At 36.9% G+C, this 57,671-nt stretch carries 49 protein-coding genes, 4 tRNA genes, 2 rRNA genes, 1 pseudogene, 1 riboswitch and 2 other annotated features (2 of these 59 only partly in view); of the genes and pseudogenes, 38 read left to right on the plus strand and 18 right to left on the minus strand.

Annotation, left to right across the window (positions count from 1 at the left end):
* Window positions 1-345 (plus strand) — a sequence feature (16S ribosomal RNA rRNA prediction is too short); it begins 132 nt to the left of the window's first position.
* An 18-nt stretch (window positions 346-363) separates the two neighbouring features.
* Window positions 364-496 (plus strand) — a sequence feature (16S ribosomal RNA rRNA prediction is too short).
* A 110-nt stretch (window positions 497-606) separates the two neighbouring features.
* From CZ490_RS19120 to tsaD, 11 genes are all read left to right on the plus strand, one after another.
* A tRNA-Ile gene (locus CZ490_RS19120) sits at window positions 607-683 on the plus strand.
* Window positions 684-702: 19 nt separating this feature from the next.
* A tRNA-Ala gene (locus tag CZ490_RS19125) sits at window positions 703-778 on the plus strand.
* Between the two features lie 146 nt (window positions 779-924).
* A 23S ribosomal RNA gene (locus CZ490_RS19130) occupies window positions 925-3,855 on the plus strand.
* Between the two features lie 181 nt (window positions 3,856-4,036).
* Window positions 4,037-4,152, plus strand: a 5S ribosomal RNA gene (gene rrf, locus CZ490_RS19135).
* A gap of 11 nt (window positions 4,153-4,163) precedes the next feature.
* Window positions 4,164-4,240, plus strand: a tRNA-Met gene (locus CZ490_RS19140).
* Between the two features lie 72 nt (window positions 4,241-4,312).
* Window positions 4,313-4,388: transfer RNA gene (locus CZ490_RS19145), tRNA-Asp, on the plus strand.
* A 388-nt stretch (window positions 4,389-4,776) separates the two neighbouring features.
* Window positions 4,777-5,769 carry a thiamine-phosphate kinase gene (thiL, locus tag CZ490_RS19150; protein WP_077620344.1) on the plus strand — a complete coding sequence of 331 codons (993 nt, stop codon included), beginning with the start codon at window positions 4,777-4,779 and terminating at the stop codon, window positions 5,767-5,769.
* 41 nt (window positions 5,770-5,810) lie between these two features.
* Window positions 5,811-6,269: a tRNA (adenosine(37)-N6)-threonylcarbamoyltransferase complex ATPase subunit type 1 TsaE gene (tsaE, locus tag CZ490_RS19155; protein ID WP_077620345.1), complete on the plus strand. Its 459-nt coding sequence runs from the start codon at window positions 5,811-5,813 to the stop codon at window positions 6,267-6,269.
* Entirely contained in the window at window positions 6,266-6,958 is a 693-nt protein-coding gene (gene tsaB, locus CZ490_RS19160) for a tRNA (adenosine(37)-N6)-threonylcarbamoyltransferase complex dimerization subunit type 1 TsaB (protein ID WP_077620346.1), read from the plus strand. The genes tsaE and tsaB overlap by 4 nt, the downstream gene beginning before the upstream one ends.
* A gap of 2 nt (window positions 6,959-6,960) precedes the next feature.
* Window positions 6,961-7,428: a ribosomal protein S18-alanine N-acetyltransferase gene (gene rimI / locus CZ490_RS19165; protein WP_077620347.1), complete on the plus strand. Its 468-nt coding sequence runs from the start codon at window positions 6,961-6,963 to the stop codon at window positions 7,426-7,428.
* Entirely contained in the window at window positions 7,421-8,437 is a 1,017-nt protein-coding gene (tsaD, locus tag CZ490_RS19170; protein WP_077620348.1) for a tRNA (adenosine(37)-N6)-threonylcarbamoyltransferase complex transferase subunit TsaD, read from the plus strand. The genes rimI and tsaD overlap by 8 nt, the downstream gene beginning before the upstream one ends.
* Window positions 8,438-8,809: 372 nt before the next feature.
* On the opposite strand, the gene CZ490_RS19175 is transcribed toward tsaD, so the two are convergent.
* Complete coding sequence (locus tag CZ490_RS19175) at window positions 8,810-10,744, minus strand: ABC-F family ATP-binding cassette domain-containing protein (protein ID WP_077620349.1); 1,935 nt, start codon at window positions 10,742-10,744, stop codon at window positions 8,810-8,812.
* A gap of 290 nt (window positions 10,745-11,034) precedes the next feature.
* On the opposite strand from CZ490_RS19175, the gene moaC reads away from it, so the two are divergent.
* Genes moaC through tatC form a run of 4 tightly spaced genes read left to right on the plus strand, consistent with a single transcriptional unit; the run spans window position 11,035 to window position 13,171 of the window.
* The gene (gene moaC / locus CZ490_RS19180; RefSeq protein WP_077620350.1) at window positions 11,035-11,526 is read left to right on the plus strand and encodes a cyclic pyranopterin monophosphate synthase MoaC; all 492 of its coding nucleotides are present in this window, start codon (window positions 11,035-11,037) and stop codon (window positions 11,524-11,526) included.
* 13 nt (window positions 11,527-11,539) lie between these two features.
* The gene (locus CZ490_RS19185; RefSeq protein ID WP_077620351.1) at window positions 11,540-12,181 is read left to right on the plus strand and encodes a redox-sensing transcriptional repressor Rex; all 642 of its coding nucleotides are present in this window, start codon (window positions 11,540-11,542) and stop codon (window positions 12,179-12,181) included.
* Between the two features lie 32 nt (window positions 12,182-12,213).
* Window positions 12,214-12,405, plus strand: a complete 192-nt coding sequence (locus CZ490_RS19190) for a twin-arginine translocase TatA/TatE family subunit (RefSeq protein WP_077620352.1) — start codon at window positions 12,214-12,216, stop codon at window positions 12,403-12,405.
* 16 nt (window positions 12,406-12,421) lie between these two features.
* On the plus strand, window positions 12,422-13,171 hold the full coding sequence (gene tatC / locus CZ490_RS19195; RefSeq protein ID WP_077620353.1) for a twin-arginine translocase subunit TatC: 750 nt from the start codon (window positions 12,422-12,424) through the stop codon (window positions 13,169-13,171).
* 28 nt (window positions 13,172-13,199) lie between these two features.
* Here the strand turns inward: tatC and CZ490_RS19200 are convergent, their stop codons facing one another.
* Both CZ490_RS19200 and CZ490_RS19205 read right to left on the minus strand, forming a co-directional pair.
* Window positions 13,200-13,403 carry a YdiK family protein gene (locus CZ490_RS19200; protein ID WP_077620354.1) on the minus strand — a complete coding sequence of 68 codons (204 nt, stop codon included), beginning with the start codon at window positions 13,401-13,403 and terminating at the stop codon, window positions 13,200-13,202.
* Window positions 13,404-13,406: 3 nt separating this feature from the next.
* Window positions 13,407-14,144, minus strand: a complete 738-nt coding sequence (locus CZ490_RS19205; RefSeq protein WP_077620355.1) for a CPBP family intramembrane glutamic endopeptidase — start codon at window positions 14,142-14,144, stop codon at window positions 13,407-13,409.
* Between the two features lie 388 nt (window positions 14,145-14,532).
* Here CZ490_RS19205 and groES point away from each other — a divergent pair, with 388 nt between their 5' ends.
* Together groES and groL are read left to right on the plus strand one after the other, a co-directional pair.
* Window positions 14,533-14,817 (plus strand): co-chaperone GroES, encoded by a 285-nt coding sequence (groES, locus tag CZ490_RS19210; protein ID WP_077620356.1) that lies wholly within the window; start codon window positions 14,533-14,535, stop codon window positions 14,815-14,817.
* A gap of 53 nt (window positions 14,818-14,870) precedes the next feature.
* Window positions 14,871-16,502: a chaperonin GroEL gene (gene groL, locus CZ490_RS19215; RefSeq protein ID WP_077620357.1), complete on the plus strand. Its 1,632-nt coding sequence runs from the start codon at window positions 14,871-14,873 to the stop codon at window positions 16,500-16,502.
* Between the two features lie 114 nt (window positions 16,503-16,616).
* Here the strand turns inward: groL and CZ490_RS19220 are convergent, their stop codons facing one another.
* The gene (locus CZ490_RS19220) at window positions 16,617-17,783 is read right to left on the minus strand and encodes a site-specific integrase (protein ID WP_077620358.1); all 1,167 of its coding nucleotides are present in this window, start codon (window positions 17,781-17,783) and stop codon (window positions 16,617-16,619) included.
* 41 nt (window positions 17,784-17,824) lie between these two features.
* Window positions 17,825-18,775 carry a hypothetical protein gene (locus CZ490_RS19225; protein WP_077620359.1) on the minus strand — a complete coding sequence of 317 codons (951 nt, stop codon included), beginning with the start codon at window positions 18,773-18,775 and terminating at the stop codon, window positions 17,825-17,827.
* Window positions 18,776-18,930: 155 nt separating this feature from the next.
* On the opposite strand from CZ490_RS19225, the gene CZ490_RS19230 reads away from it, so the two are divergent.
* The 7 genes from CZ490_RS19230 (at window position 18,931) to CZ490_RS19260 (ending at window position 23,549) form a co-directional block, all read left to right on the plus strand.
* Window positions 18,931-19,119, plus strand: coding sequence for a hypothetical protein (locus CZ490_RS19230; RefSeq protein ID WP_077620360.1), 189 nt, complete (start codon window positions 18,931-18,933; stop codon window positions 19,117-19,119).
* Window positions 19,120-19,132: 13 nt separating this feature from the next.
* Window positions 19,133-19,426 (plus strand): MerR family transcriptional regulator, encoded by a 294-nt coding sequence (locus CZ490_RS19235; RefSeq protein WP_077620361.1) that lies wholly within the window; start codon window positions 19,133-19,135, stop codon window positions 19,424-19,426.
* Complete coding sequence (locus CZ490_RS19240; protein ID WP_159439989.1) at window positions 19,404-20,084, plus strand: CHC2 zinc finger domain-containing protein; 681 nt, start codon at window positions 19,404-19,406, stop codon at window positions 20,082-20,084. Before CZ490_RS19235 ends, CZ490_RS19240 begins: the two co-directional genes overlap by 23 nt.
* Complete coding sequence (locus CZ490_RS19245) at window positions 20,077-21,834, plus strand: DUF927 domain-containing protein (RefSeq protein ID WP_077620363.1); 1,758 nt, start codon at window positions 20,077-20,079, stop codon at window positions 21,832-21,834. Before CZ490_RS19240 ends, CZ490_RS19245 begins: the two co-directional genes overlap by 8 nt.
* 417 nt (window positions 21,835-22,251) lie before the next feature.
* On the plus strand, window positions 22,252-22,800 hold the full coding sequence (locus tag CZ490_RS19250; protein ID WP_077620364.1) for an ERCC4 domain-containing protein: 549 nt from the start codon (window positions 22,252-22,254) through the stop codon (window positions 22,798-22,800).
* A 99-nt stretch (window positions 22,801-22,899) separates the two neighbouring features.
* Window positions 22,900-23,130 (plus strand): hypothetical protein, encoded by a 231-nt coding sequence (locus CZ490_RS19255; protein ID WP_077620365.1) that lies wholly within the window; start codon window positions 22,900-22,902, stop codon window positions 23,128-23,130.
* Between the two features lie 32 nt (window positions 23,131-23,162).
* Window positions 23,163-23,549 carry a hypothetical protein gene (locus tag CZ490_RS19260; protein ID WP_077620366.1) on the plus strand — a complete coding sequence of 129 codons (387 nt, stop codon included), beginning with the start codon at window positions 23,163-23,165 and terminating at the stop codon, window positions 23,547-23,549.
* A gap of 223 nt (window positions 23,550-23,772) precedes the next feature.
* On the opposite strand, the gene CZ490_RS19265 is transcribed toward CZ490_RS19260, so the two are convergent.
* The 4 genes from CZ490_RS19265 to CZ490_RS19280 all read right to left on the minus strand — a co-directional run bounded on the left by CZ490_RS19265 (window position 23,773) and on the right by CZ490_RS19280 (window position 30,016).
* Window positions 23,773-24,927, minus strand: a complete 1,155-nt coding sequence (locus CZ490_RS19265) for a restriction endonuclease subunit S (RefSeq protein WP_077620367.1) — start codon at window positions 24,925-24,927, stop codon at window positions 23,773-23,775.
* A gap of 3 nt (window positions 24,928-24,930) precedes the next feature.
* Complete coding sequence (locus CZ490_RS19270; RefSeq protein WP_077620368.1) at window positions 24,931-26,484, minus strand: type I restriction-modification system subunit M; 1,554 nt, start codon at window positions 26,482-26,484, stop codon at window positions 24,931-24,933.
* A 26-nt stretch (window positions 26,485-26,510) separates the two neighbouring features.
* Window positions 26,511-27,101 (minus strand): restriction endonuclease subunit S, encoded by a 591-nt coding sequence (locus tag CZ490_RS19275; RefSeq protein ID WP_077620369.1) that lies wholly within the window; start codon window positions 27,099-27,101, stop codon window positions 26,511-26,513.
* Window positions 27,102-27,262: 161 nt separating this feature from the next.
* Window positions 27,263-30,016: a type I restriction endonuclease subunit R gene (locus tag CZ490_RS19280; protein ID WP_077620370.1), complete on the minus strand. Its 2,754-nt coding sequence runs from the start codon at window positions 30,014-30,016 to the stop codon at window positions 27,263-27,265.
* Between the two features lie 196 nt (window positions 30,017-30,212).
* Here CZ490_RS19280 and CZ490_RS19285 point away from each other — a divergent pair, with 196 nt between their 5' ends.
* Complete coding sequence (locus CZ490_RS19285; RefSeq protein WP_077620371.1) at window positions 30,213-30,518, plus strand: hypothetical protein; 306 nt, start codon at window positions 30,213-30,215, stop codon at window positions 30,516-30,518.
* Between the two features lie 337 nt (window positions 30,519-30,855).
* On the plus strand, window positions 30,856-32,295 hold the full coding sequence (locus CZ490_RS19290; protein ID WP_077620372.1) for a reverse transcriptase domain-containing protein: 1,440 nt from the start codon (window positions 30,856-30,858) through the stop codon (window positions 32,293-32,295).
* Window positions 32,296-32,939: 644 nt separating this feature from the next.
* On the opposite strand, the pseudogene CZ490_RS23120 reads toward CZ490_RS19290, so the two are convergent.
* Window positions 32,940-33,129, minus strand: a pseudogene (locus tag CZ490_RS23120) (tyrosine-type recombinase/integrase); the annotation flags it as partial.
* 437 nt (window positions 33,130-33,566) lie between these two features.
* Here CZ490_RS23120 and CZ490_RS19300 point away from each other — a divergent pair.
* The 5 genes from CZ490_RS19300 (at window position 33,567) to thiC (ending at window position 42,901) form a co-directional block, all read left to right on the plus strand.
* Entirely contained in the window at window positions 33,567-36,665 is a 3,099-nt protein-coding gene (locus CZ490_RS19300; protein ID WP_077620373.1) for an EAL domain-containing protein, read from the plus strand.
* A 163-nt stretch (window positions 36,666-36,828) separates the two neighbouring features.
* Window positions 36,829-38,382, plus strand: a complete 1,554-nt coding sequence (locus tag CZ490_RS19305) for a spore germination protein (RefSeq protein WP_077620374.1) — start codon at window positions 36,829-36,831, stop codon at window positions 38,380-38,382.
* Between the two features lie 4 nt (window positions 38,383-38,386).
* On the plus strand, window positions 38,387-39,562 hold the full coding sequence (locus CZ490_RS19310) for a Ger(x)C family spore germination protein (protein ID WP_077620375.1): 1,176 nt from the start codon (window positions 38,387-38,389) through the stop codon (window positions 39,560-39,562).
* On the plus strand, window positions 39,559-40,656 hold the full coding sequence (locus tag CZ490_RS19315; RefSeq protein WP_077620376.1) for a GerAB/ArcD/ProY family transporter: 1,098 nt from the start codon (window positions 39,559-39,561) through the stop codon (window positions 40,654-40,656). Before CZ490_RS19310 ends, CZ490_RS19315 begins: the two co-directional genes overlap by 4 nt.
* Before the next feature lie 206 nt (window positions 40,657-40,862).
* A riboswitch (TPP riboswitch) is annotated at window positions 40,863-40,977 on the plus strand.
* Between the two features lie 139 nt (window positions 40,978-41,116).
* On the plus strand, window positions 41,117-42,901 hold the full coding sequence (thiC, locus tag CZ490_RS19320) for a phosphomethylpyrimidine synthase ThiC (protein ID WP_077620377.1): 1,785 nt from the start codon (window positions 41,117-41,119) through the stop codon (window positions 42,899-42,901).
* 312 nt (window positions 42,902-43,213) lie between these two features.
* Here thiC and CZ490_RS19325 read toward each other — a convergent pair whose 3' ends face one another.
* The 6 genes from CZ490_RS19325 to CZ490_RS19350 all read right to left on the minus strand — a co-directional run bounded on the left by CZ490_RS19325 (window position 43,214) and on the right by CZ490_RS19350 (window position 49,691).
* A complete protein-coding gene (locus CZ490_RS19325) occupies window positions 43,214-44,341 on the minus strand; it encodes a Ger(x)C family spore germination protein (RefSeq protein ID WP_077620378.1) in 1,128 nt (375 codons plus the stop codon).
* A gap of 4 nt (window positions 44,342-44,345) precedes the next feature.
* Window positions 44,346-45,440, minus strand: coding sequence for a GerAB/ArcD/ProY family transporter (locus CZ490_RS19330; RefSeq protein WP_077620379.1), 1,095 nt, complete (start codon window positions 45,438-45,440; stop codon window positions 44,346-44,348).
* An 8-nt stretch (window positions 45,441-45,448) separates the two neighbouring features.
* On the minus strand, window positions 45,449-46,930 hold the full coding sequence (locus CZ490_RS19335) for a spore germination protein (RefSeq protein ID WP_077620380.1): 1,482 nt from the start codon (window positions 46,928-46,930) through the stop codon (window positions 45,449-45,451).
* A 202-nt stretch (window positions 46,931-47,132) separates the two neighbouring features.
* Window positions 47,133-47,816 carry a DUF421 domain-containing protein gene (locus CZ490_RS19340; RefSeq protein WP_077620381.1) on the minus strand — a complete coding sequence of 228 codons (684 nt, stop codon included), beginning with the start codon at window positions 47,814-47,816 and terminating at the stop codon, window positions 47,133-47,135.
* Window positions 47,817-47,839: 23 nt separating this feature from the next.
* The gene (locus CZ490_RS19345) at window positions 47,840-48,439 is read right to left on the minus strand and encodes a CBO0543 family protein (RefSeq protein WP_234987260.1); all 600 of its coding nucleotides are present in this window, start codon (window positions 48,437-48,439) and stop codon (window positions 47,840-47,842) included.
* A gap of 1,120 nt (window positions 48,440-49,559) precedes the next feature.
* Entirely contained in the window at window positions 49,560-49,691 is a 132-nt protein-coding gene (locus tag CZ490_RS19350) for an anti-repressor SinI family protein (RefSeq protein ID WP_234987261.1), read from the minus strand.
* A 463-nt stretch (window positions 49,692-50,154) separates the two neighbouring features.
* Here CZ490_RS19350 and CZ490_RS19355 point away from each other — a divergent pair, with 463 nt between their 5' ends.
* Genes CZ490_RS19355 through CZ490_RS19375 form a run of 5 tightly spaced genes read left to right on the plus strand, consistent with a single transcriptional unit; the run spans window position 50,155 to window position 55,155 of the window.
* Window positions 50,155-51,177, plus strand: a complete 1,023-nt coding sequence (locus CZ490_RS19355; protein ID WP_077620384.1) for an NAD(P)/FAD-dependent oxidoreductase — start codon at window positions 50,155-50,157, stop codon at window positions 51,175-51,177.
* Between the two features lie 55 nt (window positions 51,178-51,232).
* Window positions 51,233-52,276 carry an iron-siderophore ABC transporter substrate-binding protein gene (locus CZ490_RS19360; protein WP_077620385.1) on the plus strand — a complete coding sequence of 348 codons (1,044 nt, stop codon included), beginning with the start codon at window positions 51,233-51,235 and terminating at the stop codon, window positions 52,274-52,276.
* A 1-nt stretch (window position 52,277) separates the two neighbouring features.
* Complete coding sequence (locus CZ490_RS19365) at window positions 52,278-53,312, plus strand: FecCD family ABC transporter permease (RefSeq protein ID WP_200801608.1); 1,035 nt, start codon at window positions 52,278-52,280, stop codon at window positions 53,310-53,312.
* Entirely contained in the window at window positions 53,309-54,340 is a 1,032-nt protein-coding gene (locus tag CZ490_RS19370) for a FecCD family ABC transporter permease (RefSeq protein ID WP_077620386.1), read from the plus strand. The genes CZ490_RS19365 and CZ490_RS19370 overlap by 4 nt, the downstream gene beginning before the upstream one ends.
* Window positions 54,340-55,155 carry an ABC transporter ATP-binding protein gene (locus tag CZ490_RS19375; protein WP_077620387.1) on the plus strand — a complete coding sequence of 272 codons (816 nt, stop codon included), beginning with the start codon at window positions 54,340-54,342 and terminating at the stop codon, window positions 55,153-55,155. Before CZ490_RS19370 ends, CZ490_RS19375 begins: the two co-directional genes overlap by 1 nt.
* A 74-nt stretch (window positions 55,156-55,229) precedes the next feature.
* Here CZ490_RS19375 and CZ490_RS19380 read toward each other — a convergent pair whose 3' ends face one another.
* Together CZ490_RS19380 and CZ490_RS19385 are read right to left on the minus strand one after the other, a co-directional pair.
* Window positions 55,230-55,940, minus strand: a complete 711-nt coding sequence (locus CZ490_RS19380) for an HAD family hydrolase (protein WP_077620388.1) — start codon at window positions 55,938-55,940, stop codon at window positions 55,230-55,232.
* A 78-nt stretch (window positions 55,941-56,018) separates the two neighbouring features.
* On the minus strand, window positions 56,019-57,035 hold the full coding sequence (locus CZ490_RS19385; protein WP_077620389.1) for a TIGR00341 family protein: 1,017 nt from the start codon (window positions 57,033-57,035) through the stop codon (window positions 56,019-56,021).
* 244 nt (window positions 57,036-57,279) lie between these two features.
* On the opposite strand from CZ490_RS19385, the gene CZ490_RS19390 reads away from it, so the two are divergent.
* Both CZ490_RS19390 and copZ read left to right on the plus strand, forming a co-directional pair.
* Window positions 57,280-57,606 (plus strand): metal-sensitive transcriptional regulator, encoded by a 327-nt coding sequence (locus tag CZ490_RS19390; RefSeq protein ID WP_077620390.1) that lies wholly within the window; start codon window positions 57,280-57,282, stop codon window positions 57,604-57,606.
* Window positions 57,607-57,658: 52 nt separating this feature from the next.
* A protein-coding gene (copZ, locus tag CZ490_RS19395) for a copper chaperone CopZ (RefSeq protein WP_077620391.1) crosses the window boundary here: on the plus strand, window positions 57,659-57,671 show its 5' end (the start). It continues 194 nt past the right edge of the window; only the first 13 of its 207 coding nucleotides appear in the window; the start codon lies at window positions 57,659-57,661; its stop codon lies beyond the right edge, outside the window.

Here is a 57,671-nt window from a genome sequence, read left to right on the forward strand (position 1 = left end):
GGACATAAGTGACAGGTGGTGCATGGTTGTCGTCAGCTCGTGTCGTGAGATGTTGGGTTAAGTCCCGCAACGAGCGCAACCCTTGATCTTAGTTGCCAGCATTTAGTTGGGCACTCTAAGGTGACTGCCGGTGACAAACCGGAGGAAGGTGGGGATGACGTCAAATCATCATGCCCCTTATGACCTGGGCTACACACGTGCTACAATGGATGGTACAAAGGGCAGCGAAACCGCGAGGTTAAGCGAATCCCATAAAACCATTCTCAGTTCGGATTGCAGGCTGCAACTCGCCTGCATGAAGCCGGAATCGCTAGTAATCGCGGATCAGCATGCCGCGGTGAATACGTTCCCGGGCCTTGTACACACCGCCCGTCACACCACGAGAGTTTGTAACACCCGAAGTCGGTGGGGTAACCGCAAGGAGCCAGCCGCCTAAGGTGGGACAGATGATTGGGGTGAAGTCGTAACAAGGTAGCCGTATCGGAAGGTGCGGCTGGATCACCTCCTTTCTAAGGAAACTGAAGTTCTACGAACTTCATAAAAAAGACGCTTTGTATTATGTTTAGTTTTGAGAGAGCTAAAAGTTCTCTAAATTAATAAATGAATGGGCCTATAGCTCAGCTGGTTAGAGCGCACGCCTGATAAGCGTGAGGTCGATGGTTCGAGTCCATTTAGGCCCACCATTCATCTTATATACCATTTGGGGCCTTAGCTCAGCTGGGAGAGCGCCTGCCTTGCACGCAGGAGGTCAGCGGTTCGATCCCGCTAGGCTCCACCAATTCGTTCTTTGAAAACTAGATAACGTAACAAAACATTCATTGAAGTAGTAAAAGTTCTTATAACAACTTTAGGTGAACGAGAAGCAAGGAGTTCGAGGAACCGAGTGAGGTGACGAAGAAATCCGCCGCTTATCGAAGCCGAACAGGTTAAGTTAATAAGGGCGCACGGTGGATGCCTTGGCACTAGGAGCCGATGAAGGACGGTACTAACACCGATATGCTTCGGGGAGCTGTAAGTAAGCATTGATCCGAAGATTTCCGAATGGGGAAACCCACTGCTCGTAATGGGGCAGTATCCTTACCTGAATACATAGGGTAAGAGAAGGTAGACCCGGGGAACTGAAACATCTTAGTACCCGGAGGAAGAGAAAGCAAACGCGATTTCCTGAGTAGCGGCGAGCGAAACGGAAGATAGCCCAAACCAAGAGGCTTGCCTCTTGGGGTTGTAGGACACTCTATACGGAGTTACAAAAGAACGGAGTAGACGAAGCGACCTGGAAAGGTCCGTCAGAGAAGGTAACAACCCTGTAGTCGAAACTTCGTTCTCTCTTGAGTGGATCCTGAGTACGGCGGGACACGTGAAATCCCGTCGGAAGCTGGGAGGACCATCTCCCAAGGCTAAATACTCCCTAGTGACCGATAGTGAACCAGTACCGTGAGGGAAAGGTGAAAAGCACCCCGGAAGGGGAGTGAAAGAGAACCTGAAACCGTGTGCCTACAAGTAGTCAAAGCACATTTATGTGTGATGGCGTGCCTTTTGTAGAATGAACCGGCGAGTTACGATCCCGTGCAAGGTTAAGTTGAAGAGACGGAGCCGCAGCGAAAGCGAGTCTGAATAGGGCGAAATAGTACGTGGTCGTAGACCCGAAACCAGGTGATCTACCCATGTCCAGGGTGAAGTTCAGGTAACACTGAATGGAGGCCCGAACCCACGCACGTTGAAAAGTGCGGGGATGAGGTGTGGGTAGCGGAGAAATTCCAATCGAACCTGGAGATAGCTGGTTCTCTCCGAAATAGCTTTAGGGCTAGCCTCGAGTTAGAGTCTTGGAGGTAGAGCACTGATTGGACTAGGGGCCCTCATCGGGTTACCGAATTCAGTCAAACTCCGAATGCCAAAGACTTGATTCTCGGGAGTCAGACTGCGAGTGATAAGATCCGTAGTCAAGAGGGAAACAGCCCAGACCACCAGCTAAGGTCCCAAAGTATACGTTAAGTGGAAAAGGATGTGGAGTTGCTTAGACAACCAGGATGTTGGCTTAGAAGCAGCCACCATTTAAAGAGTGCGTAATAGCTCACTGGTCGAGTGACTCTGCGCCGAAAATGTACCGGGGCTAAACGTATCACCGAAGCTGTGGATTGTTCTTACGAACAATGGTAGGAGAGCGTTCTAAGTGCAGCGAAGTCAGACCGTAAGGACTGGTGGAGCGCTTAGAAGTGAGAATGCCGGTATGAGTAGCGAAAGAGGGGTGAGAATCCCCTCCACCGAATGCCTAAGGTTTCCTGAGGAAGGCTCGTCCGCTCAGGGTTAGTCGGGACCTAAGCCGAGGCTGAAAAGCGTAGGCGATGGACAACAGGTTGATATTCCTGTACCACCTCTTTACCGTTTGAGCAATGGAGGGACGCAGGAGGATAGGGTAAGCGCGCTGTTGGATATGCGCGTCCAAGCAGTTAGACTGGTAAGTAGGCAAATCCGCTTACCATAAGGTTGAGCTGTGATGGCGAGGGAAATATAGTACCGAAGTTCCTGATTCCACACTGCCAAGAAAAGCTTCTAGCGAGGTAAATGGTGCCCGTACCGCAAACCGACACAGGTAGGCGAGGAGAGAATCCTAAGGTGATCGAGAGAACTCTCGTTAAGGAACTCGGCAAAATGACCCCGTAACTTCGGGAGAAGGGGTGCTTTTTAGGGTGAATAGCCCTGAAAAGCCGCAGTGAATAGGCCCAGGCGACTGTTTAGCAAAAACACAGGTCTCTGCGAAGCCGCAAGGCGAAGTATAGGGGCTGACACCTGCCCGGTGCTGGAAGGTTAAGAGGAGGGGTTAGCGCAAGCGAAGCTCTGAATCGAAGCCCCAGTAAACGGCGGCCGTAACTATAACGGTCCTAAGGTAGCGAAATTCCTTGTCAGGTAAGTTCTGACCCGCACGAAAGGTGTAACGATCTGGGCACTGTCTCAACGAGAGACTCGGTGAAATTATAGTACCTGTGAAGATGCAGGTTACCCGCGACAGGACGGAAAGACCCCGTGGAGCTTTACTGCAGCCTGATATTGAATTTTGGTACAGCTTGTACAGGATAGGTAGGAGCCTTGGAAGCCGGAGCGCCAGCTTCGGTGGAGGCATTGGTGGGATACTACCCTGGCTGTATTGAAATTCTAACCCGAAGGCCTTATCGGCCTTGGAGACAGTGTCAGGTGGGCAGTTTGACTGGGGCGGTCGCCTCCTAAAAAGTAACGGAGGCGCCCAAAGGTTCCCTCAGAATGGTTGGAAATCATTCGTAGAGTGTAAAGGCACAAGGGAGCTTGACTGCGAGACCTACAAGTCGAGCAGGGACGAAAGTCGGGCTTAGTGATCCGGTGGTTCCGCATGGAAGGGCCATCGCTCAACGGATAAAAGCTACCCCGGGGATAACAGGCTTATCTCCCCCAAGAGTCCACATCGACGGGGAGGTTTGGCACCTCGATGTCGGCTCATCGCATCCTGGGGCTGTAGTCGGTCCCAAGGGTTGGGCTGTTCGCCCATTAAAGCGGTACGCGAGCTGGGTTCAGAACGTCGTGAGACAGTTCGGTCCCTATCCGTCGTGGGCGTAGGAAATTTGAGAGGAGCTGTCCTTAGTACGAGAGGACCGGGATGGACACACCGCTGGTGTACCAGTTGTCCTGCCAAGGGCATAGCTGGGTAGCTATGTGTGGAAGGGATAAGTGCTGAAAGCATCTAAGCATGAAGCCCCCCTCAAGATGAGATTTCCCATAGTGTTAAACTAGTAAGATCCCTCGAAGATGACGAGGTTGATAGGTCAGAGGTGGAAGCATGGTGACATGTGCAGCTGACTGATACTAATCGATCGAGGACTTAACCAAAAAAGAAAAGCGTAGGCGACTGTACTGCCTCGACAAGCGCTGGAACTTCTGACCGAAAAGTCGATAGACTTTGACAGAAGAAGTGAAGCGACCTCGAGAGGCTAGGAGCCGGAGCTAGACAAATGACTTCATGAATGTGCGTACGTTATCTAGTTTTGAAGGAATGAATCCTTCATAATAGTCTAGTGACGATGGCGAGAAGGTCACACCCGTTCCCATACCGAACACGGAAGTTAAGCTTCTCAGCGCCGATGGTAGTTGGGACTTTGTCCCTGTGAGAGTAGGACATCGCTAGGCTTTAATATCATCGCGGGGTGGAGCAGTCTGGTAGCTCGTCGGGCTCATAACCCGAAGGTCGTAGGTTCAAATCCTGCCCCCGCAACCAAAAAAACTATTGACCTTATTATGTTGTTATTGTAAAATAGTTTTTGTTGCTAATTGGAATACATAGTAAGTTGGTCCCGTGGTGTAGCGGTTAACATGCCTGCCTGTCACGCAGGAGATCGCCGGTTCGATCCCGGTCGGGACCGCCATATTTTTCAAACACACGAAACGATGGGGTTTCGTTTTTTTTATGCTTATGTATATTTAGGTAAAGTAAACCATGGTCATGATGCTGTGGTTTTTTATATGAAAGACCGACGAAAGAAGCTGAAATTTTAATAATAAAATGTCCTTCATCAGGGTTATGAAAGACAGAAAGAAGCCGGAACCTCGATGAAAAGTCCTTCGTCACGTTTATCTAACCACTTATCTCCACACTCATAGCCAAGATTCCCTCATTGAATATCTTTTTTTGCTGATTTTGTTGAAATACGGTAAACTTATACTATTGTAATGGAAGTCCTTAGGCGTTGACCTAGGGCTTTTTTTCACTAAATTAATTTACTATTTTGTTGCAACTATTTTGAGGTGACTTTGATGGCTTTACAGGATGAATTTCGCTTTATTAACCAAATCAAGCCGAAGAAGGTATCTAGGTCCGGTTTAATTGCTGGAATTGGTGACGATGCTGCTCTATTCCGTCCTTCTGTTGGTATGGAACAAATTATTTGTATGGATACGATGGTGGAGGGGGTTCATTTTACTTCCGCAACAATGAGTCCCTATCAAATTGGCTATAAGGCGTTAGCTGTTAATATTAGTGATATAGCAGCAATGGGTGGAATTCCGACCTATTATCTAGTTTCAATTGCGATTCCTAAGGAATGGAATGAGACAGATTTGTTATCAATTTATGAAGGTATGGCAATGCTAGCAGATAAATACCATATGGATTTGATCGGTGGCGATACTGTTTCAATTGCTAACACACTAGTGATAACAGTCACCGTGATGGGTGAGGTAGAGAAAGGAAAGCATCTATTGCGTAGTCAAGCCCTACCTGGGGATATTGTTTTTGTATCGGGTACAATAGGTGATTCAGCAGCCGGTTTGAATGTATTATTACATAAAGGTACAGAGAGTTCCCACACGGAGGTAGAAAAAGCCCTTATCCGTAAACATCAATATCCAACACCTAGAGTTGGAGTGGGGAGACTGTTATCTACTTTAAAAAGGGTTTCTTTAAATGATATAAGTGATGGGTTAGCAAGCGAAACTAATGAAATTGCAAGGGCAAGTGATGTATCCCTCATACTAGATGAAGATAAAATTCCTTTAAGTGGAGAAATTCAGAAGCAGTATAAAAATCAAGCTCTGGAGTTCGCGCTTTATGGTGGAGAAGATTTTGAGTTAGTCGGTACAGTGGCTGCTTCAGAATGGGATAATCTACAGAAAGTGGCAAAATCGTATGGTTATCTGATTTCAAAGATAGGTACTGTTAAGGAAGGAAGTTCATCAGTATTATTAAACCGTAATGGAGAATTGCAGAAGCTAGAGATGAAGGGATACAATCATTTTAAACATAATTAGAATAAATGCGCGTGACGTATTTGTTGAAGTAGGTGGAGTGTATGGAAAAATATGAGTTCGTGACAAATACACCCGATGAAACCGGGAGTTTTTCATATCGCTTGGCCCAAAGGCTATCACCTGGTGATGTAATAACTCTTGAAGGTGATTTAGGGGCAGGAAAAACGACTTTTACAAAAGGACTAGCAAAGGGATTAGGCATTACTAGAACAGTAAACAGTCCAACATTTACAATTATTAAGGAGTACAAGGGAAGTCTTCCATTGTATCATATGGATGTATACCGTTTGGAGCATAGTGATGAAGATTTAGGTTTTGATGAGTATTTTAATGGCGAGGGTGTGACGGTTGTTGAGTGGGCTCATCTCATCAAAGATCAATTGCCGCAGGATCGACTTACTATTAAAATCGAGCATCAAGGAGATATGAAACGTAAGATTACCGTGACACCGATAGGGGAAAGGTATCAACATTTATGTGAGGAGTTATTTAGCGAATGAGAGTGTTAGCTATAGATACATCCAATTTTGTATTGGGAATTGCAATTGTTGAGGAAGAAAAGGTAATTGGTGAAGTTGTTACAAACTTACAAAAAAACCATTCTGTACGGGTGATGCCTGCAATAGAACAATTAATGAAGGAATGTGGTGTAAAGCCAAAAGAACTCGACAGAATTGTAGTAGCAATGGGGCCTGGCTCTTATACGGGAGTGAGAATCGGAGTAACAATTGCAAAGACGTTGGCCTGGTCATTACAAATTCCGTTAGTAGGTGTTTCAAGTTTAGAAGTGGTTGCAGCGAACGGTAGACATTTTAATGGGTATATTTCTCCGATATTTGACGCTAGACGGGGACAAGTGTACACAGGGCTATATGAGTTTGTGGGACAGACGCTGACATGTGTTGAGGAAGATAAAATTATTTTATTATCAGATTGGTTAGGAGAGCTGGAAAAGAGAGCAAAACCAGCACTTTTTATTGGGAATGATTTAGTTATCCACAAGGAACAAATAGAAACAGATTTAAAGCAATTCGCATATGTTGCACCATATACAGATTGGAATCCAAGACCAAGTGAATTAGCCATAATAGGGATGGAGAAAGCGCCTGTTGATGTTCATACATTTGTGCCAAATTATATACGTTTGGCAGAGGCGGAGGCGAATTGGTTAGGGAAGAGGCAGGGTTAAACATGGAAGATATCATCAATCAACAAATTTTGTTTCGCTTTATGACATTAGATGATCTGGATGGTGTCATGAAGGTTGAGAAGTCAGCATTTACAATCCCATGGAAGAGGGAAGCTTTTTATAATGAGCTTGTTCATAATCAATTTGCAAAGTATATCGTAATGACCGATAATGGCCAAGTAATCGGATATTGTGGCATGTGGCTTATTATGGACGAAGCCCACATTACCAATATTGCGGTATTACCGGAATATAGAGGCAGGAAGTTAGGGGAGGCCCTACTTATGCAGGCGAAATTGTTAGCCATGCAGCATCAGGCGTCTACAATGACCCTTGAGGTAAGAGTATCAAATCTTGTTGCACAAAATCTTTATAAAAAGTTAGGATTTAAACCAGGTGGGATTCGAAAAAACTATTATACGGATAATAATGAAGATGCGTTAGTAATGTGGGTGAATTTTAATGAGTGATAATCAAATAATTATGGGAATTGAAACAAGCTGTGATGAAACGGCTGTATCAATAGTACGAAATGGAAGAGAGATTCTATCAAATGTAGTAGCATCTCAAATAGAAAGTCATAAACGTTTCGGAGGTGTAGTTCCAGAAATAGCATCAAGACACCATGTTGAGGCTATTACACTTGTGATTGAAGAAGCGTTGAGTAAGGCGGAGATGACGTTTGATGATATAGATGGAATTGCAGTAACTGAGGGTCCAGGATTAGTAGGAGCATTGCTAATTGGGGTCAATGCTGCAAAAGCAGTCGCATTTGCCCACGATATTCCCCTTCTAGGTGTTCATCATATTGCTGGTCATATTTATGCTAATCGATTGGTCAAAGAGCTAGAGTTTCCTTTATTGGCCTTAGTTGTTTCCGGAGGTCATACTGAGCTTGTTTATTTGGAAGAGCATGCCTCCTTTAAGGTGATTGGGGAGACAAGAGATGATGCTGCAGGTGAGGCTTATGATAAAGTGGCGAGAACACTAAACCTACCTTACCCAGGTGGTCCACATATTGATCGCCTTGCACATGAGGGGACGGCTACGATTGATTTACCAAGGGCATGGCTGGAAGAAGATTCATACGATTTTAGTTTTAGTGGATTAAAATCTGCTGTTATCAATACTCTTCATAATGCTGAGCAGCGAGGCGAAACAATTGATCCGAAAAACTTAGCCGCTAGTTTTCAAGAAAGTGTTATTGATGTGTTAGTAACCAAGACCGTTAAGGCTACTAGAGAATATAAGGTTAAACAAGTAGTACTAGCGGGTGGGGTTGCAGCTAATAAGGGGCTTAGAGAAGCACTAGAGAAATCATTTACGGAAATACCAGATGTCAACTTAATTATACCACCACTTTCGCTATGTACGGATAATGCAGCTATGATTGCAGCGGTTGGAAGTGTATTGTTTGAAAAAGGAGCGCGTTCTTCTTATGCGCTTAATGCGAATCCAGGTTTAGATATTGAATTATAATCAATATGGGTAAGTCACTTTGCATAAGCTTTTAATTACAAAATGTTGGTAAGCTAGTTCGCATAAAAAAACTTAGGTGATAAGGCTTACTTGATAGTAGTAAAGTCCTCTTCTTGAATGAGGACTTTTTTGTTGATAAATAATCCACAATACTGTGGATATTGTGAGTAACTTATTTGAGTTCCCGAAATATATACAATGTATGCGTGGACATTTTTTGTGGATAACTATGTTATAACTGTGGACACTGTGGATAATTTGGTGTATAACTTAATATTTTGTGGAAAAGGTGTAAAAAAAATCCCCATTTCACCTTTTGGTTTGATGGGGATATCTTAATTTGTGGATAGTCAATTAGTTTTAGTTCATTTGTTATCCACTGGTTTCATGGAGGGTTTCCCATTCTTCCATTAGTGCTTCAAGCTTTTCTGAGTTGGTTTCGTTCTCCTCATTAATACGTTGAACCTCTTCATGGTTTTGGTAGACCTCTGGGTCACATAACAACTGATCATTCTCTTCAATTTTTGCTTCAAGTGTTGAAATTTCGAGTTCGATCTCTTCAATTCTTCGTTTTCTTTGACGCTCTTTCTTTTTTATTTCCTTATCTTGTTCATAAGATGACTTTTCTTGGATTACTACACGTTTGTCGGGCATTTTCTCTTGAAGCTCAAGTCTCGCAAGTTCTTCCATTTCAAACTTCTTTTCAAGATAATAGTCGTAATCACCAAGGTATTCTGTAAGTCCATCTCTAGATAACTCAAATACTTTCGTTGCAATCCGATTAATAAAGTATCGGTCATGGGAAACAAAAAGGATAGTTCCTTGATAGTCAATTAGAGCATTCTCTAGGACTTCCTTGCTATCAAGGTCTAAGTGGTTAGTCGGTTCATCTAGAATAAGAAAGTTTGACTTTTCCATCATCAACTTAGCAAGGGCAAGCCTTGCCTTCTCACCGCCACTTAATGTAGAAACGATTTTTAACACATCGTCACCTGAAAATAGGAAATTCCCTAGAACGGTACGGATTTCTTTTTCCGGTTTAAGGGGATACTCATCCCATAATTCATTTAAAACTCGTTTATTTGAGTTTAAGTCTGCTTGTTGTTGATCATAGTAACCAATCGTTACATTTGATCCAAATCGTATCGTGCCATCAACATGTTCTAGTTTTTCGGTAATTGCTTTTAAAAGAGTTGACTTACCAATCCCGTTCGGTCCGACTAGTGCGATGCTGTCTTCACGATATATATTGAAATCAATGTTCTTAACAATTGGATGATCCTTTTCGTAGGAAACCGAAATATCCCTTGCGCTTAGGACATCATTTCCACTTTGTCTTTCTATTTCAAATCGGAAAGAAGCTGATTTTTCATCACCTGAAGGTCTATCCATTAACTCCATTCGTTCTAGTTGTTTACGTCTACTTTGAGCACGTTTAGTTGTAGATGCTCTTACAAGATTTTTGGCAATAAAATCCTTTAACTTTTCAACTTCATCCTGTTGTTTTTCATACTGTTTGAGTTCCTGTTCATAGTTCTCAGCCTTTAATTTTAAGTAATTACTATAGTTTCCAACGTATCTTTTGCTTGTGTGTCTCGAAATTTCATATACTTGGTTGACGACCTTATCAAGGAAATAACGGTCATGGGACACAATTAATAGTGCACCTGGGTAACCTTGAAGGTATTGTTCAAGCCATGTGAGGGTGCTAATATCAAGATGGTTGGTTGGCTCGTCCAAGATTAATAAATCAGGCTTTGTAAGTAATAATTTACAAAGGGCGAGTCGTGTCTTTTGACCCCCACTTAAGCTAGATATTTTCGTTTGATAGTCATCTTCGGTAAAATTAAAACCATGTAAGATTGAACGTATATCAGCCTCATATTGATAACCGCCTTGTTCCTTGAAATCGACTTGAAGCTGATCATATTCCTCAAGCAATTTTTGATAGGAAGCTTGGTTTTCAAAAAGGGAGGGGTCACCCATTTTCACTTCAAGGGTTCTCAGGTGTTTTTCAAGCTTTTGTAGTGGTGCAAACACAGTTAGCATTTCTTCCCAGATAGTGAGAGTGGATTCAAGCCCTGTATCTTGTGCGAGGTAATCAATTGTCACACTTTTTGGCTTGATAATTTCACCGCCGTCATGAGACATCTGCCCAGATATTATTTTTAAAAGCGTTGACTTCCCAGCACCGTTACGGCCAACAATGGCAATACGATCACGGGTTTGTACTTCTAGTTTTATATTCGATAAAATAAGATCAGCAGCAAAGTATTTTTTGAGCTGATTTACTTGTAGTAAAATCATAGTATTTCACCTCTTGTTTCTATCATCAGTGTATCTCATATTATCGTTATAGAGCAACTGCAATGATATTGTTCACAGATGTAACAAAGACAGATATGTTAAAATAGTGTATAGTTTATGTGGATGTTCAAAAAGTCCGGTGAAAATGACACATCGAATTTCTACGTTGGCTTGCTTTTCCGTTGCTCACGTATTAACACCATACGTTCCGCTACTCAAAGCTTCGCCGCCTTGAACTTCTCGGTCCTTTTCATCCTCCTTTTTGAACTGCAGTTTAGGGAGGGTTCGATATGACATCATTTACCCATTTTAATGAGCAGGGGCGGGCAAAGATGGTCGACATTACGGAAAAGTCAGACACTGTTCGTACCGCAATTGCTAAGACAAGTATTGTTGTTAATAAAATGATTTATGAGCAAATTGTAAATAATGAGGTTAGTAAGGGCGATGTTCTTGCTGTGTCACAGGTTGCAGGTATTATGGCAGCTAAAAAAACATCGGAGCTCATTCCGATGTGTCATCCATTGGCATTAAAGGGCGTTGATATTTCCTTTAGTTGGGCAGTTGGAGATGAATATGTTCTCCATATCTCTGTTTCAGTAAAAACGAAGGGTAGTACCGGTGTTGAAATGGAAGCACTTACGGCGGCCTCGGTTTGTGTGTTGACCGTATATGATATGTGTAAAGCAGTGGATAAAGGAATGGTTATTGGACCAACCTATTTAGAAGAAAAGACCGGTGGAAAAAACGGAGATTTTCATAGGGAATTGAAAGGCAAGTAGTGGGGGAATTAACATGAATCTAGAACAATCAAAAATACCACAAGCAACTGCCAAGAGGCTACCACTTTATTATCGCTTTTTGAAAAATTTGCATGCCTCAGGTAAACAACGGGTGTCATCTGCAGAGTTGAGTGATGCTGTAAAGGTTGATTCAGCTACAATAAGGCGTGATTTTTCTTATTTTGGAGCATTAGGAAAAAAAGGGTATGGCTACAATGTCAATTATTTATTATCCTTTTTTAGTAAGACGCTTGATCAAGATGAGTTAACAAAAGTTGCACTTATTGGAGTGGGCAATCTAGGTACAGCGTTTTTGCATTATAATTTTTCAAAAAATAATAATACAAAAATTGAGCTTGCGTTCGATGTGGATTATAATAAGGTAGGAAGTAGCATTGGTGGAGTTGAAGTACATCATTTAGATGATCTTGAAAAAGTATTGCCGGATGATGTTACTGTTGCAATTTTAACTGTTCCAGTTGGTGCTGCCCAAGGGATTACAGATCGCTTAGTATCTAAAAGCATCAAAGGTATTTTAAATTTTACACCAGCCAGAATTAATGTACCTGAACATATTCGGGTTCATCATATTGATTTAGCTGTTGAATTACAAGCACTTGTTTATTTTTTAAAGCATTATTCGAACGAAGAATAGAATTCATTTTATATTTGTAGGAGGTGACCTAAATGGGAAGTCTAGGATTCGGTAGTATCTTTTTAATCGTGGTGGCGGCATTATTAATTTTCGGACCAAAGAAGTTGCCTGAACTTGGAAAGGCAGCAGGTAACACATTACGTGAATTTAAAAACGCAACAAAGGGCTTAGCAGATGACGACGATGATGATGTTAAAAAGAAAGAAACTCAAGATGTGAAGTAATGATAGGATGAGTCACATGAACCAAAACGAAATGTCCATCTTTGATCATATCGGTGAGCTGCGAAAACGACTGATCTATGTAGTCGTTTTCTTCTTCATAGTTGCTTTAGGAAGCTTTTTCCTTGCTGAGCCAGTAATTCTATATCTGCAAAATGCTGAGGAAGCTAAAGAGCTAACAATGAATGCTTTCCGTATGACAGATCCAATTAAGATTTATATGCAATTTGCGTTTATTATAGCGCTCGTTATCTCATCTCCTTTTTTACTGTATCAGCTGTGGGCATTTATAAGTCCAGGCTTGTATGAGAAGGAAAGAAAGGTAACTCTTAGTTATATCCCGATATCGGTATTTTTGTTTTTACTAGGTGTCTCCTTTTCCTATTTTATTTTGTTTCCCTTTGTCGTGAATTTCATGACAAGATTGGCGGAACGATTAGATATTAATCAGGTGATAGGGATTAACGAGTATTTTCAATTCTTATTGCAGCTAACATTGCCGTTTGGATTTTTGTTTCAGTTGCCGGTTATTGTGATGTTCTTAACAAGATTGGGGATTGTAACGCCAATGTTTCTTTCGAAAATACGAAAGTATGCGTATTTTATCCTTTTGGTTATTGGAGGATTAATCACACCTCCTGAGTTAATCTCGCATCTGATGGTTACCGTTCCATTATTTGGACTTTACGAAATTAGTATTCTTGTATCCAGAAGTGCGTATAGGAAAGTATTAAAAGCTGAAATGCTAGCGGCTAATAGTATGGAATAAGGGAATAAAAAATAACCTCTATTTGAGGTTATTTTTTTGTGACTTTTTTTATTTTATTATGTAGGGCAAACATCCTGATTGCCATACCAAAGTCGAAGGTTGCGAAAAGTGCCAAAAGAATTGTGGAAAAATTCCAAACTGTCTCCGTTGCAAATCCGATCGCCAAATAAGTAAATAGAGTGCCCATTAACACGTAAATGATGCCCATCGCAAAAGGTGAAGTTCTTCGCATAAATTAAAAGCCTCCAATAAATGTCTGTTGCAGATTCTCAGCTTGCTTCATTATCCTTTCTATATCATCGGCAAAAATGGTCTGAACAGCTACTACAAAAGTATTCATCGCAACATGTGCGAATATTGGTACGATAATTCGTTTTGTTTGTACATAGAGGAATGCAAAGGTGAAGCCCATAGCTGTGTAAATTAAGATATGAGTGAAATCCATATGTACAACTGCAAAAATTAATGAACTTATTAATCCAGAGAGGAAAAAGTTTAGTTTTTTATATAATGAACCAAAAATAATTTGCCGAAAAATAATCTCTTCAAGGATTGGACCAATAATCGATACGACAATCACAAGTAAAGGCAGAGATTTTACAAGGTTCATGATTTCTTGAGTATTCTCTGAACCTGGTTCAATTCCAAAAAGGTGAATTTCAATATTTGCAGCGAGAACCTGGGCAGTCATTGCCATAATCACACCAGCAAACGCCCAACCAACCGCTTCGCCTTTGGAGGAACGTTCAAGATTTCGATGCCTTTCCTTAATGTCCTGCCTTAATAAAAATAAAACAATAGGAAGAGCAGCAACAAAACTAATAACGGTCCAAGTTGCAATAATTGTATTTTTTGCTTTATCCGGCTCTAAACCGTCCCCAATACCAAAATACAACAGTAACGGGATACCTAGAATACCGGAGAATTGCATAATTATATACGTTAATATGACATACCAATATCTAACTTTCATGTAGATCTCCTTTTAATATGTGGAATAATTTTTCACTTAATCAAATGCCTAGACATTAACCTTAGTGAGATAAAGTTAGCTTATTTGTCCACCTTTTGTATTGTAACATATATTCATACTTATCCATTAGTATAATGCAAATCCAAATTTTCATAGAAAGAAACAAAAAAATATCAGGGTGGAGGATTATTTTTCCTATTTGTGCATACCATAGATAGGTGGAATACAGGCTTGTTCTAGAAATACATTTTTTTTGTAAATTTATTTATCAAATACTTGCAAAAAAAGTATAGATTATTTAATATAATAATTGTGTTAGCACTCAGGTCATATGAGTGCTAATAAGAAAACGAAACTATATGTAAATTATCTGAGGAGGTTGTTTCACTTGTTAAAGCCATTAGGTGATCGCGTTATTATTGAACTTGTTGAATCAGAAGAAAAAACTGCAAGCGGGATTGTATTACCAGATTCTGCGAAGGAAAAGCCTCAAGAAGGTAAAGTTGTTGCTGCAGGTACAGGCCGTGTACTAGACAGTGGCGAAAGAGTGGCTCTAGAGGTCGCAGTTGGTGATCGAATCATCTTCTCAAAATATGCTGGTACTGAAGTGAAATACGAAGGTACTGAATACTTAATCTTGCGTGAAAGCGACATTTTAGCTGTTATCGGATAATAGTAGCAGCTCATATAACATAGAATTCTAATCTTTTGAGGAGGGCTTACAAAATGGCAAAAGAAATTAAATTTAGTGAAGATGCTCGTCGCGCAATGCTTCGTGGTGTTGATGCGTTAGCTAACGCTGTTAAAGTTACATTAGGACCAAAAGGACGTAACGTGGTTCTTGAGAAAAAATTTGGTTCACCGCTTATCACAAATGACGGTGTAACAATTGCAAAAGAAATCGAATTAGAAGATGCATTCGAAAACATGGGTGCAAAACTTGTTGCTGAAGTTGCTAGCAAAACAAACGATGTAGCTGGTGATGGTACTACTACTGCAACTGTTCTTGCTCAAGCGATGATTCGTGAAGGCCTAAAAAACGTAACTGCTGGTGCAAACCCAATGGTAGTTCGTAGAGGAATTGAGAAAGCAGTTACTGTAGCTGTTGAAGAATTAAGAGCTATTTCACAACCAATCGAAGGAAAAGAGTCTATCGCACAAGTTGCAGCTATTTCTTCGGATGACAAAGAAGTTGGCCAATTAATTGCTGAAGCTATGGAGCGCGTTGGTAACGACGGTGTTATCACAATTGAAGAATCTAAAGGTTTCTCTACGGAATTAGAAGTAGTAGAAGGTATGCAGTTTGACCGTGGATATGCATCACCATACATGGTAACTGATTCTGATAAAATGGAAGCAGTACTTGAAAATCCATACGTGTTAATTACTGATAAAAAGATCGCAAGTATCCAAGAAATTCTACCAGTATTAGAGCAAGTTGTTCAACAAGGCAAGCCGTTATTACTAATTGCCGAAGATGTTGAAGGTGAAGCTCTAGCAACTCTAGTAGTGAACAAGCTTCGTGGTACATTTAATGCTGTAGCTGTTAAGGCTCCAGGATTTGGTGACCGTCGTAAAGCTATGCTAGAAGATATCGCTATCCTAACTGGTGGTCAAGTAATCACTGAAGATTTAGGTCTAGACCTAAAATCTGCAGATATCACTCAACTAGGTCGCGCTTCTAAGATTGTTGTAACAAAAGAAAATACAACAATCGTTGAGGGTGCTGGTGAATCTGATAAGATTGCAGCTCGTGTTAACAATATCCGTGCTCAAATGGAAGAAACTACTTCTGAATTTGACAGAGAAAAATTACAAGAGCGCCTAGCTAAATTAGCTGGTGGTGTTGCAGTAATTAAAGTTGGTGCTGCTACTGAAACTGAGTTAAAAGAACGTAAGCTACGTATTGAAGATGCGTTAAACGCAACTCGTGCAGCAGTAGAAGAAGGTATCGTTTCAGGTGGTGGTACAGCACTTGTGAACGTATATAACAAAGTAGCTGCTATCGATTTAGCTGGAGACGAAGCAACTGGTGTGAACATCGTACTTCGTGCTTTAGAAGAGCCAGTACGTCAAATTGCTCACAACGCTGGTCTTGAAGGATCTGTGGTTGTTGAACGCTTGAAAAACGAAGAAATCGGTATTGGTTTCAACGCAGCAACTGGTGAGTGGGTAAACATGATCGACGCTGGTATCGTTGACCCAACTAAGGTTACTCGTTCTGCACTACAAAACGCAGCATCTGTTTCAGCTATGTTCTTAACAACTGAAGCTGTAATTGCTGACCTACCAGAAGAAAATGCTGGTGGCGGAATGCCTGACATGGGTGGCATGGGTGGAATGGGCGGCATGATGTAATAGGGGTTTTAAAACCTTGTTATATCAACGTCTAAAATAATAATATGCTTTTCTTGTCCTCGGATTTGTCCTCGTTTTATAAAAAAACAGGGCAACCTATGACTAAAAAGCTAACTATAGGAGAAGGTCTTTCATCAGTTTGCTAAACTGTTGGGAGGCCTTTTCTTCCATATTGGCGGTCATATGAGCATAGATATTCATTGTCGTATTAATATCTGTATGTCCAAGCCGCTGTTGTATTTCTTTAATGCCAACTCCAGCTTCAATCAATAATGAAGTGTGGGTATGTCTAAATGAGTGTGGAGTAATGTTCTTTTCTATCTCTGCTTTTTTCAGAAGTCTTTTAAGCCGGGTCTCAACAACTTTTCTTAATTGTGGATGCCCATCCTCACGAGCAAAAATAAACTCGTTGTCTTGGTATATAGGTCTATTTTTTAATTTAATTTCATTTTGTTTAAGCCGATGCTTCTTTAACATGCTGATAAGCATTTCATCAATCTTGATTGTACGGACAGAGCCTTTTGTTTTTGGCGTTAAAAGCTGATATTTTTCAAAATGATTGGTAGGGTTATAAAGAGTTTTAGTAACTCGGATAGTACCCTGCTTTTCGTTAAAATCCCCCCATTTTAGGGCCAATAATTCACCTATTCGTATTCCTGTATAGGAAAGTAACGTAAAGACAAGATGATCCATTTCAAGCCCGTCTGTATAGGCTAATTTTAGAAAATGGGCAAGCTCTTCTTTTTCAAGAAAAACAATATTCTCTTCTGCTTTCTCCAGTTCTTCAACACTCTGCAGCTTTTTAGGCATTTTGAATTCCTCAGTAGGATTATTTTTTATCAGTCCTTGAGTCAATGCTTTCCGAAAAATCATTCTTCCGCAAGCATGAATACCATCCATATAATTTTGACTGTATTTTTCGTTTAATTCTAGAATCCTTTCTTCATACATTTTCTTAGTAATACGGTTGATTGGATAAGGCCCCCAAACAGAGGTAAAATGCTTCATTTCCTTTTCTCGAGCCCTCACACTGCTTATCTTCACACCACTGCGGCTATACGTTTTTAACCAATCCTGGGCGAATTGTTCAAACGGCATATCAGATTCTTTAATTAAGGTCCCATTATCTTTTGCAAGTTCCACAAGGCGAGCTGCTGCTTGTGCCTCCTTTTTTGTTTTAAATCCACCTTTTGAAATTTCCTTCCGCTTCTTGGTAAGTGGATCTATCCCTAAATAAATGTGATAGCTCCATGTCTTACCTCTTTGTTTGAATTTAGCCATGTTAAGATATCTCCTTTATTGAATACATAATATTGATTTTGTTATTTCACTTGTTTTCTAGTAAATCCATACTTTTCGGGATTTTTTCTGATCCTAAAGGCCTCCTGTTTACAAGCATTTGAACAGTATTTTTGCCGCTTAACCTTTTTAAAAGGCAATTTACAATTTAAATTTTCACATATATGAACAGGCTCATTATTAGATACTACTTGCCAGAGATCATGGTAAATCGCCCTTACCAGGTGTGGGGTATATTTCCATTCCTTAATGGTAAAACCTAAAGGTGGTTTTCCCGTTATAATTGTTTCAGGAAGCATTTTAATGTCTTGATTCCCAATGGAATTAACTTTAAGTGCTAATAATGCCTGGGCAAGTTTTAAAAAGTCTACTTCTTTTTCCATTTCCTTCTCATCAGCTGTAAACCCAGTCCATGATCCATCCCACCATAAAATTTGGCAGCTTCCACCTATTGGTTCTTTTACAATTAATAACTTATCCTCAAGTTCACTCTCTTCCATTTCTCCTTTATGAATACTTATTAATGCTTCATATAACTTTAGGATTCTTTGCATTTGTTTAATATGAAAATGCCATAATTCAATGGGCTCGCAATCGGATTGGCCAATGGGTAAATCTATAAAATAAGAAGAGTCAGTATAAAGGTCTCTTTTAAGTTTAACCTTATTTATTTCCGCTTGACCGGGTGTGCTGATTCCAAGCAAACCGTAGCTATTAGCAAACTTATTTATACCTTCCTGAGTTTTTAACTTTGAAAATTCCCAAGCCAATCCTTCAGGAATAATAATTTTCCCCATTGACTCCTTGGGGACTACAGAAACAAATCTCCCTGTATGTTTTCCTAAGCAGTCTAACCAAGCCTTAGCGCCATTAATTTTTAATTCATCAAGATTGTTTTCACTAATCTCTAAAACTGAGGCTGTAGGGAAAAAGGATTCTGCCTTACCGTCAAGCCAATAATAAAACTTGTCCATTTTATCATCCTCCATTTTTTAAAATGAAATTGTTACGTATTGTTACGAAATAATGTATATATTAGTTTGAATTACGTAACAACGACTGATACGCTTATTATATACCAGGTAACAACAATAAACAACAACATTGGTTTAGAAAGGGTGAATTTAAAGTGGATACTAAGGTTTTGCCTGAGAACGACCCTATTCTTAAAGAAAAAGGTGAAATTCCATATTGGGAAATTGCCTCTCGGTTAGGCGTACACGTTAACACTATCCGGAACTGGATGAAAAGCTCCATGAGCCAAAAACAAAGAGAAATGGTTTTGGAAGCAATAAAGGAAATTAAAGAGGTTAAATAAGTGAGGTGGAACCATGCTCGAAATAAAACTGGATGATGAGGAAGTAAAAGCCCTATTTTTGGCCGAAGTTAAATCACGTTTAGACAAAATTGAATCGGAAGCCCTTCTTATGAATTCAAAGCAACTATGTAAATACTTAAGCCTAAGCTGGCCAACTGTTGAAAAAGTATTTTTAAGTGATCCAAACTTTCCTCGAATTAGGCTAGGGAGCAAATGGCTTTTTCCACGTAAAGAAGTTGAACGCTATATAGATATTTGGGCTATGGAGAACCAAGCCAATGCGGATGAAAAGCTATACAAACTATAAAAAGCTAACAACAATAGAAGTGATCGATCTTGTAAAAAATTCTATTGGTATTGAAGCAGTGCTCGACTATTACGCTGGCATCAGCCTTGAAAATGTAAAAGGAAGAAAAACAAAGTTAATTTCTTGTATTTTTCACCAGGAAAGAACACCGAGCCTTGCAATAACTCCCCTAAAGAATGTTTTTCATTGTTTTGGCTGTCAAGCAAAGGGTGATGTTATTACACTTGTTTCTCTTTTAAAAAAAGTATCACAAGGAAGGGCTGCTTTTATCATAGCCGAAGACTTTGGTTTATTGGATAAGGTAAAGCCTCAGCTAAAACTATCCATTAAAGAAAAAGCAATTGATAAAGAGCTTGAAAGGAATTTCCGGCAGAATGAAAAGGAATTATTTGATTTTCTTTTGCAAGTTAAACAACACTTTCAAGCTATTACAAAAAGTATTAAAAATGAAAGGGATTTACAACGCAAAGGTGGCCTTTATCACATCATGGCTAAAATTGAATATTACCTGGATTTACTTTTCAATTATGAAAGCTTTTCGCCAGAAGAGCGTATTGATAATTATATTTTGATTCAAAGATTTATAGAGAAAGAGATTTACCCGATTTACAAGGCAGTTCAAGAAAAAGAAATAGAGGAGGTGAGCATCAGTGAGTGAATGGATAGCAGCTTTTAAAAAGAAAGCACATGAAGCCCCATATCTTCTTCCTAAAAATTACTTTCCTCAGCAGGAAGAACAACAACAGCAGGAGGACAAGCAATTTTTGCCTTCTCCGATTAAAGACATCGTGATTCCAAAAGGATTTGAAGCCAGGAAGGAAGGGTTATATTTTGTTGCGTACAATGAAGAAAAACCACCTGCTTTTATTTGCTCCGAATATGTCCTTATTACTGGAAGATATGAAAACATTACGGATGGAACTGAAGGATTGATAGTTTCCTGGTTTCATAATAACAAATGGAAAAGGTTGAAAAGGAGCCGGGATAACTTTATGGTTCTAAGCAAATTAGTTGAATTATCCGCTTTAGGTTTTCCTGTTAGTTCCTTAAATCAAAGATTAATGGTTCAGTACTTAACCGCTTTTGAAAGGGCGAATTTGGAAAATATACCAGTTGAAAAAGCCAGTGAACAAATGGGTTGGAGTGAACATGGATTCCTGTTAGGAAATGAGTTTATAGGTTCCGGTTCTTTGTCATTGGTCAGCAGCGACAAAGGTGAAGAACAGTTTGCAAAACATTATACAAGCAAAGGCTATATACATCCTTGGTTAAACATGATTGAAGCGATTAAGTCTTATCCAAAGGTAATAGCTGGGGTTTATGCTTCCTTTGCTTCCCCTCTGATAGAGCTCTTCGATTCAAAACCCTTTATATTTGAGTGGAGTGGGGAAACATCAAAAGGGAAAACAACAGCGCAAAAAATCGCAGCTTCTGTTTGGGGTAAACCGAATGAACACGGTATTTTAAAAAGGTGGAACAGTACACCCGTTGCAATAGAGAGGGCTGCCAGCTTAACAAACCATGTTCCGCTATTCTTAGATGATACTAAACAGGCAAACCCTAAATATATCGCCTCTTCCGTTTATCATTTGGCGGGCGGTCAAGGTAAAAACCGGGGAAGTATAAATGGTATGCAAACAACAAAAACCTGGAGTAACGTTATTTTTAGTACAGGTGAACAAAAGATAACTAGCTTTTCACGTGATGGAGGATCAACGGCAAGGGTTTTCAGTTTGGATGGTTTACCTTTTGGGACTGCCAATGATGAAACATACAATCTTGTTAGAAAGATTGAAAGAGTTTTAAAAAAACATTATGGGTTAGCAGGAAAAATGTTCATCCAGTACATTTTGGATAATCGCGAAAAATGGCTAGGATGGGAAAATTATTTTTACCAACAAACAGACTTTTACGCAGAAATAGCCAAAGGAAACACAGTTTCACAAAGACTAGCTGAGCATATGGGGATTATTGACCTTGCCAGCATTCTTTTTCATAAATGTTTTAATCAGCAATACAAAGCGGAAAAGGAAATGATCAAATTGTGGGAAGGAATCATTAGTGATAACCAGGAAACAGACAGACCTAAGCAAGCCCTGGAAGATGTTATAAGTTGGGTTTCATCAGAAGAAAACCGCTTATATACCCGGGATGGAGAAACGATTTTTAAGCCTTCTGACTGTATTGGCAAATGGAATGAAGCCAAATCAGAGGATTTATGCTTGTATCCTGTAAAACTGGAAAACTTCTTGAAAACACAAGGGTACGAACCTTCTGCAATACTAAAATCGTGGGCGGAAAGAAATTGGATTGTTACCGCAAGCGGTAGAATGAAGAAAAAGGTATCTGTTAAGAACGTAAAAGAATGGATGTATGTTTTAAAAATTGACATAATCAACAGCCTCTAGAACTCTGTTTAAAGGGCTTTATATAAATATAGTACCCATTAGTACCCACATAGTACTCAATATAGTGGAAACTGTTTAAGTCAGTATTATCAAGGTTTAACTTAATAGTACCCATAGTACCCACTATTTTTAGTATATACCTGTATATTTTCAAAAGGCTTTATTCTCGCTATTTCACCATAGATAAATACACTATTATATTTTAGTGGGAACTCCGGGTACTATACTCCAAAAATATGGTTTGTTAGTTCCCGACGTGTGAGAACTTAGCGGGAACCATGAAAGAAAAATAGTTCCATTAAACTTCCGAAGTTTTCCTTAACAGCTAAATCACCAAAACAAGCCAAGCTAAAAATAGCTGTTAGGGTAAGTGAATCGAAGGTATAGCTTAAAGCCAAACATGAGGGGTTTACGCTTATGATGATATTAGGCATTAAATATAGTTTCACAGATAAGGAGATAAAAGAGCTGCTTTCCGGTTTGGTAATCCTGATTGATACCAGGGAACAGGGAAACAGCCATATCCTTAAATACTTTGAATCTCATAAAATCACACACAAGAAAAGAAAGCTGGATTATGGGGATTATTCCGCTTATTTGCCAAAGAATGAGGGATTAGGAATACAAAGAGATATTTATTTAACCGCTGCTATTGAGCGCAAAAACAGCGTGGGTGAATTAGCAGCTACTATTAAGGAAAGAACCCGCTTTGAAAATGAATTGATTCGGGCACAAAATTCACCTTTTGTTCTTTTGGTTGAAGATTCAGATGGCTATGAAAAAATTGTAAGGGGGTCATATAGGAGCCATTACAAAGCAAAAGCCTTATTGGGTTCCTTGAAGTCATTTGAAACGAAGTACGGCTTCCAGACCGTCTTTATTTCTCCAAAAACATCCGGGAACTATTTTTTTTATCACTTTTATTATCTATTCAGAAACATGCTGAGAGGGGCATCATTTTTGTAAAGAAAACTGGGGTTTTTATGTACGTTTTGTTAACTTAAAAAACGCGGAGGCCTTGATATAATTGGACTTTTTAGATTCCCTAAAAATAGGAGTGAAAACATGGCCGCAAATGGGAGCAAATTTACTAAAAATATACGATTAAACAGGCCGCAAGACATTAGAAGGATGGTAGGAAAAGTTATTAATATCTTGCTCCAAGATGGAGAAATGACAATAGACAAAGCCAAAACTATAGCGACCTTATCGAATACAGCTTTAAAATCAATGGAACTAGGAGATTTAGCGGAAAGAATGAATAAGATTGAGCAAATGTTTGATAACCAGGAATAGCACCGGAATTTTACGAAAAGGAGCGATATCGAATGAGTTTAAAATCTCGGCTGAAACATCTTGAGCGAAATATAAAGCCAAAAGGAAAAGACCCTGTTCAAGAGTGGCAAGATAGAGTTAAAAGGCATGAAGAAATGGAAAGCCTTTCTCCCGCCATCGAAGAAGGAGATTTGCAAGCTTGCATTCGCTATTGCCAGCTGTGTGAGGAAAGTGTCGTTGACAGAACATTTGCTTACCGGGATGTTTTTATTAAAGTTGCTGCAATGAACGGAGGTTATGAACCGAGTTATGAGGAAGAAACAGAGATCGACGTTTGGTATCACAATCTAAAGGAGACATATAAATATCTGGAAGAGAAGGTAAAGGTTCCGAGTATTAAGGAACCTGTTTTGAAAAAGTGGAAATCCCGAAGCTTGTGAAAAATATACTTAACTAGGAGTAGTTTAATTTTATGTGTGAAGCCTAATTCTTTTTTAACAATTAGGCCAGATTATTGAGTAGAACTTCTATGGATTTAACCATTTTATTAAAAGATAAATTAGTTTAGGATTAATAAAGGTGAACCGTACACTTAAGTAAGTGAGTTTTTTAAAAAAACAGAAGCAGCACCGTACCGTAAATTGAGGAAGGTGCTGTTTTATCTTAGATGAACATTTGTTGCATAAAATATTTCTTTTGACTTTGTAGTAAAGTTAATTTATCCTCTTGAAGACTAATATTCTTATCTAATGAACACAAAAAATCAGTAATAACTCTTTGTTCTTCAATACAAGGGATTTGTAAATTACAGGTATTAAATGCTTGCATTCTTAACGAAGGAACTGTTGAACCAACAGCAAATTTTAAAAAATGTCTGTTTTTTAATAATAACTGATAATATATAAATTTAGGTATGATATTTTCTTTGAAGTTATAAATGCTATATGCACGCTGATGCAGTGCATACTTCCCCGAAAAATATCTAGGAAGAAAGCGGCTACCCTCTCCCGGGTAAATAATAGCCTCTTCGTTGAAAGAATATTCATTTAAATATTTAATATCTTCTGAACGGTCAAAAAAATGATAGGAACCATTAGCTACATTATCTTTAACATTCTTATCACCAGTTTTTATTGAGGCTACTTGATTTAATAATAAATTATCCCATTTTGGATATGGTTTATCATCTGCACTTTTAAATCGTAATTCTTGTTTAAAAATCTTGTGTATATATCCTTTTTTCTGTTCTTTAAGCAAGTCAATTTTTTCTTGTTGAAGTTGAATTTTCTTTTCAAGTAGGCTGAAAAAATTACCTAACTTCTTTTGTTCTCGCAAGGATGGTAACTTAACTAATGTGGTTGCTAAATTATTCATGTTTATTTTCTTTGGAGAAGCAGTTAAAAGGGATTTAGATAAAAATTCTCTTTTATATGTTGATGTTTTAATATACTCAACAAGAAAATTAGAATCAAAAAGCTTGCTAGATTTTATTAATCCTACACTTACATATATGCTAAAAGGTGTATCCCACTCAACTAATTTTGGTACTCCAAGTGAATTAATTCCTGAACTAATCCTAGTAATTAAAATATCATTCTTTTGTGGATTACACCTTTTATTTATTTCCTTATATTCTTCTTCGGAAATATATTTTACTGGAGCATTGGTTGTAATTGTTTCGACACTCCAGAATGGAATACCAGATGGTTTATAATTAGGTGTAAAGTGTGTGCCGTCGCTTAATTCTGTTAAATTGCCAAGAGTAAAAGACTGCCATTCGTCATGAAATTCTGTAAATCTCAATTTAGGTGCCTTCATTACTTACACCTCCAACTCTTTAAAGTATTTCTCTAAATCACGATCCACATCTGTAATCTCTTCATCGATTTTCTTCAGACGCTGAACTACTTCTTGTAGGTTAATCGGTTCTTCTTCTTCAAACGTATCAACGTAACGAGGAATGTTTAAATTGAATTCATTATTCTTAATTTCTTCTAATGTTGCAGAGTAAGAGTATTTTCCGATTGTTTCACGACTCTGGAGTGTGTTAATAATCTTTTCAACTTGTTCGTCTGATAAATGGTTTTGGTTTTTGCCTTTTTCAAACTCATTTGATGCATCTATGAATAGTACATTATCATCATGCTTACGACACTTTTTAAATACAAGAATACAAGTTGGTATACTTGTACCGTAGAAAATGTTTGCTGGTAATCCGATTACTGCATCTAAGTAATTTTTTTCTTCTATAAGATACTTACGAATTGCTTCTTCAGCAGCACCACGGAATAGGACTCCATGTGGTAACACCACTGCCATTGTCCCGTTATCATCTAGCTGATGAATAAAGTGTTGAATGAAGGCAAAGTCTGCTTTTGATTTTGGTGCTAGTTTAGCGTAGGCACTAAAGCGTTCATCTTCTTTGAACTTATCATCCGCACTCCATTTCGCAGAATATGGAGGATTGGCAACTATAGCTTCAAAACGTTGGTCGAGGTGTTGTGGTTCTTCTAATGTATCCGCATTTTGAATATCGAAACGTTGGTATGGAACATCATGAAGCAACATATTCATACGTGCTAAGTTGTATGTTGTTGAAACTTTTTCCTGGCCGTAATATTTGTGGACTTTCGCTTCTTTACCTACACGAAGGAGCAAGGAACCAGAACCACAAGCTCCGTCATATACATCCCGAATTTCTGATTTACCAGCAGTCACAATCTTCGCTAAGATTTTAGATACTTGCTGTGGAGTATAGAATTCGCCAGCTTTCTTCCCTGCGTTTGCAGCAAATTGTGAAATCATATATTCGTATGCATCACCTAAAATGTCAATTTCTACATCATCTTGCAAGAAAGGAATACTTGCAATGTTGACAATGACTTTACTGATTAAACTTGTACGGTCCTTAACGGTACGTCCTAAACGTGAAGAAGTTAAATCCATATCGTCGAAAAGATTTTGGAAATCGTCTTGGCTTGCAGTACCTAAAGTGGAAGATTCAATTGCTTTTATTCCGTTTTGTAGCACTTCTATATCAAAATTCCCATTTGTCCCTTTTTCAATTTCTTCAAGGAAACGAGAGAACAGGAATTTTGGCTCTACTACATAACCTAACTCATCAATAAGATACTCAGCTAAGTCCTCACGGTACTCTTCATTTTTCCATGCTTCGGCATATGATATGTTATCGTCTTTAAGTAATTTTTTTGCACGTGCTTCTACTTTTTCAGATAAATAACGATAGAAAATTAATCCTAAAATATAATCCTTGAATTCATTGGCATCCATTTGACCCCGTAAGTCATTTGCCATAGACCATAATTTTTTATGTAATTCAGCTTGTTGTTGTCGTTGTTTTTCACTCGTCGTCATCGTTAATTCCTCCTAAAGTTTCATTATTAGTTTAAGGCAATACTTTGGATTAGTTTTTGCTGGATATATAGCTGCTGTAATTCAGCCTTTTCGGCCATCAATAATTCTTTTCTTTTTTTAAGCTGAGCTATTTTTCCGATAATGATTTGCTTTTGAATAGGTGGTAAGTCAATTTCTAAATCCTTTAAATGAGATAGTTTCAATAGAGAAATCACTGTGCCTTCACTTAGAACAGACAGTTGCTTTTGAATGGATGGATGTTCATTAAAATACCATTCAAAAAAGGCTGGATCTGCATTACTTGTAAATTGAATTTTTATGAAGTTGTTTGTTAATAATAACCCGCTATATTTCTGAGGTAACAAAGCAACTTTTTGTGTATGTGTGTGTAGAATAAGACTATTTGTGTCAGTTAGCAACTGTGGTACCAATTTTTCTTTTTGTACAGTAATTTCTATATTTTTTTCATTTGAAATTCGATAAGCTAAACCCAGCGTTTCATTAAATTCCTTTAATGAAAGTGGTTTAACCTTTAATGTTTCTACGTCAGAAGATAATGTTTCTAAACGATTTGTAAACGCACCTTGTGTAAATACAGCGATTTCATGGAGTTTCATCGTACACCTCCTTTGATATTTTATAATATATCAAACTCATAAATTAATTATATGTGATATTTTATAAAATATCAACGGTTAATTGGTGTTTGTTTTGATATTTTTTAATATAACATAAAAAGAACGCTGAATCAGCGCTCTCTAATTAAATGAAATTGATTTTATGCACCATACTTTTCAGTAAAGTCACGGATAAATGATGTAATAGCTTTTATTGCTTTGTTCTTTTTCAAGAATGAACCTGATAAAGAGTCCATAATCGTATTTTTTTCAATTAGACTGGAATACTCATAGGTTGATACTTGTTCACGTAATACACTATCTTCAATATCTACTTCTTTTGCGAATGCTGAGAGTTCTTGCTCACTCATTTCTTCTTCGTAGCGATTGTATGCATCCATAACAGATTCATTAGGAGATAACGTTGGTGCGACCTTATCTAAGAACCCTTTTATCAACTCAATTTTCAGGCGTAACTTCGGATCAGATGCATGGTCTAATTCTTGTTTGATAAAACGAATCTCTTTGTTAAGTTCTTTTTCGTTTTCTATGTTAAGGCTCGCAATTAGGTTCAAAATGTAGCTGACATTTATCTTATCTGTATGCATTAGCTCTAACTCAAAGTCGATGTCATGTAAAATGGATTCTTTTGGTACTTCGCTACGTTTAAAGTCTTCGTATACCTTGAAGTACTTGCTCTTGAAATCTTCATAGGATTGCTGTGAAATCGTTAGCTCTGTCTCATCAAACTCAAAATCTGAAAATGACTGTAATCGTTGAAGGAATTTCGTCACATTTTTGAATGCAATAATAAATTGCCGCTTATCTTCCTCTCTCTCTAGCTCGTCTACTTCTTCAGGAATGACTGCAACATCTCGTAAATTTTTCACAGCTTGTTTGAATGCTTTTAAGTATTCATCGTAGCTTCCCATAAGAACCGTATCAACATTGTCTGTTCTAGAGAATAATTTAATTGCATCATCTGTATTGTCTTTTAAATTTCGATAGCAAACGATATTTCCATATGGCTTAGTCGACTTCTCTACACGATTTGTACGGCTATATGCTTGCAACAAATCATGATAAACCATGTTCTTATCTACATAGAGTGTATTGAGTGGCTTGCTGTCAAATCCAGTTAAGAACATTTTTACGACAAGTAAAATATCGATTTGAGCATTTTTAACTTTTTTTGATACATCAGAAAAATAACGATCCCACGTTTCTGTCGAGAAGTCTGTGTCATACATTTCGTTATAATCTGCAATCATGCGGTCTAGTGCTTCCCGAGAATGTTCACCAGTACCATCGCTTTCCTCATTTTGCCCATATGAAAAAATTCCAGCGATCTTCAAATCATGATTCTTGGATTTAAAAATATCGTAATACTTAATTAACGTAGGAATGGAATCAACTGCGAACATAGCACAATAGCCTTTGCTCTTTGAACGTCGTAAATGATTTCCGATTATATGGTCAGCTACTAAGTTTAAACGTCGTTCATCATGCCACACTTCATCTGTATCAATCGCTTCTACTTTTGTATCATCGGCTTCATCAATATTTGCGTTAAAAGTACGAATGTATTCTACTGAAAAACCAAGTACGTTCCCATCACGGATTGCATCTTTAATTAGGTAGTAATGCAAGCATTTATCAAAAAGGTCAGCAGTTGTACGTCCATCTTGACTTTTATTTTCGACAAAACGAGGTGTTCCTGTAAAACCAAAGTATTGAGCATTCTGAAAGTGACGATCAATCTCTTTTCGCATATCTCCAAATTGGCTGCGATGACATTCATCAATAATGAAAACGACCTTTTCTTGTTTGTATGGTTCCATAATTTGAGCGTACTTTGGATTTTTGATAGCATTGTTCATTTTTTGAATGGTTGTCACTATGAATCGTTTCAAGGGATTTTGTATTTGTTCAATAAGGATTTCGGTTTTGTCTGTTCGATCAACCGCTCCCTTCTGGAACTTGTTGAACTCTGCAATCGTTTGGCTGTCTAAGTCTTGGCGATCAACAAGGAAGAATACCTTTTTGATACTTTCCTCATCTGCTAAGATTTGACCAGCTTTAAAAGAGGTTAAGGTTTTACCAGAACCAGTTGTATGCCAAATATATCCATTATTTTTAGTTTCAGTAGCTCGTTGTACCAATGCTTCAACTGCATAAACCTGATAAGGACGCATTACCATTAATGCTTTATCGGTATCATTAATCACCATATAACGACTAATCATTTTCGCAAGATGGCATGGTTTTAAGAATGAACTACTGAAACTTTGCAAGTTTGTAATAAGTTCATTTCTTTCATCTGACCAGAAGAATGTAAATCCAAATTGAATGTCATAATCAGAGTTCGAAAAATATTTTGTATCGACACCATTACTTATTACAAAAATTTGAAGGAAACGATATAAACCTGGAAATGTATGACGACGATAGCGTTGGATTTGGTTAAATGCTTCTTTAAAGTCTAATCCTCTTCTTTTTAATTCTATTTGAACCAGTGGTAAACCATTAATTAGAATAGTGACGTCATAACGATTTGTGTATTTACCAGTCACAGTAGTTTGTGTTGTAACTTGAAAAAGATTTTTACACCAATCTTTTGTGTTTAGCAATTCAACATATAATTGCGTTCCATCCTCACGTTCAATTAGTAGCTTATCACGTAAGATTTTTGCGGACTCGTATATGCTTTTGCCTTCAATTAATGTAAGAATTCTCTTAAATTCTGTATCTGATAAGGGCTGTCCATTTAGTTTATGTTCATTAAATAAATTAAGTTGTTCCTTAAAATTGGCTAATAGTGCTTCATAGTCCGTAATCTTAACAGCTTTGTATCCTTGACCTACAAGTTGTTTATGTATTTTTTTCTCAAGTTCTGCTTCAGGTTGGTATGCCATGCTGAAAAACCCCCTTAACTCCAGCTTTTTCTTATTATATAAAAAATTAAAGTATAAGTTTCATTTTTGATAGTAATTTAAAGAATGGTTTGTTGGTTAATTGACCACTAAAATAAAAATTTCTATTTCCTTTGGTATGTATTATACCTTAAAATGGATTTAGGTGAAAAAATAACCAATTATAGGGGGAGAGACTATGAAAAAGGAAGTCTTAGTTTTAGGAGTTAAGAAATATGATTTTATAACAGAAGATGGAGAAAAGGTACAGGGTACGAGGGTATATTTTTATGACGAGGAGGGCGATGAAAGCAGTAAGGAAAAGGTAAAAGGGTACATACCTACAAAACGCTGGTTTCCTGGATTTGAGAAATTCGAACAGTTCCAAAGCAATAACTTACCAGGAAAATATGAAATGGAATATGATATCCGCATCTCAGAAAAAGGGCTTAATTTAGTTATTAAAGGATTTACTTACGTAGGTAGTGCTGAACCAATTGCTTAATAATTGAAAAAATTAATAAGTATTAATATAATAGATATAAGTGAGCTTGCAACATAAGGTTGAAAGCCAATAGATTATTCTATTGTCCCCTATCGGGGTCACTAGTTTCAGTAATCGCTTATAATATACTTATAGGTGAAATATATACTGAAACGAATATGGAGGCTACAATAATGGAACTAATTATTAAACTAATCATTGACATTGTTTTGCCTCTCTAAGACATTGTGTCTTACAGTAGAAACTTAACTCTTATAGAGTAGCAGTTTGATCTTTCCTTCTCTCCTAACACTGCAATAATTGAGGAGAGGGGGCTTTTTTTATGGGGTGAGAAACTTTGGATGGGGAATATGATTATAAACTAAAGGAAATTGCTACAGAAGTAAATATTAAACGAATTTTTCGAGAATATGAGGAAAGCAAGAAGGATAATTTTTATGATCCACCAAAAATTAGAATCCAAATAGGAACCGATGGTGTTGATCATGTGTTATTTAGAAAGAATTTAGATATTAATTGCATTAATATTTCTAGGCGGATTAAATCAGGTAATTATTTTTTTAAGCCTTTTCGTGAAATACATATTCCGAAAGGAAACGGTCAGTACAGAACAATTTCTATTGCATCTATTAGTGACATATTAGTCCAAAAACTTATACATGAATGTATCTATCCCTATGCAGAAACTATGTTTCGGGAATTACATAATACAAGTTTCGCCTATAGGAAAGGAATTTCTGCACCTCAGGCTGCAAAACAGGTTTATAAATACATAAAAAGTGGCTACAGTTATGTTTTTGATGCAGATATTAGTAAATTCTTTGATACTATTCCACATGATAACCTCAAGGAGAAATTATTTGATTTTTGTGGTGAGGAAAATAAATTAATTTATACCTATTTGAAACGTTTTATTTCGGTAGATCGAGTGCTACCTGAGACATATATATACCATAAAGAAAAAGAAAAGATATTTAAACGAAAAAAACCGAAAAGAATAAAGAGGAAGGCTGGAATACCTCAAGGTGGAGTCTTTTCAGGTTTGATAGCAAACATTTATATGCATGAATTTGATAAATGGATTATAGGGCTAAAGGAAAAATATGACCTTAAATATATAAGATATGCTGATGATTTCTTAGTACTTTATAAAGATAAGAATATTGAAGAAAAGATTAAAAATGAAATTAGCTGTATGATAGAAAAATTAGGATTAAATCTTAACTGGGATAAAACAAAGACAATTGATTTAACAAAAAAAGGGAACTATGTTAATTTTGTAGGGTTTTCCATATCACAAACTGGTATACGTATAAAGAAAGAAAACATGAACAAATTTAAACAAAAAGTACTTGAAGTAATAAAAAAAAACCATATTTCTAATTATGAAGAAAAGGATTTAAAAAGGTTAATATCTAAATTGAAATTTAAATTGCTAGGGAATGAGGCTTTAGGGTTAAGTAAGTGCAATAAATGTAATTTATTTGAACCTAAAAGAAGTTGGTTGAGTTATTTTTCCATTTTAACAGATGTTCAGCAATTAAGAGAATTAGACGCCTGGATTCGTAAACAGTTATATGTATGGCATTATAATCAATCGGGAAATCGCTTAAGTCTAAAAAAAATTAGAGAATTTGGCCATATACGCCTTGAAGATATTTATAGAAGGATTAAAAAGGAAGAGAAGCTAGAGATAGAATATTGTAAATGTAGCCCATTAGAGGCAAAGAGGAGTAGAGAATATCTTTTTCATATATTAATTTTTCATGAATCCTAAAAATTATGAGGAGTAAAAATGCAATGTTGGTAGGAAGAGACCCAAAATGGATTTAAAAGTAGCGTGTTGGAGTGTTACACCGGGCTCGATCCTTTCTTTTTTACCTGGATTCTTTTATGGTTAAGGGATTGAATTTACTCTATTTCTTGCTTCTGACATAAATTTTATCTGATTGTATGCAGAAGGAAAAAGGTCCATGTATCATAAGTAGGTATGAACCTTAGTAAGAATAACTGCAAATGAGAAAAAAGCCAACCTCAAATTAAGATGGGCTTTATACATTTATAGCATATAAATTTGTCCTCTGGTTTGTCCTCCGATGTTTTATATCATATTTAAAATATTTATGTTGTTTTTTTAAAAAATGTAGATTTAAAGCCTTCTTTATGCATTATTTCTTTCTATTATTTATGAAAATGAATGGGCGGCATGATGTAATAACGAAAAGCGGAAGTGGCTTGCTCAGCCCCGACAAGCATAAGACGGACCAACCATGTGGCGCTCTTGCCACAAGGGCGGGGTGGCTAGAGCATAGAGGGGCTAGCCGCTTGAGCTAGACATTATGTCTCTCCTAAACCCTTGATATGAATGGGTTTTATAGTAAGATGAGAGTGGAATGTTAACATATTGTTAACATGAAGTTTTTAACGGAGGCTTCTCATAAGTTTATCAAACTTGTGGGAAGCTTCTTTTTTCATTTCTTGGGTTACATGGAGATAGACATTTTTTGTGATTTGATCATCGGAATGTCCTAGTCTGTCCATGATCTGTTCTAATGAAACACCAGCATCGGCATGAAGTATGAATATGCCTTAAGGAATGCGGTTTTAACTCAGGAAAATCTGACATTGATATTATAGACGTTCCAGATTAAATAATAGGATTTGAATTTATTCAGATAATCTTTTATCCAGAGGAAAAACTAGGAATTAAGCTCCATTTAGTTACCCCAAATATGTTGCATCTAAAAAGAAATAACCTCCCTGGCACCAAGTGCTCTAGAGTAAGGTTATTTCATAATTCTATACAGAGTGAAGGCGCAAAAGGTTCTTATGGTATTATCGGCGATGTCTTTATTCAGGGTTATAGAGCAAAAAATACCATGTTGCTAGGTACACTCTTCGAAAAGGGATTAATAATGGATGAAAGCTCAAGTTGTTTTAAGTATATCGCTGTATTATATTAAATTTGTTGTTGCAATTGAAGTAACTGTATAATATATTGGTGAGCAATTTAGTTCCTTTTTTAGGTCCTAGCGAAAGGAGATCACCATGAGTGATATAACTAATACTAAGGAAATTTTGGAGCGAGTGTCCGATGGATTTTATTCTTTAAATAATGAATTAAAATTTGAATATATAAATAATGTTACAGAAAATCTTTTGCAAATTAAACGAGAAAATGCAATTGGGCATTATATCCATGATGTATTAAAACACAGTGACTTACTAAATATTGTATCACGATATGAAAGGGCATTGTCCGAGCAAGAACCTGTAGAATTTGAAGAGTTTTTTAATAATAGATGGTATGAAATAAGGGCATTTCCTTCTAAGGAAGGCCTGTCTGTACTTTTTAGAGATATTACTGAAAAAAAGAAAGAGTTTCAACATATTAATTTTCTAGCTAATTACGATGTTATCACAGAAATACCGAACCGTTTTTACTTTAATAAATACTTAAAATGCAAGTTACAATCACAATCTATTGATGGCTCATTTGCTGTTTTATTTATTGATATTAATAATTTTAAAAATATAAATGATACATATGGTCATGGAGTAGGTGATTTGGTATTAAAACAAATCTCAAGACAAATTGAAAAAAAGATAAATCAATTTGGTTTCATAGCTCGGTACTCTGGAGATGAATTTTTACTAACGTTGGAAAACCTTGTTGATGACGAAATATCATCTGTGATTGAACGAATAATTGAATCATGTTCAAGTCCATTTTGTGTAAATGGGTTTGACATAAGAATATCAATCAATGTTGGGGTTAGCCAGTTTCCTAAGGATGGGCAAAGTGAAGAATTATTGATAAAGCATTCAGAAGATGCAATGTATCAGGCAAAAAAAGAGGGAAGAAATAAGTATAAGTTCTACGCCTGTGATGAGAATGAAGGAAGAGTAGACGCTTTAAAGTTAGAGCTAGAGCTCAACAAGGCAATAGAAAATAATCAGTTAGTACTTCACTATCAACCTAAAATCAATTTGAATACAGGGAAAATTGTGGGGGTAGAGGCATTACTTCGTTGGGAGCATCCAGAATGGGGAATGGTATCGCCAGAAACATTTATACCTATTGCTGAAGAGACAGGATTAATTTTACCTATTGGAGAATGGGTTCTGAATGCTGCCTGTGAACAAAATAAAACTTGGCAACAACAAGGTTTTTCAACAGTTGTTTCCGTCAATTTATCATCTATTCAATTTAATCAGACTACTATTATTGACATCATTGAATCCATTCTTCAAGAAACAGGATTAGAACCACACTTTTTAGAAATTGAGATTACTGAAAGTATGACAATTGATATTGACCGTACAATTTTAATGTTACAACAGCTTAAAAAGGTTGGAGTCCATATAAGTATCGATGATTTTGGTACAGGTTTCAGTTCATTAAGTTACTTAAAAAACTTCCCTGTAGATACCTTGAAAATCGACCAGTCTTTCGTTAAAGAACTTCGAAACAACCCAAATGATGAAACCATAGTTAAAACCATTATCTCAATGGCTCATAATTTGAATTTGAATGTAGTGGCAGAAGGAATAGAAACAAAAGAACAACTGGTTTTTCTACAACAACATTTATGTGATGAAGGACAAGGATATTTTTTAAGTAAGCCCTTAACAGCGTCTCAATTACAAGAAAAACGGTTTGAAATCGAAAAAATAGTTGAAGAACATGGAATCCCTAAAGATATAAACCAACAACTTTTATTGAAGGAATTATTGGAATCGGCCCAAAGAGAGTTACACGATACGATTCGTTTGCAGCAAGGGATGATATTTAAGTATAAGAAAATGAATGAACGATTTATTCATACACAATGTGACGGGGAATTATTATACCGTCTTGGAATGATTCCTTCTCAAGTGATAGGAAAAGAATTAGCTGATTTTCTTCCTTATAGAAATGCCCTTGATAAAACTGCCTACTATAAGATGGCATGGGAAGGAGAGGAATTTGTTACTTATGAAGACGAACTAAATGGAATTAACTATCTAACAACTTTACGTCCTATTAAAAAAGCTGGAGAGGTAGTACAAGTCATAGGTTCATGTATAGATATAACGGAACGTAAAAAAGCGGAGAAAGCTCTACAAGAAAGTGAGGCTAAGTATCGGCTGATTTCTGAAAACATGACAGACATCATCATGTTATTGGATATAAACGGAACAATACAATACGCATCACCTTCCCTTGGAAAAGTAATGGGTGACCCATTAAAATCATATATAGGTAAAAGGTCGTTTGATTTAATACATCCTGATGACAGGCAAAGCGTAAAGATGGGATTTGAAAAAGTACTAAATACTATGAATCCATTAAGGATGGAAGCTCGTTTTCTGAACGTTGATGGGAAGTCGTTATTATTTGAAGGACTAGGTACCCCAGTACTTGGAGAAAATGGCGATCCTGAACATTTTATAGTAGTAGGGAGAGACATTACGGAAAAAAGGGAAATGGAAGAAATGCTCTCAAAATCAGAAAAATTATCAGTTGTTGGTCAACTTGCTGCAGGAGTTGCACATGAAATTAGAAACCCTATAACTTCAATAAAAGGATTCATTCAGCTTTTAGAGGAAGGAATTATGAAGAAAGAATTTTTCGAAGTAATTTCCAAAGAGTTTAAACAAATTGAGAAAATTCTTGAAGAATTTATTAATCTTGCCAAACCAAAAGAAATTCAATTAAACAAGGTTAATATTAAAACTATACTTAAAGAAGTTGAGACATTATTAAAACCAGAAGCAAATTTGAAAAACGTAGAAATTTTCCAAGAGTATCAACAAAATCTTCCTCAGATTATGTGTGATTCAAACCAAATAAAACAAGTTTTCATTAATATAATCAAAAATAGCATTGAAGCAATTCCTAAACATGGGTTTGTAAAACTCCAAGTCAGTATAGAAGGAAAAAATGTCCTTATAAGAATAATCGATAATGGAATTGGGATAAGTAAGGAACGAGTTCAGAAATTAGGTGAGCCGTTCTATAGTAATAAAGAAAAGGGTACAGGTTTAGGTTTAATGATATGTTTTAGAATTGTTCGGGAACATAACGGGTCAATAAAAGTAAAAAGTAAAGAAAATGAAGGTACTACGGTTGAAGTTAGGTTACCAATAAAAACTTTTCTTTAGGAATAAGCTAATCCCCATCTTACAAAAGGTGGGGATTATTTGCAGTTTACCATCAAACGGTTGATTCGTTTTCTCAACTATTACGTTTTTAGTTGAATAAAATCAAACCAGTATAATTCATCTCTTTTCTGGAAAACTATACCACAAGAGGAGATGACTGGTTATGAAATTCCTTCAAAACTTAAGAAAAAGAAAAGAAGATAAGTATTCAGAAAAGATGGATTCTCTTTCTAATGAAGAACCAGATAAACTAATAAGTTCAGACCTTTCAGCTAATGAAGGTTTTTTGCGAGATGTTTTTCATCAATGTTCTGATGTTGTGTTTCGTGTTGTTCCTATAAACGATAAAACAAAATTACTTTTTGTTTATATTGATGGTTTATGTGACACAAAACCTCTCGATGAGATGATGTTAAATCCTGTTAGGTCATCTGACAAAGAATGTGAAGTATTTATATTTGAAGAATTTTTTGAAAATCGGCTTCGCCAGGTTGCTCAAATAAAATCAACCAAGAATGTAAATGAATTAATTAATGGGGTATTAACCGCAAATGTCGCCGTTCTAGTCGATGGAGAAAAAATTGCCTTACTTGCAGATTTAAAAGGTTTTGAAAAACGGTCAATTGAAGAGCCTTCATCCGAAACCGTCATACGTGGTCCAAGAGACGGGTTTACAGAAACATTACGTGTGAATACAAGCTTAATCCGAAGACGAATTAGGAGCCCTAGATTGAAGATAGAGTCATTTACAATTGGTAAACTTTCAAAAACTGATGTAGCAGTTGTATATATTGAAAAAATTGCAAGTGATTCTGTCATTGACGAAGTACGAAAGAGACTCGAGTCAATTGAAATTGATGGAGTTATCGAGACTGGTTATATTGAAGAGTTTGTAGAAGATTTTCCTTTTTCTCCATTTCCGCAAGTACAAAACACCGAACGCCCTGATATCGTTTGCGGCAGTTTATTGGAAGGAAAAGTATCCATATTGGTGGACAATACTCCCTTTGTTCTGATTGTCCCCATGACCTTTTGGTCGGGATTACAGGCCGCTGAAGACTACTATGAACGGTTTATTTATGTAACCTTTATTCGTTGGATTCGCTACATTTTATTCAATATTTCATTACTGCTTCCCTCTATATACGTTGCAGTAATAACTTTTCACTCACAGTTAATTCCAACAAATTTGTTAATAAGTATAGCATCTGCACGAGAGGATGTCCCATTTCCAGTGCTGATTGAAGCTTTTATGATGGAGCTGATGTTTGAAGCCTTACGTGAAGCTGGTATACGGCTTCCTAAGTCAATTGGTTCAGCTGTTAGTATTGTAGGAGCACTCGTTATAGGGGAAGCTGCTGTACAAGCTGGTATTATATCTGCTCCCATGGTTATTGTGGTAGCAGCTACAGGAATAGCATCATTCGCGGTACCGCGCTATAATTTCGGAACTGCATACAGGCTCCTTCGCTTTCCTATACTTATCCTAGCAGGACTGTTTGGTCTCTATGGAGTCATTCTAGGAATGATTGCCATCCTTATTCATCTAGTTCATCTTAAATCCTTTGGGGTTCCCTATTTAAGTCCGATTGCCCCGCAAAATCCAAAATATCTAAAAGATGTTTTGGTACGAGCACCTAGATGGAGTATGCATCGCCGACCTATAAGGGTAGCTGGTCAAGATAAAACCCGTATTCCCAGAGGAAGGAACGAATGATGAGATGATCAAAAGATTAAGTATTTGTTTTCATATACTCGTTTGTATGATTTTAACTACCGGATGCTGGGATGAAAGAGAAATAAACGATCAAGCGATAGTTTTGGGGTGGGGTTTCGACCAAAATGAAGATGGAGATTATATTGGCAGTGCTCAGATTGTTGTTCCTGGGGAAGTTGGTGAGAAAAGTAGTGGTCAAGGCAAAGGATACATGGTTGAAACAGCGACGGGAAAAAGTCTTTTGGATGTAACTCAGAATTTGCAAACAAAACTTTCAAGGAAAGTTTTTCTAAGTCATCAGAAGGTCATTATAATTGGGGAACGCTTAGCCAAAAATGGAATATCGAACATCCTTGATTTATACAGTCGAGAACCTGAACTTCCCATTCGAACGAATTTTTTTGTTTTAAAAAACGGGGATGCATTGGAGTTTATGGAGGTAGAGTACAAAATGGAAGATATGCCTTCAACTGCTGCAAAGAAAATGTTCCAAAGCACATCAGGACCAGAAAGCACTACGTTTAAGGATTTTTTGGAAAGTGCGAGTTCAGAGGGAATCAGTCCGACATTACCGATTCTTGAAATTATTAGTTCTAAGGAGGGTGAAAAGGATACGGAGACGTTCCGTCTTGGTGGAAGAGCCATTTTCAACCAGGACCTTGAGTTGGTTGGATTTTTATCCTATCGTGAGTCAGTTGATAGATTGTGGATTATTAACAAGTTAAATACTCATAAATTCACCACAAATTTAGTAGAAGAAAAAGGAAATGTAGGTATTCTGGGTATGAAATTTAATAGTAAAGTCCAACCCATTATACAAAATGATCAACTGGAGTTTCATATAACGCTTTCCGGAACAGGGGTTGTTCGTGAAAATAATACAGCATTAGACCTAAAGCAGCCGAAGAATCTCCAAATAATAGAACGTTCATATAATAAGAATTTGCAAGAACATATGTTAAGTACCATTACAAAAGTTCAAAAAGAATATAAAACAGATATTTTTGGTTTTGGACAATTCGTTCATAAGAAATACCCTCGAAAATGGAAATTATGGAAGAAGGACTGGAGTAATATATTCTCAGATGCAAATATTACAGTTAATGTGGATATAAATATCGATCGAACTGGGGTAACTGGTTCTTCATTACATTTGAAAGAAAGTGAAATCCAGAAATGAAAATTTCCAAGTACCAAATATTTTGGATGATTGCATCTTTAGAAATTGGAATGGTTTTGTTACTGACACAATCACCTGCTATTGAGGAAGCTAAGCAGGACGCTTGGATTTCATTTGTATTTGCTGGGTTGGCTGGGATAGGAATCACCTATGCTGCAGGAAAACTAAGTCTTCTCTATCCTAACCAAACATTTATTCAGTACAGTCAAAGGATATTAGGGAAATGGTTAGGGAGAATTATAGTGATTCCATATTTTATCCATTGGCTTTCTGTAATCGGAGTTATTTTTCGTCAATCATCAGAAATAATCCAAATGACTTTATTTACAAGAACCCCATTGTTTATTTTAATTGTACTTTTATTACTTTTAGTAATTTATGTGAATTACATAGGGGGGATTGAAGGCATTGGGCGATGTAGTGAAATTATGGGCCCGTTTATATTTGTAATGGTGATTATTACTTTATTCCTTAATTTTAATAATATAGAATGGGAGAAAATTCTACCTGTTTATACTGATTCAGGATTAAAATCCATTTTACAAGGAAGTTTAACGCCATTATCGTTTTATGGTGAGTCGGTTTTAATAATGATGCTACTCTCTTTTACAGAAGAACCGAAAGAAGGAGTAACTTGGGCTGTGAGGGGTGTAGGAGTTGTAGCTATTTTAGTGACTATTTCAACACTAGAAATTCTAATGGTATTTGGCCCAAATTTGTCTTCAAGACTATGGTATCCATTTTTTGAAATGGCGAGATACATATCGCTTATGCATTTCCTACAAAATCTCGAAATAGTTGTGACTGTTATATGGATCTTCAGTATATTTATAAAATTGTCCATTTATCTATTCGTATCTAGTTATGGGATCGCTCAATGGCTAAATATAAAGGATTGGCGAAAGGTTATTTGGTTTGTAGCAATAGCATCAATAGTACTTTCTTTGATTTATCCAAATAATAACGTTGCGTCTGTTTCTTATCTTGAAAAATATTGGCTTCCATTTGTTCTCCCCATGAATATGATAGGTATTCCCTTGCTCCTCTGGGGAATTGGAGTTATTCGTAAAAATTCAAAACAAATTGATGAGTAATAATACAAGCAAGTGTAAAATAGGCCCCATCTGCTAAACAGGTGGGATCTATTTTACGCTAGTTGATAATTAGAATGATATTTTTGTTTATATATTTTGAATAAAACCTATTGCTGTACGTCACTAAACCAAATAGTTTTTTTAATTTTTATTTATTGCTACTTTTATTTTACTTAAATCTCATGTATACTAAAACCAAATTGAATAGAAATAACTAGGGGAGTCCAATAAGTTGGGCTGAGAGGGAAACACGTTGAAGTTTCTTGACCCTTTGGACCTGATCTAGATAATACTAGCGTGGGGAAGTTAGAAAAAATAATTCATGTATTGAATAAACTTCTACATACAAAGCCGGTCCATCCTTTTTGGATTCGGCTTTTTTATTTAATTCATTTCTTTAATTCCTCTTTTATTGTCTAGAGCTCGTCCTTTAATTTTAAAAAAGGGAGAGATTTACTCTATGTCAACAACTTCTTTAAACGAAAAAAACATTTCCATCATGTCTAGTTTTTCAGGTAGTAAAAAAGTTTATGTTGAAGGCTCAAGACCTGATATCAAGGTACCAATGCGTGAAATTGAACTAAGTCCTACAACGGGCGCCTTTGGTGAAGAAGAAAATCCACCAGTTCGTGTCTATGATACTAGCGGACCTTATACCGATGCTAATTATTCAGCTGATATTACAAAAGGTCTGCCTCCTCTTCGAAGCACATGGATTCATGAACGAGGAGATGTTGAGGAATATGAAGGACGAGAAGTTAAGGCTGCAGACAATGGATATAAGGATGAGAATGACCCACGTGCTAATCATAATGTGTTCCCAGGTTTAAAGCGTAAACCATTACGTGCCAAAAAAGGTAGAAATGTCACTCAGCTCCATTATGCAAGGAAGGGCATCATCACTCCTGAGATGGAATTTATCGCATTAAGGGAAAATATGAAACCTGAATTTGTGCGTGAAGAAGTTGCAAGAGGTCGAGCAATAATCCCTTCTAATATCAATCATCCAGAGGCAGAGCCTATGATTATAGGACGTAATTTCCATGTTAAAATCAACGCAAATATTGGGAATTCTGCTGTTTCATCCTCCATCGAAGAAGAGGTCGAAAAAATGACATGGGCTACACGATGGGGTGCTGATAATATTATGGACTTATCAACAGGGAAAAACATTCATACAACAAGGGAATGGATTATTCGCAATTCAGCTGTTCCTGTAGGAACCGTTCCTATCTACCAAGCGCTTGAAAAAGTTAATGGTGTTGCCGAAGACCTTACTTGGGAGGTTTACCGTGATACTTTGATTGAGCAAGCCGAGCAAGGCGTGGATTACTTCACCATTCATGCTGGTGTTCTTTTGCGATATGTTCCGTTAACAGCCAAACGTTTAACAGGTATTGTATCCCGGGGTGGATCTATTATGGCACAATGGTGTCTTCACCACCACAAAGAAAACTTTTTATATACTCATTTTGATGAAATCTGTGAGATCATGAAAACTTATGATGTTGCATTCTCTTTAGGAGATGGTCTACGTCCTGGTTCAATTGCTGATGCCAATGATGAAGCACAATTTGCGGAATTAGAAACACTTGGAAAACTAACAAAAATTGCTTGGGAGCATGATGTACAAGTAATGGTTGAAGGTCCAGGTCACGTGCCTATGCACCTTATTAAAGAAAACATGGACAAACAACTTGAGGTTTGTAAGGAAGCGCCTTTCTATACTTTAGGGCCACTTACAACTGATATAGCTCCTGGCTATGATCATATTACATCTGCAATAGGCGCAGCCATGATTGGTTGGTTTGGTACGGCTATGCTATGTTATGTTACACCAAAAGAACATTTAGGTTTACCAAACCGAGATGATGTACGTGAAGGTGTAATAACTTATAAAATAGCTGCACATGCTGCTGATTTAGCGAAAGGGCATCCAGGCGCACACAAAAGAGATGATGCCTTATCAAAAGCCCGTTTTGAATTCAGATGGAGAGATCAGTTTAATTTATCATTGGATCCTGAACGCGCTATAGAATATCATGATGAAACGTTACCTGCAGAAGGTGCAAAAACAGCACATTTCTGCTCAATGTGTGGACCAAAATTTTGTAGCATGAGGATTTCTCAAGATATTCGTAATTACGCGAAAGAAAACAAGCTTGATACATTAGAAGCAATAGAAAAAGGAATGAAGGAAAAAGCTGAAGAGTTTAAGGAATCTGGTGGTAAGTTATATCAATAACTCTTGTTGTTAGGATGTTTACGTTGAAGTTCCAAATAATTGTAGAGGAGATCAATCAATTAAAAACTCACATGTACACCTCACGATGACCTATTAGAGGAAAAAGCTCAGTTCTAATATGAACTGAGCTTCTATTTTACCATGGAAATCCTGTCCAATATTATCCATCTAATAGAGTTCTTGTTCTTGGAACACCGATTTATGAGAATTTATTCATAAAACGATAATGAGAATTATTAGAATACTACACTCTATTATGCAACACTTGGGTCGTGGTTAAGTCGCGTTAGCGATCTTGTTCCTAAAAACATGTTAATTAACTGATCCAGTTCGCTTAATTTCCACCTTTATATTTGGTTTTATCTTTAGTGCTGAGTATTTTTGTCTTAAATCTTTCTCAGTTAAATGGGAATATTTTCTTACACTTCTTATTTTTCTTCCGATGCCAATGGGATCCGTATTTAAATTTTTGAACTCCTCAAGTATATTTCCAAATTCTTTGTTTAGGGCTTCACCAATTAGTTGTTCCATTTTGTTTAGTGAATCTTTATTTTTCATAGAAGTAGATGGTTGAAATTCTAATGTTGAAACGGAAATCGTTGCATTCAAATGAACCAATTCTTCACTCTTTATTTCAATGTTACCTTTGTACTTTATTGGATGAAGTGTAATTTTATATAGATCACTTTTAGGAAGGTTGAGTTTTGCTATATCCCTTTTCTCTAGTTCATCAGCCGGAATCTCTACAGTTATATCACCTAAAAATGCCTTATTATTTGTGAATAATTTTAGGTAAAGGGTGTTTATCAACGAAATAGACCCAACAATTTTATCTTCTTTGAATAATGCAACACCATCTATAGAAGGTGCTACCCCATTTGAATTTTTTATGATGGGTAGGGTAGGATCGATACCAATTTCATATAGAGTGGTTATAAAATCATGTAAGTTGGAGTTGACTAACATTTCTTTCCTTTCGTGTTTATTCAATAGTTGATAGATATAGGATCCCATTTCGGGATATTCTTCATAGTTTGTATTGTTAATCGTCTCCTCAGCATTATCAGTAATGGCCAAAAAGATTAAAGAACTGATAATGCTATCTCGTTGCATTGTATCCAGAAAAGAAGAAATTCCTGTTTCTGCCATATTTTTATTAAACAGTATGGTCCTTAATTGACCAGACGTAATGTCATGGCTTGTCTGTTCCTCTAGTTTTTGTCTGATTTGTTTGCTAGTCGTTCCTTCAGCTGAAAGGGTTACACTAGTCTTTTCTTCTTTTCGGTCAAATTGTAACAAACTGATAGTACCTTTGTATGTATTGTCATCAAGCAAGTCATACCCAATAATTGTTGAAATTCCTTGCATTTCTATTATTTTTTCAGGGGCCATGCATGCAGTACAAAGAAGAGAACACAGCAGAATAACCATTTTTTTCATTCTTTCAACTCCGTCTGGAACGAGTATTGATTTTTGATCTAATAATGATGATTACATACAAGAAAATTGGATAGATAAACCAGAGAAAAAATCCAGTTTTGCCAATTTGATCAAAAAAATAATTATTATCTACTCTTTTCGTAATGAAAAAACTGCAGATAAAAAGGATAATGGAGATGAGCCATATTCCATATTTTTGTTTTATGTGAAAAATCTGTTTAATACCCTTGGAAGAAATATATAGTGTGATACAAAGATTTGGAAAAATAACTAAAATCCATAATGGAACCGCAACAAATTCAAAACGTTCAATAAATGGAAAATGGACAGTGCTAATCATGCTGACAACAGGCCATACATTCATCTCTAATTCTTTAGCGCTAAAAAATAAAATAGAAACTACAGTTGTTAGTAAAACAAGAATGGTCGTAAACCAGACTGCTATTTGACTAAAAAGCTGAAGTTTATTTTTCTCCTTTATAAATGGAAAAATAAATAGCAACGTCTCGAAACCTAACATTGTATAACTGCTCTTGAAAACTCCCTTCATCATTTCTGAAGGAGTTGTCGTCATTATAGGTAAAATCCTTGTTACGTTTATGGTTTGAAGAGGTTGGTACACAACAAATAGCAGCCATATAGTCACTAAAAAGGATAAGAAGCAAACACCGGTCACTACTCTGAATCCGCCTGATACAGCATAAATGGTTATCATTAATAAAGCCAATACCCCGACCCATTCATAGACTCCTTCATATCCCCATGTTAGTGACAACTCGACATAACTAATGGTAATCGAATAATGGACGGCAATATAGTAAATGACAATTACGAAGTTTAAAATACTACCAATCAAGCGTCCAAATATATGATCATGAATTTCGAATAGAGTACCACCTTCATTTTTATTTAGGATAGATAGTATGATCCATGTAATTAAGCTAACGATTAAACCAGAAAGTAAAATGGAGATCCAAGCATCTTTTTTTGATTCTAGATATATAATTCTTGGAACGCCAAGAATCCCCATACCAATTTGCGAAGTGTGTATGATAAAAAATGCCATAAAGGCGTTAACAAAACGTATATTTGATTTCATTTTGCACCTCAAAATTCATCTAAATCCGGTGAATTTTTTAATCGCTCCTTTAGGCGAATGGAGTCTTTTGTTCGATTTACTAACGGTCGTCTTCTATAAAAATGGTGGGGGAGACGTAGTAAAAAATATTTTAAATCTTTCATTCTTAGCGGATATAGAGGGGCAAGATAAGGTTTATTTAAAGAAGTTAATTTTAACAAGTGAACCATTAGAATACATATACCGACAATGATTCCGTTTAACCCCCAAACACCTGCTAAAATAATGAATGGAAATCTAGCAATTCTGACAGCAGTGCCCATTTCATAAATAGGTGCCGAAAATGCTCCTAATGCACTAAATGCAACAATGATAATTAAAATATTGCTCGTTAACCCTGCCTCAACCGTTGCTTGACCAATAACAATTCCTCCTACAATTCCCATTGTTTGTCCTACTTTTGAAGGAAGGCGGGCCCCAGCTTCTCTAAGTAACTCAATTAAAAATTCTAGTAAGAGTGCTTCTAATAAGGGTGGAAAAGGAACTTGTGAACGTGATTGTCCAATGATAAATAACAATTTAGATGGTATAAGTTCAAAATGATAAGTCATGGCAGCCACATATATGGCTGTTAAAAATAGAGAACCTACCATAGCAAATAATCGGATAAAACGAATAAATGTACTTAAAGACCATCTCAAATAGTTATCTTCTGTTGATTCGAAAAATGAGAAAAAATTAGCAGGTCCAATAATGGCTACTGGGCTACCATCTAAAAAAACTCCAATTCTGCCGTTTAAAATCGAATAGATGAACCGATCGGGAAGCTCTGTTAAAATAAATTGTGGAAGTAAAGAGTAATGATTATCTTCTAGGCATTGAGCTAATACGGAACTGTCAATTATATTTTCCGTTTTTAATTGATTAATCCTGTCCTTAAGTGTCTGAAGGGTGTCATCGTTCGCAATATCTTTTATATATACAATTCTTACTTGCTTTTGAACGCGTTCCCCAATTTTTATTTCATCCGTGCACAAATTCTTATCTTTAAGATTTTGTCTTATGATCTTAACGTTAGAAGTTAATGATTCAGTAAACGAAATTTTAGGGCCATATACTAACGATTCTGTTTCAGCTTTCTCTATCGAGCGTTCAATGGGATTTGCGCAGTTCACCATGAATCCCTTTTTTTCGTCTAAGAAATAAATATAAGCAAATCCATTTAATAGGGAAGAGATTACCTCTTGTTCCTCTGTATTTACCTTTATTTCCTCTATAGGTATGTTTTTCCTTAAATAGGTGTAATGTAAGAATTCTACAGAAAGTTCTTCCATGTATCTAATGACATATTCATTTAGAAACTCTGGCTTAATTAAATTCTTCATGAAAATAATATGAATTTCCTCTTGTCCAGCTTCAATCTTTCTACACTTTAAGTCGGGAGATTCATTAAGAATCAATTTAATTTTTTCATAATCTGGGAAGTTATCATTATTATGATGCTCTTTCATTCTGAACATATCCTTCAACCGTTTTTAATAGTGTCTGTATAAACAATTAATTTATACAGAATATGGATAGAAGGAAGTATTACTCTACAGCAGCTCTATTATAATTACCCCTTTACTTTTCTGTTTAACAATCGTGCCCAATTGTTGAAGACTAAAATTTATATTCACCAAGAAAATTGATATGCTCCTAACCTAACAAATTTTATTTAGGACTTACATGAATGCCTTCACTCTCTCGCCAATCTGCGTAGAGTATACGCTTTACATTATCATATCCATTGGTAGTTAATTCGTTATCTAACCAATGTTGATCAAATCCGAGTTCATGTAAATTATCCCATAAAATTTCTCCATCTATAATTAACGATGTTGGAAGGTCTACAGGACTTTCTGGGAGATTGAGATCTTGCTTGTCTGGTTTTTGATACTGGGATTTTAATAATAAACTTAATTGCCCATTAGCTTCCAATATACCGTATTTGACTTCGCGGACTGAAAAGACATTATTTTGACGGAGTATACTCAATACTTGATTTACATCCAATTTGTTCTTTGTAAGTAACTTTCTGTCCATAACACCATCTCGAATGATGATGTTAGGATTCCCTAATAAGAGAGAACGTGTCGATTTACTTTTTAGAGTCATAAACTCTATTCCCAACATAAGAAGTGTCCACAGCCCGATAGCATATAAAAAATGGAAAATCCCTACCTTATCTTCATAAATGGTACTTCCTAAAAAATCTCCAAGTACTAACACAAAAACTAAGTGAAACGGGGTTAACTGATAGATGGATGTTCTACCTGTTATGGTAATGACAAAAAATAAAGTGGCAAAACCAACGATGACTTTGATTGTCAGTATACCAATTTTAACTTCTTCCAAAGTTTTTTCCTCCAATTTATATTTTACTTAGTTGTAAGATCTTGAGGTTTAGATAATGAGGCTAGTTTTAGTATTAAAGCTCGAGTTACAATTCCAACAATGATGTAATAGATGAATGAATACTTGTATCTCCATTCTAAATAATTTACAAGTTTGACTGACTCGCAAAAGGGTTCACCTATAAAGGCATATGTTAGTGCCATAATAATCTGGGCTAAAATAAAAGATTTCCATGTTCTAAAATATTGATATAACAACATGTAAGCTACAGGTACCATTGAAAAATCAAAAGGAAAGGCCCGAGGAATAAAAGGAAGGAATGCAATGGGGTAATCCCAAAAACTATATTGTGCACCAACTACATCTAATAAGGTTGTAGTCAAGATAATAATGGTGCCAAATAACAAAATTTCTAAAATAATCTCTCGTTTAACAAGTTTAGCCCATATAACCCAAGGCACAATTAAAAAAACGACTAAAATCCACCATTCCCAAGTTAAAAACTCATTTTTTAGCCAACCATTTAATTCTAAATGATAAAGCTTATCTTCTAATAAGCGTATTTCCTTAAGATTTTCAGATATATTATTAATTGAAATCACCCCTAGTTTTTCTCTTAACATGCACAAACTATGTAGCGAGTATACGTTTGGAATACAAGGAATCATATACTAAAAAAGTGCATAACAAATAACCTTCCGATTTACTAATTGGAAGATTTACAGTATATAGTTGATTTTAGGGATAGTTACAAAAATGACTTTTACAAGCGATTTTATACAGAAACTTCTTTGTTTAGCCAAGAACTGTATAATGGTTCTTGTGTAATTAAGTGCATAAAGGTTTTCTTTTAATGTCAGTTTACACGCTATTTTCATTGCCATTTATGTGATATGCACCTCAAAACGGAACGGTTTAGTATTAGACTTGACTTTAGGCGAGAATATTACATAGTGTAATGGTGTTTATTAATGATACGGTTCACCGTGGTGATTTAAGAGGCAATAATAGGCATTGGTGAAATACCAATGCCTACTACTTGAGGTAAACTGCATTATCTAAATGTTAAGTAAAAAAATAAAAAAGTTTATGCTAACATTTGCTAACGCAATTAAGTAAAAACTGTAACATCTCGTTAAAGATGTTACAGTTAGAAAATTCCAAAACGTTGATTTACTGCACTTTTGGAACACAACATGAAAGATGTTACAACTTATCATATTGTGGGCGGCATGATGTAATAACGAAAAGCGGAAGTGGCTTGCTCAGCCCCGACAAGCATAAGACGGACCGACCATGTGGCGCTCTTTGCCACAAGGGCGGGGTGGCTAGACCAGAGAGGGGCTAGCCGCTTGAGCTAGACATTATGTCTCTCCTAAACCCTTGATATGAATGGGTTTTATAGTAAGATGAGAGTGGAATGCTAACATTTTGCTAACATTGAGGTTTTAATCGAGGCTTCTCATTAGTTATTTTAACTTTTGAGAAGCCTTTTTTCTATATTCTATTGTACGTATTAATCTTGGAATCCATAAAATATTTATGAAGCTTTTGCCCTTTTCGACAAATAGATCGGATTATTATAATTTCATATTTGTTTAACTACGTACAGCTAGATTTGATAAACGTTAAGCAACTTAAAATTTGTGCCTTTTCTAAAAAATGAAAGGCACTTTTTTGCGTTAAGAAAAGGGTTTACAGAAAAAAAGGCCTTTCATGGCCCCTACATATAGAATATGTAAGTTATTTAAATGATATCTCTTTAGCAGTTTGTTTAATGTGATTAAGTAGAAATTCTTCAACATCCTGAATGCTTAGACCTAACTCCTTTGCTTCGGAAATTAATTTAACCCAGTCTTGATCTAATCCTTCCAATCTCTTACCTCCATTAAATTTATTATAATGCAAATTGGTTACGGTTCTCATATAAAGAATAAACGATTGTGCTTGAATACAATATTGAGGAATGTTAATACTTTTTCATTTTGTTAGTAAAAAATGGTTTACTACATTCCATTATCGTTTCTTAGCTCTCCTAGACTGAGTTCATCTCATTAGTTAGAAATCTCAAACTTATAATTGACAGTGATAATCATTTTCAATTATACTGTTAATTGATAATGATTTTCATTTAACTAGAAGTGCATTAAACTACTTAAATTGTAAACAGCATCTAATCCTTACTACATAATTAGGAAAAATTTGTTATTCAGAAGGTGGATACGAATAAATGTTATTCAAATTTTCCTACAAAAATTGTGCACGATTGACTAATCTGCAGTAGAGAAAAGTTTTTCCTAGCCATTACAAAAAACACTTGGTACTTAAGGAGGTTCATATGGAGTTATTTGATGTAACGATCGTTGGTGGAGGTCCTGCGGGCTTATATAGTGCTTTTTATAGTGGTTTACGAGATTTGAAAACGAAGATAATCGAGGTGCAACCTGTCCTAGGAGGTAAGGTGAACATTTATCCCGAAAAGGTTTTGTGGGATGTAGGTGGACTTCCTCCAATGCAAGCACAACAATTCGTTCAAAACTTAATAATGCAGGCGAACACTTTTTCTCCAACGATTTGTCTAAATACTAAAGTGGAGCAAGTAAAGAAACAGGATGATATTTTTGTTATAACAACGAGTCAAGGAGAAGTCCATTATTCCAAAACAATAATTGTTGCTGTAGGTGGAGGAATCTTAAATCCAATTAAGCTTGAATTGGAAGGCGCAGAAAAATATGAAATGACGAACTTACATTATACGATTTTAGGTCTAGAAAGCTTTCGTAATAAAAAGGTTCTTGTATCAGGTGGGGGAAATGGAGCCTTTGACTGGGCCGTAGAACTTTTATCAGTGGCAAAAGAAGTCGTTGTGATTTATCGCAAGGAGCAAATAACTGCTCACGAGTCTCAGGTGAAGAAGTTAAAAGAGCATGGTGTGAAATTTATGCTTAATGCGGAAATTCAATCCTTAGTATCAAATGAAGATAAAAAGGCGATAGATTATGTTGCCATTTCCCAAAATGGAGTGACGCACCAAATACAGGTCGATGATGTACTAATTTGTCATGGTTATAACCGAGAAATATCATTATCTTTTGATGATAATATTCAACCACAGCGTAAAGACGATTATTATCTTGTGAGTCATGGCCAATGTAAGACTTCTGTTCCAGGAATTTTTGGTGCAGGCGATATAGTATCTTACGACGACAAAGTAAATTTATTGGTTGGTACCTTCCAAGATGCAGTGCTTGCGGTTAATAATGCATGCATGTATATCAATCCGGGGGCAGAAAAATATGCAATGGTATCTTCTCATAATGATAAATTTGAAGAGAAAAACAAAGAGCTTTTAAAAAAGTAGTTTACAAGGTTTAAACGAGTAGTCTTAAAAAAATATTAGATAGGTAGGGTTCTAAATGAAAAACAAAAAAATATTTTTACTACTAACTTTAACCATTATTTCTATACTTGCATTGGCAGGCTGCTCTAGCCAGTCTTCGAATACTGAAGAAAAAAGCAAAGAGTCAGCTCCTTCAACTGATACAGACTCAACATACCCAATGACAATTAAACATGCTCTAGGGGAGACTGTTATTGAAAGCCAACCAGAACGAGTTGTAACCATTCAATGGGGAAATCATGATATTGCCTTAGCACTTGGAGTTGTGCCGGTAGGTTTCTCAGCTGCAAACTATGGTGTTCAGGATGAGAGCGGAATGCTACCTTGGACAGCAGAGAAATTAAAAGAACTTGGACAGGAAAATCCAACTATCTTTCAAGATACAGATGGGCTCGATTATGAAGCCATTTCAGATGCTAATCCGGATGTCATTCTTGCTACGTACTCAGGTATTACTCAAGAAGAATACGATACTTTAAGTGAAATCGCACCTGTAGTTGCCTATCAAACTAGTCCTTGGGTAGCTTCATGGCGTGAACAGACCCTTTATAATTCTATGGGAATGGGTCTAGAAGAAGAAGGTAAGCAACTTATTGCTGATATAGAGAAATTAATTGAAGAAAAAACATCAGAACATCCTGAAATTAAGGGTAAAAAGGCAGCATTCGTAAGTATTAGTCCTGCTGATTTATCCAAATTCTACATCTACTCACCAGAAGATCCACGTGGTGAATTCCTAACTGAATTAGGAATGGATTATCCTGAAAGTATTGCTAATCAAATGACTAAGGGTAGTTTCTATATAGAAGTAAGTGCTGAAAATGCTGATATGCTTAACGAGGCGGAAGTGTTGGTGTCATACGGTGATGGTAGTACTCTTGCGGCTTTACAGGCTGATCCAATCTTTGGAAAGATACCAGCGATAGAGAGAGGTTCTGTTGTAATTATTGGAGATAACACCCCACTTGCAGCAGCGGGAACTCCAAACCCTCTTGCTATCCAATACTCAATTGATGAGTACTTAACTTATCTCTCAGAAGCTGTAAGTAAGTTGAAATAAAATGATGGATAAGAGTGTAACTGAAAATAAGCAGTTCCTTATACCGAAAAAATTTATAAAAGTATTGATCCTCTCAATGATTTTACTTGGTATAAGCTTATTGGCATCTTTTGCTTTCGGGTCTCGAATCGTTGGATGGAGTGAACTAATGGATGGTTTATTCCATCCCGATGTACATTCACATGGTGCCAATGTAGTTCGCCAAAGGGTCGCTAGAACTGTATTTTGTGTGATGTGTGGTGCCGCATTGGGGATTTCTGGGGCTTTAATGCAATCGGTCACTCGAAATCCTATTGCAGACCCTAGTATATTAGGAGTGAACACAGGGGCAGCGCTTTTTGTCGTTTGTGGAATTTCCTTTCTTAATATTGGTAGTGCAAGTCAATATATTTGGCTTGCATTAGCGGGAGCAATGATTACTGCCATTATTGTATTCGGAATTGGCTCGATAGGGAGTGGCGGTGCCACGCCCCTTAAGCTCGTTCTAGCGGGAGCCGCAACAAGTGCTGCTTTATCATCACTCGTTATGGCTATTATGATTACTCGCACGAGCGTTATGGATCAATTTAGATTTTGGCAGGTTGGTAGTGTAGGGGCAGGTAACTGGGACTCTATTTTAATTTTTATTCCTTTTCTACTAATAGGAATTCTAATTGCTCTCTTTACGGCCCCTGCATTGAATGCTTTAGCTTTAGGAGATGAAGCTGCAACGGGTTTAGGTGTACGAACAGGTACACTTAGACTCAGTGCTGCTTTTGGTGGAGTTTTATTGTGTGGGGTAACAACAGCACTCGCAGGACCTATTGGGTTTGTTGGGTTACTAGCTACTCATGTAATACGACTTCTAATTGGTCCTGATTTACGATACGTTATCCCGATGTCAGCACTCTCGGGTGCCGTCATATTACTTATATCGGATGTTTGTGGCAGACTTCTCGGTTCACCTGGTGAGCTTGAAGTTGGCGTAGTTACTGCATTTATTGGGGCTCCTATACTAATCTTAATAACTATGAAAGCGAAAATGCGTGCGTTATGATAAATGAATCAATGAATCTCATCATGGTAGGTAGATCAAAGAGACGTCGACGTTTTATAATTGTGACATCCATTCTTGCAGTCATTGCTTTTGCACTTTGCTGTGCCATGCTTATGCTAGGAAACACTATTTATCCTGTTCAGGATGTTATCGGTGTTCTATTTGGCGAAGAAGTTAAAGGTGCATCATTTGCAGTCGGTACCATCCGTTATCCGAGAATGGTTGCAGGTGTATTTGCTGGGTTTGCTTTCGGAGTTTCTGGCTATGTATTCCAGACAATGTTACGAAATCCTTTAGCAAATCCAAATGTAATTGGAATAACAGCTGGTTCAAGTTCAGCTGCTGTTTTTTGTATCATTATTCTTCAAGCTAGCAATACAGTTGTCTCGATTGCTTCCGTTATTGGTGGACTTGCTACAGTGTTAGTCATTTTTCTATTATCAAAAGGATCCTCTTTTTCAATTGGTCGATTAATACTGGTAGGTATTGGGATTCAAGCAATGTTAGATGCGGTCATTGCCTACTTATTGATGATTGGTCAGGAACACGATATACCAACCGCGATGAGATGGCTAAGTGGAAGTCTAAATGGCTCTAAAACGGAAACTCTCTATCCCTTAATCATTACCGTTCTTATCTTCGCACCAGTCATCATCGCACTTGGGCAACGATTAGAACTATTAGAACTTGGGGAGCAAGCAGCCACTTCGCTTGGAATCAATACGGATATGACAAGGCTTGTACTTATTATCAGTTCCGTACTTATTATTGCGTTGGCAACTGCTACAACAGGACCCATCGCCTTTGTTGCATTCCTTTCTGGACCGATTGCAAGGAGACTCGTTGGTGTTGGATTTTCAAGTGTTATTCCAGCAGGTCTTGTGGGAATTATTTTAGTATTAGCTTCAGATTTGGTTGGACAATTCGCGTTCGTTGCTAGATATCCTGTCGGGGTTATTACAGGTATTATTGGAGCACCATACTTGATCTACTTGCTATTCCGAATGAACCGAAAGGGAGATTTATAATGAATTCGACACATACTTTCCTAGCTGAAGGAATTACGGCAGGGTACGATAATAGAACCATATTACATGATGTAAGTATGAATATTCCAAGCAATAAGATAAGCATTTTGATTGGTGCTAACGGTTGTGGTAAATCTACCCTCCTTAAAACGATGGCTAGATTGATTAAGCCTACCTCTGGAAGAGTTACGTTGGACGGAAAACCGATTAATAAAATACCACCAAAACAGTTAGCTCGAATGTTAGGGCTTTTGCCACAATCACCTATTGTTCCAGAGGGAATAACGGTTGCAGATTTAGTTGGAAGAGGAAGATTTCCGCACCAAACCCTTCTAAAAGGCTGGACTAAAAAGGATTATGAAGCTGTTGCTGAAGCAATGGAGATTATGAATATTTCGGAATTTGCCAATCGAAATATTGATGAACTTTCAGGAGGGCAAAGACAGCGGGTATGGATTGCCATGGCTCTAGCACAACAAACAGATATTCTGTTTCTTGATGAACCTACTACCTATTTAGATATCACTTATCAAGTTGAAATTCTAGACCTACTGACAGACATCAATCGAAAAAACGGAACAACGATTGTTATGGTTCTTCATGACATCAACCTATCTGCACGTTATGCAGATCATATCTTTGCTCTTCAGAAAGGAAGACTTGTCGCAGAGGGGGAGCCATCCAAGGTTATTACAAGTCAACTGATTGAAGACATTTTTGGTCTCCATTGCACTGTAGTAAGTGACCCCGTTTCGGATTCTCCCTTTGTGGTACCAATTGGCCGATATCATAATAATGTAAGAATGTACTCTTAAGTATAAAACAATATCGGTCAAATAAATAAAAGAAGCTTCTCATTAGTTACTTTAAAGAAGCTTCTTTTTTTGTGTTAAAATGTTTCGCTTTTCTTGAAAAGATCTAATAACTCTTTTGCGTGATAAACAGTGTGATCAGGTGTAACTGTACCTGTAGGTAGTTTTCTATTACGATGATTCATCCAGATGGCGTGCCAGCCTGCTTGTTTTGCTCCTACGATATCATTAGCAAATGAATCACCAATATAGACTGTCTTTTCTTTATTTAATTGAAGTTTTGATTCAAGAACACGAAAGGCTTCACGTGTTGGTTTCGAGTAGCCGATGGACTCGGATATAAATAGATTTTCTTCAGGTATCCACCTAGTTAGATCCAACTGCTTAATTTTCATCGCTTGATGCCCTTGAGAGCCATTTGTTAGAATGGCAAGTTGTTTCTTTTGCTGATACAGTAAGTCAAATAATTCTACCACTTCATCAAATAAGGCAATCTTTTGTTGCTCCTCAACATATGCTGCTTGAAAATCGAGTGCTTTAGCGGTAGTAACCGCAATGCCAAGCTCATCGCATGCATCTGTTATTCTACGTATGTGCATCTCTTCTACTGATAGTTCACCCGCAACACTCTTATCAAATAGTGCATCGCTATGCTTTCTACTCACTTTATAAAAGGTTTCAAGCTCATCCTCTGTAAATGATTTGTCAAAGATTCTTTTGCATGTATTTTTAAAGGATAAGGCTTGATCATATAATGTGTCATCTACATCAAAGATAATGGTATCCATTCTATCGCCTCCACTATCTATCATACTGATAAAACTATTAACCGTACAGATTCAAAATATGGGTCACATGAATCACGATTATACTAAATCCACCTTATTGCTGAAAAGGATGACGATAAGTAATAGGATAATAACGAGACTGACAAACAGTATAGATAGTTTTCGTGACGTTTTTGCTTTGTCTACTTCGCTCCATTTTACTGGTTGGATGCCACTCAAGGAAAAGACGATAATACCGGCTAAGATAACAGAGGTAATGTTTCCGACAAGTAATAGCATGGAACCATATGCCTCTTGCCACATGGCTGAACCGATGGACATCCCTAGCACCACATTGGGTGGTATAAGAGCAACAGCAACCATGACTCCTACCAATGAACCTGGTAATCGGTTCAGAATTGATAATGCACCAGCTATACCAGTAGCAAATGCCAAAACCATATCCACTACATTTACATGAGTTCTTGAAGCAAACTCGCTGCTTTCAAACGGGACAGGGAAAAAGAAAGAAAAACCAATAGATATCCCGATTACAATGAAGACAGCGTATAGTAAAGTAATGGTCGAGCTTTTAAGCAATTTAAAATCACCTAAAATAGCTGAAAAGGCGATGGATATTACAGGCCCAAGCATCGGGGCAATAACCATTGCTCCAATAATCACAGCTTGGCTGTTTTGGATAAATCCAATCGTTACTACAATGGCAGCGATAACGATTAACAGGGTATAAGTAAGGGTGATGTGGCTGGCTTTTGTAATGGTTCCGAATAACTCTTGGCGGCTGGCCCTTTGAAGCTTATTCGCGTCTTCTTCCACTTCATTTCGTCGCTTTTCTTTTTCTTCCTCTGTTAATCGAGTGATGTAGGTTTGGACAGGGAATAGTAGTACTTCAAATCCCTCAATAACATTTACTACACCCTCCAAGTAGTTCAATATCTCTTCAGTGTCTTTCGTTTCTACAAGCACACGGATTAGGATTCGATCTTTTGATTCTACCGATATCCAGTACGACACATGAGGATACTCTCTTAATGACTCATCCACTTTATTAAAAAACTTATCTGGAACATATGCTTCAACAAGTTGTAAATCCATTTATTCATCTCCAATATAATAGCCCTTGTAAATACATAATAGTTTTGCCAATAACAAAACGTATTAAAATAAAACGACATAATATAAAAAATAGTATCCCTGGTAATCTAATAGCCTCACAGGGCCAATAATTGTGTGGGAACTATTTTTACCTAATTAAGAATTTTTTAGTAACTGTATTTCTAATGACTTTACATACCGTTCGGGGGTATGCTATTATGGAATCAAGTTAGGAGGTTGAGCGATGGAAAACAATGATAACGCATGTCATACAGATGATGTTACGTCTGGTCGTAAAAGTCATCATCCTGAACGTGTGAAGAAGGATTTAACTAATCGTTTAAATCGAATCGAAGGTCAAATTCGAGGCATAAAGGGTATGATTGATAAGGACGTCTACTGTGATGATGTTATTACTCAAATTTCCGCAACACAATCTGCTTTAAATAGTGTGGCTAAAATCCTTTTGGAGGGCCATCTTAAAGGGTGTGTCGTTGACCGCCTATCCGAAGGTGATAATGAAGTCCTGGATGAGTTAGTTGTTACGATTCAAAAACTAATGAAGAAATAAGCTTATTTACCGATAAAGTATGTAATTTACCATATTAAAGGAGAGAATGAATATGCAAACAGTAA

Origin of the sequence: Litchfieldia sinesaloumensis, from assembly GCF_900156865.1 — a bacterium.
GTDB lineage: Bacteria > Bacillota > Bacilli > Bacillales > Bacillaceae_L > Ferdinandcohnia > Ferdinandcohnia sinesaloumensis.

Bases quoted from the DNA above. Each gene is read 5' to 3' on its own strand.
- thiL (WP_077620344.1), top strand. From the start codon at position 4,777: ATGGCTTTACAGGATGAATTTCGCTTTATTAACCAAATCAAGCCGAAG.
- tsaE (WP_077620345.1), top strand. From the start codon at position 5,811: ATGGAAAAATATGAGTTCGTGACAAATACACCCGATGAAACCGGGAGT.
- tsaB (WP_077620346.1), top strand. From the start codon at position 6,266: ATGAGAGTGTTAGCTATAGATACATCCAATTTTGTATTGGGAATTGCA.
- rimI (WP_077620347.1), top strand. From the start codon at position 6,961: ATGGAAGATATCATCAATCAACAAATTTTGTTTCGCTTTATGACATTA.
- tsaD (WP_077620348.1), top strand. From the start codon at position 7,421: ATGAGTGATAATCAAATAATTATGGGAATTGAAACAAGCTGTGATGAA.
- CZ490_RS19175 (WP_077620349.1), bottom strand. From the start codon at position 10,744: ATGATTTTACTACAAGTAAATCAGCTCAAAAAATACTTTGCTGCTGAT.
- moaC (WP_077620350.1), top strand. From the start codon at position 11,035: ATGACATCATTTACCCATTTTAATGAGCAGGGGCGGGCAAAGATGGTC.
- CZ490_RS19185 (WP_077620351.1), top strand. From the start codon at position 11,540: ATGAATCTAGAACAATCAAAAATACCACAAGCAACTGCCAAGAGGCTA.
- CZ490_RS19190 (WP_077620352.1), top strand. From the start codon at position 12,214: ATGGGAAGTCTAGGATTCGGTAGTATCTTTTTAATCGTGGTGGCGGCA.
- tatC (WP_077620353.1), top strand. From the start codon at position 12,422: ATGAACCAAAACGAAATGTCCATCTTTGATCATATCGGTGAGCTGCGA.
- CZ490_RS19200 (WP_077620354.1), bottom strand. From the start codon at position 13,403: ATGCGAAGAACTTCACCTTTTGCGATGGGCATCATTTACGTGTTAATG.
- CZ490_RS19205 (WP_077620355.1), bottom strand. From the start codon at position 14,144: ATGAAAGTTAGATATTGGTATGTCATATTAACGTATATAATTATGCAA.
- groL (WP_077620357.1), top strand. From the start codon at position 14,871: ATGGCAAAAGAAATTAAATTTAGTGAAGATGCTCGTCGCGCAATGCTT.
- CZ490_RS19220 (WP_077620358.1), bottom strand. From the start codon at position 17,783: ATGGCTAAATTCAAACAAAGAGGTAAGACATGGAGCTATCACATTTAT.
- CZ490_RS19225 (WP_077620359.1), bottom strand. From the start codon at position 18,775: ATGGACAAGTTTTATTATTGGCTTGACGGTAAGGCAGAATCCTTTTTC.
- CZ490_RS19235 (WP_077620361.1), top strand. From the start codon at position 19,133: ATGCTCGAAATAAAACTGGATGATGAGGAAGTAAAAGCCCTATTTTTG.
- CZ490_RS19240 (WP_159439989.1), top strand. From the start codon at position 19,404: ATGAAAAGCTATACAAACTATAAAAAGCTAACAACAATAGAAGTGATC.
- CZ490_RS19250 (WP_077620364.1), top strand. From the start codon at position 22,252: ATGATGATATTAGGCATTAAATATAGTTTCACAGATAAGGAGATAAAA.
- CZ490_RS19255 (WP_077620365.1), top strand. From the start codon at position 22,900: ATGGCCGCAAATGGGAGCAAATTTACTAAAAATATACGATTAAACAGG.
- CZ490_RS19260 (WP_077620366.1), top strand. From the start codon at position 23,163: ATGAGTTTAAAATCTCGGCTGAAACATCTTGAGCGAAATATAAAGCCA.
- CZ490_RS19265 (WP_077620367.1), bottom strand. From the start codon at position 24,927: ATGAAGGCACCTAAATTGAGATTTACAGAATTTCATGACGAATGGCAG.
- CZ490_RS19270 (WP_077620368.1), bottom strand. From the start codon at position 26,484: ATGACGACGAGTGAAAAACAACGACAACAACAAGCTGAATTACATAAA.
- CZ490_RS19275 (WP_077620369.1), bottom strand. From the start codon at position 27,101: ATGAAACTCCATGAAATCGCTGTATTTACACAAGGTGCGTTTACAAAT.
- CZ490_RS19280 (WP_077620370.1), bottom strand. From the start codon at position 30,016: ATGGCATACCAACCTGAAGCAGAACTTGAGAAAAAAATACATAAACAA.
- CZ490_RS19285 (WP_077620371.1), top strand. From the start codon at position 30,213: ATGAAAAAGGAAGTCTTAGTTTTAGGAGTTAAGAAATATGATTTTATA.
- CZ490_RS19300 (WP_077620373.1), top strand. From the start codon at position 33,567: ATGAGTGATATAACTAATACTAAGGAAATTTTGGAGCGAGTGTCCGAT.
- CZ490_RS19305 (WP_077620374.1), top strand. From the start codon at position 36,829: ATGAAATTCCTTCAAAACTTAAGAAAAAGAAAAGAAGATAAGTATTCA.
- CZ490_RS19310 (WP_077620375.1), top strand. From the start codon at position 38,387: ATGATCAAAAGATTAAGTATTTGTTTTCATATACTCGTTTGTATGATT.
- CZ490_RS19315 (WP_077620376.1), top strand. From the start codon at position 39,559: ATGAAAATTTCCAAGTACCAAATATTTTGGATGATTGCATCTTTAGAA.
- thiC (WP_077620377.1), top strand. From the start codon at position 41,117: ATGTCAACAACTTCTTTAAACGAAAAAAACATTTCCATCATGTCTAGT.
- CZ490_RS19325 (WP_077620378.1), bottom strand. From the start codon at position 44,341: ATGAAAAAAATGGTTATTCTGCTGTGTTCTCTTCTTTGTACTGCATGC.
- CZ490_RS19330 (WP_077620379.1), bottom strand. From the start codon at position 45,440: ATGAAATCAAATATACGTTTTGTTAACGCCTTTATGGCATTTTTTATC.
- CZ490_RS19335 (WP_077620380.1), bottom strand. From the start codon at position 46,930: ATGAAAGAGCATCATAATAATGATAACTTCCCAGATTATGAAAAAATT.
- CZ490_RS19345 (WP_234987260.1), bottom strand. From the start codon at position 48,439: ATGTTAAGAGAAAAACTAGGGGTGATTTCAATTAATAATATATCTGAA.
- CZ490_RS19355 (WP_077620384.1), top strand. From the start codon at position 50,155: ATGGAGTTATTTGATGTAACGATCGTTGGTGGAGGTCCTGCGGGCTTA.
- CZ490_RS19360 (WP_077620385.1), top strand. From the start codon at position 51,233: ATGAAAAACAAAAAAATATTTTTACTACTAACTTTAACCATTATTTCT.
- CZ490_RS19365 (WP_200801608.1), top strand. From the start codon at position 52,278: ATGATGGATAAGAGTGTAACTGAAAATAAGCAGTTCCTTATACCGAAA.
- CZ490_RS19370 (WP_077620386.1), top strand. From the start codon at position 53,309: ATGATAAATGAATCAATGAATCTCATCATGGTAGGTAGATCAAAGAGA.
- CZ490_RS19375 (WP_077620387.1), top strand. From the start codon at position 54,340: ATGAATTCGACACATACTTTCCTAGCTGAAGGAATTACGGCAGGGTAC.
- CZ490_RS19380 (WP_077620388.1), bottom strand. From the start codon at position 55,940: ATGGATACCATTATCTTTGATGTAGATGACACATTATATGATCAAGCC.
- CZ490_RS19385 (WP_077620389.1), bottom strand. From the start codon at position 57,035: ATGGATTTACAACTTGTTGAAGCATATGTTCCAGATAAGTTTTTTAAT.
- CZ490_RS19390 (WP_077620390.1), top strand. From the start codon at position 57,280: ATGGAAAACAATGATAACGCATGTCATACAGATGATGTTACGTCTGGT.